This is a genomic window from Mucilaginibacter inviolabilis (assembly GCF_011089895.1).
GTDB lineage: Bacteria > Bacteroidota > Bacteroidia > Sphingobacteriales > Sphingobacteriaceae > Mucilaginibacter > Mucilaginibacter inviolabilis.
The window spans coordinates 115,343-173,013 of the sequence record NZ_JAANAT010000001.1; the positions used below are offsets into that span (position 1 = coordinate 115,343).

Genomic DNA, 57,671 nt, shown 5'->3' on the forward strand with positions numbered 1-57,671 from the left:
AGCGCATCAGGTGTAACCGATCCTAATAAAGCTTATCCGTCTTTACTGAATCTGTTGCCAGGCGGCTTAAAGGGACTTTCTTTTGCCGCTTTAACGGCAGCAATCGTGGCTTCACTGGCTGGTAAAGCAAACAGTATTGCCACCATATTTACACTAGATATCTACAAAAAAGCCATTAACCCGGCAGCTGATGATAAAAAGTTAGTGAACTTGGGTAAATGGTCGGTAGTGGTAGCGATGTTTTTGGGGATACTTTTATCAGAAGTGATCGGTAACGCTTTAATGGGCGAAGGTAAACAAGGCTTCCAGTACATTCAGGAATATACCGGCTTTGTATCTCCGGGTATATTTGCCATGTTTATTCTGGGTTTCTTCTGGAAAAAAGCTACCTCCAATGCAGCTATGTTCGCTACAGTAGGTGGGTTTATCATGTCGTGCTTCTTTAAGCTGTTACCACGTTTTGCTGATCTGAGCTTCCTGTCGCCTTATGGCTTCTCAAAACTGGCGCTGCAGGACGATAAGGTTACCCAACTTTATGAAATACCATTCCTTGACCGTATGGGTTTTGTATTTGTGATTTGCGTTGTAGGTATGTATATTATTTCTAAAATTGATGGCGCCCGTGGTGTTAAAACCAATGGTCTGGAAATTGATGCATCTATGTTTAAAACATCCCGTGCCTTTACAGCCGGTGCACTGATAGTTACCGGAATTGTAGTGGCGCTTTACTCTATCTTCTGGTAGTAGTAATATTTCTACATAAAGCAAAGGGCGACGAATCTGATGATTTGTCGCCCTTTGTGCTTAAATAGTTTTATCAATGGCTAAAACGATATATAATTTATTAAAACGTTAAATGTATCTTGTCCAATAAACCCGCATCCGAAAACGTTTGCGTGGATTTGTTGTATTATCCCTTCTAACTTGTACAAAATGATGTGTAATTTGCCGGTCACAACAAACCTTTTATATACGATACCATCAATCCATGGTTAATAATTTAGAACAAACATTTCGCTGGTTCGGGCCTTCCGACCCGGTTACGTTAACAGCTATCAGGCAAACTGGTGCTACAGGCATAGTTACATCGCTTTATCATATCCCTGTTGGCGAGGTGTGGAGCTTAGACGAGATCAACCAACGCAAAAAGATCATTGAAGATGCCGGGCTTACGTGGTCGGTAGTGGAGAGTGTAAATATTCACGAGAGTATCAAAACAGCCTCACCAGATAGGGATAAATACATTGCGAATTATGTAAGTACGTTAAAGAACCTGTCGCTGGCAGGCATCAACGTTGTATGTTACAATTTTATGCCGGTGTTGGATTGGACGCGTACCGATCTGGATTTCCTGTTACCCAACAAAGGAACCGCGTTAAGATATGATGCCAAAGCCCTGGCTGCTTTTGACCTGTATATCCTGGAACGTGAAGGTGCCGAAAACGATTTTACTGCTGAGCAACAACAAGCTGCAAGAATATATTTAGACAGCATCAGCGCCGAAGAAAAAGCGCAATTGATAGATAACCTGATGGCTGGCTTGCCTGGTACCAATAAAGTATTAACCATTCCGGAGTTTAAGGAGCATTTAAAACGTTACGGCAATACCGATGCCGCGGCACTGAAAGCCAATTTGGGTTACTTCCTGAAAGGGATCATTCCCGGTGCCGAAGCTGCAGGCGTAAAAATGAGTATCCATCCGGATGATCCGCCGTTCCCGATACTGGGTTTACCACGTGTGGTATCTACAGAACAGGACCTGGTTGATGTGGTTAATTTTAGTCCGTCGCCAAGTAATGGCTTAACTTTTTGCAGCGGTTCCTTAGGTGCCAGACCTGATAACGACTTGCCAGGTATAGTGGAAAGATTAGGGGAGCATATCCACTTTTTGCATTTACGCAATGTACAACGTGAGGACGACGGCAGCTTTTATGAGGCTGAGCATTTGAACGGAAGTACGGATATGTACGCCGTGATGAAGAACATTGTTTTGGAGCAGCAAAAACGCCAGCAAAATGGTCGCACAGATGTGGCCATACCTATGCGCCCCGATCATGGTCATAAATTGCTGGACGATTTTAATTATAAAACCTATCACGGCTATTCGGCCATTGGCAGGTTAAAAGGGTTGGCCGAGCTGAGAGGATTGGAAATGGGAGTAAAACGCTCGATAGCCCCCTAACCCCCTAAAGGGGGAACCTATTTCGAATTTTCGATTTCGGATTTATTTAGATTGTGAATTTATCATTCTGTAAATTCTTCAATTCTATAAATTCCGGTTCAGACGTTTCGATTTCGGATTTATTTAGAGTTTAGAATTTAGTGTTTAGGCTTTAGCGTTTAGAGCTTAGAATTTAGAATTTAAGAATGAAGAGTTTTTTAGATCAGGATTTTTTATTAAATACCAAAACGGCGCAGCGCCTGTATCATGAATATGCCAGCCAGCTGCCTATTATTGATTATCACTGCCATTTGCCGCCCGATCAGATAGCCTTGGATATCAATTTTAATAACCTCACGCATGCCTGGCTTTACGGCGACCATTATAAATGGCGCGCTATGCGGGCCAATGGGGTTAATGAAGCTTATATCACCGGTAATAAAAGCGATCAGGAAAAGTTTGCAAAATGGGCCGAAACGGTACCATATACCTTACGTAACCCGCTGTACCATTGGACCCACCTGGAATTGCAGCGTTATTTCGGTATCCATGAACTGCTTTCGCCTGCTACTGCTCAGCAGATATATGAGGAGTGTAACGCTAAACTGAAAACACCCGAATTCAGCATCCGTAATATCCTGAAAGGAAAGAACGTGGAGGTGGTTTGTACTACTGATGATCCGCTGGATAACCTGGCCTTTCATCAGCAGATCAAAAAAGATGGTTTTGAAATAAAAGTGCTGCCGGCCTTCAGGCCCGATAAAGCTATGAATGCCGATGATCTGCAGGCACTTAATCAGTATATCGATCAATTGCAAACCATCAGCAATATTGATATTTCAAGTTATAGTGATTATTTAAAGGCGTTAAAAAGCCGTCATGACTATTTCGCGGCAAATGGATGTCAATTATCAGATCATGGTTTGTCGCATATTTACGCAGATGATTATACAGAAGCCGAAATAATCGCCATCTTTTTAAAGATCAGGAACAAAAAAGTATTGTTGCCTTTGGAAATATCCAAGTTCAAATCGGCCATGCTCTTCCAGTTTGCCTTTTGGGATCATGAAAAAGGCTGGGTACAGCAATATCACCTGGGAGCTTTGCGCAACAATAATACACGCGGACTAACCAATTCAGGCCCCGATACTGGCTGGGATTCTATCGGCGATTTTAAACAGGGTGAAGCACTATCAAAATTCTTAAATAAGCTTGATGCTGATAACAGATTGGCCAAAACCATATTGTATAATTTAAATCCAGCTGATAATGAATTATTTGCCGCTATGACGGGTAACTTTAATGACGGCTCTGTTGCCGGTAAGGTACAGTTTGGCTCGGCATGGTGGTTCCTGGATCAAAAGGATGGGATGACCAAACAATTGAATGCACTGTCAAATATCGGTCTGGTAAGCAGGATGGTAGGTATGCTTACTGATTCACGCAGCTTTTTATCCTTCCCAAGGCATGAGTATTTTCGTCGGCTGGTTTGTAATCTGTTTGCAGAAGATATCGAGAACGGCGAACTACCAAATGATATAGAATGGACTGGCAAAATTGTACAGGACATTTGCTATTATAACGCTAAAAGTTACTTTAATTTCGATAAGCAGTAAAATGAGCAATCTTTTTGAAAACGGATCATCAGCAGGTAGCATACTTTCGTTCGGCGAGTTACTGCTACGGATATGTCCCGATGCGGCTGGCGAGTGGTTACATGAAAACCAGCTGCCATTCTTTGTAGGGGGGGCTGAATTGAATGTGGCCTCTGCTTTAGCCCTGTGGGGATTGCCATCGGCTTATTTTACAGCTTTACCTGATAATGCTTTATCCACACAGATACTGGATTATCTGCAGGATAAAAACGTTGATACTGCACCGGTTTATATGGGCGGTGACAGAATCGGTTTGTATTATTTAACCCGGGGAAAAGACATTAAGAATAACGCGCTGATATATGATCGTGCTAATTCGGCTTTTGCGGGTTTAAAATCTGGGCAGGTGGATTGGGATAAGGTGTTGAATGGCGTAAGCTGGTTTCATTTCAGCGCTATCTGCCCGGCTATAAGTCAGGATGTGGCCGATGTTTGCGCCGAGGTGCTGGAAGCGGCATCAGCTAGAAACATCACCATATCGGTTGATCTTAACTACAGGGCACGTCTTTGGCAATATGGTAAACAACCTATTGATGTAATGCCCCAGCTGGTAAAACATGCCGATCTGATCATGGGCAACATCTGGGCTGCCGAACGGATGCTGGGTATCCCGGTTGAACCCAATGTAACCGAATCTGGTCAAAAAAGCATTTACCTCAAAGAAGCTCAGGAATCATCACAAGCTATCATGGCACAATTTCCAAAATGTAAGGCGGTTGCCAACACTTTTCGTTTTGATGCCGGCGAAGGTATCAACTACTACACCGCATTATATGATGGCGATAGGCTGCACAGCTCAAAACAATACGATACCGATAAGGTGGTAGATAAAGTAGGTAGTGGCGATTGTTTCATGGCTGGCCTTATTTATGGATTTTACAGCAAGCTGAGCCCTTTAGAAACACTGGAGTTTGCGACATCTGCCGCTTATCAGAAATTATTTATCGAAGGTGATGTAACCAATAAAACGGTTCAACAAATAACAAACGCTATCAAATTATGAGCAAAAAAGATATAGTACTAAAGGCCATATTAAACCAGGGATCGTTACCGCTGTTCTTTTATGAAGACGCTCAGGTAAGCCTGGAGATAACCCGAACCTTGTACAGGGCCGGTATCCGGGTATTTGAATATACCAACCGTGGTGCCGCAGCGCTGGCCAATTTTATTGTGCTGAAAAAGGCGCAGCAGGAAGAAATGCCCGATTTGCAATTAGGCATCGGCACCATAAAAACAGCTATCGAAGCCAACGCTTTTATTACCGCTGGGGCCGATTTTATTGTAGCGCCCGTAATAAACCCCGAAGTAGGGGCCATAGCCAAACAACACGATCTGTTATGGATACCCGGTTGTATGACGCCAACCGAAATTAATACCGCGCAACAACATGGCGCGGCATTGATTAAATTATTCCCGGCTAACATATTAGGGCCCGAATTTATGTCGTCTATCAAAGATCTGTTTGCAGGTCAGTTATTCATGCCAACAGGTGGGGTTGACTTGAATATCGATAGCATCAGTACCTGGTTCAAAGTCGGGGTTTGCGCGGTGGGCATGGGAAGTAAGCTCATTAGCAAAAAAGTACTGGATGATCGCTTATATGAGCAATTATATACCGATACCATTAAACTGGGTGAACTGGTGCAAGCCAGTAAATAATTAAAGTAGTATCAAGTAGTTAGTATCAGGTATCATGGTTTGAATGTGCAGATACACACCAAAAATCGTCTTGATACTTGATACTAAATTCTTGATACCAATAATAACAACCAATTAAAACCAATCATAATGAAAGAAACTAACGTTGGCAACTACAGATGGGTAGTAGTTACCCTGCTATTTTTTGCAACCACTATAAACTATCTTGACCGTCAGGTTATTGGTTTACTAAAACCCGTGTTGGAAATTCAGTTTCACTGGACAGAAACCGACTACGGATATATTGTAATGGCTTTTTCTGCTGCCTATGCTATAGGTTTATTGCTGTTTGGAGGTTTTATTGATAAAATTGGTACTAAATTAGGTTATACCATTTCACTAATAGTATGGAGTGTTGCGGCTATGCTTCATGCCATTGTTAAAAGTACATTTGGCTTTGGGGTGGTACGTGCGGCTTTAGGTATAGGCGAATCGGGCAATTTTCCGGCTGCTATAAAGGTAGTTGCGGAGTGGTTCCCAAAAAAGGAGCGCGCCTTGGCCACAGGTATATTTAATTCCGGAGCTAATATCGGCGCCGTGGTTGCTCCGGTAATGGTTCCGTGGATATTGGGTATTTATGGATGGCAGATGGCCTTTATCATTACAGGAGCTATCGGTTTTATATGGCTCGTATTTTGGTGGATATTTTATGAGATACCTTCAAAACATAAAAAAGTAAGTCCCGAAGAGTTTGCCTATATTCATAGCGATACCGAATCTGCTGTTGTTAAAGAAGAAGAAAGTAAAATAAAATGGGTGCAGCTTTTTGGCATCAGGCAAACCTGGACCTTTGTAATAGGTAAGTTTTTAACAGATCCCATCTGGTGGTTTTTCCTGTTTTGGTTACCATCTTACTTTTCAAGCACATTTAATCTCGACCTGAAAAAACCAAGCTTGCCATTGATATTGGTTTATACCGCAACATCTATAGGTAGTATCGGTGGGGGGTATTTGTCATCTTATTTTATTAAAAAAGGTTGGCCGGTGTTTAAGGCGCGCAAAACAGCCATGTTCATATTTGCCTTATGTGTATTGCCTATCATATCGGCGATGTATGCTACTAATATTTGGCAGGCTGTGGCTTTGATTAGCCTGGCTGCAGCCGCTCATCAGGCCTGGAGCGCTAATATCTTTACAACTGCATCTGATATGTTCCCTAAACGGGCGCTTAGTTCGGTTGTGGGTATAGGCGGGATGGCTGGTTCTGTAGGTGGTATATTGTTCCCTTTTTTGGTAGGGCATATCCTGGAGTTTTATAAAGAATCAGGTCACCTTACCACTGGCTATAATATTATTTTCTTTATATGCGGCTGTGCTTATCTACTGGCATGGTTCATTATGCACCTGCTTTCACCCAAAATGAAACCTGTGGATTTATAGAATAAGACTGTCTATCACAAAAAAGCCCCGGTATTATACCGGGGCTTTTTGTGTTTTTAATTAAATTTTACTTTCAACTTGTTCGGCCAGTTCATCTATCCAACTGGATAGGAAGGGTTCTGTTCCTGTAAGTCTTATCCATTGGCCCTCGGCATCTTTAGCTATAATAAGATGCAGCGTCCCGTCAGTTGATTTAAACTCGTAGGCGTTGCTGAAATTAGGATATGTAATTCCCTGCGCAATACCGTCAATCGAACTGTCGGTACCGGCGAGTGTTGCTTCAAATTGTTCCATAGTATATATTTTATTAGCTAACACTACTTTGGGCCTTTGTGTTTGTTTGTACCTCGATAAACCCTTTATTTAATGATATAGAATATATGCAATGTAAAATCTATCATGTTTCGGATAATCCTCTGGGTGGGTTTACATGTAAACCCACTATATAACAATGAAATGTATTTAAGTATTTGATTATAAAGTAAATAAAACAATATTAGCCATGAATTATGTAAACCCATGTAAACCCACTTTTTAATAAAATAGTAACCTGTTCAGGAATGATGCTTAGTCTCATTTTTTAAATACGGTGCCATAACTTATTTTGAAAACTTTACTAAGAGTGTTTACTACCTTTATGCCGTGCAAAATTTACAACCCGACCCGAAAATATTGATTGATATAGTACAAACCCGGATGCCTTATGGTAAGTATAAAGGAACCATCATAGCTGATATCCCTATAAGTTACCTGGAATGGATGGCAGGAAAGGGTTTTACCAAGGATAAAATGGGTATGCTGTTATCAACTACATTCGAGATCAAAACCAATGGATTGAGCGATATTTTGTTGATGGTAAAAAAGTCGCTGAGGCAAGCTGGCGGAAACCAATAGTTGGATTTATGGCACATTAATGACCATCCGGTTGAAAGGTTCCGGACGTATATACGACTAAAGAGATAAAATCATCATTGTTGTATGAAAAAGTTGATCTTATATATTGCCGGAGTTTTTCTATTTGCTGGCTGTGCCGATGGACAGTCGTCCGGTAAGTTTGCCGCACTACCCAAACCTAAGGCGGGTGAGGCTATTGCTACTTTTGGCGGAGGATGTTTTTGGAGTATGAGCGAAGCCATGTCGGAGTTAAAAGGGGTTAATAAGGTTATATCCGGTTATGCCGGTGGGAATACTAAAAACCCAACATATGAGGAAGTAAGCTCTCAAAATACCAATCATGCCGAAACTGTGGATATATTTTACGACCCTAAAGTTATTAGTTACCCCCAACTGGCCGAAGCTTTCTTCTTTGCCCATGATCCAACCACGCTAAACCGCCAGGGCCCTGACCAAGGTACCGATTACCGTTCTATCGCATTTTACCGTACACCAGAGGAAAAGAACATTTTACTGGCTACTATCAAAAAGGTAAATGAGTCAAAACATTATAATAACCCTATAGTGACCCAGGTGGTGCCATTTAGCGCCTTTTATCCTGCCGAGGAGTATCATCAGGGTTATTACCGAAGCCATCCCAATCAATTGTATATCATGTCGGTATCTGAGCCCAAAGTAATGAAATTCAGAAAGGCCATGACTGCAGAATTGAAGCCGGAGTTTAAATAGCCCTTTTTTATTTTGTCATTCTGAACGCAGTGAAGAATCTATTCTGCAATTTTCACGTTCAATAATAGATGCTTCGTTGTGGCTCAGCATGACAACTTATTTTCCTTACAACTTATTAAACCATCCCTTTTTCCAGAATACGAATACCTGTATAATAGCTATCGCAAACATGAGTACAATAGCATAAACGTAACCATGTTTCCAGTAAAGCTCAGGCATATTATCGGGGATAACATGGCCCTTATCATCCTGCCGGGCAAAGTTCATCCCGTAAATACCGGCAATAAAAGTAAGAGGGATAAATATTACTGAAATAATGGTCAGCACCTTCATGATCTCGTTCATACGGTTACTCACCATGGATAAGTACAGATCAATAATACTGGAGGTTACCTCTTTATAGTTCTCAATCAGATCCATCGCCTGTATACAATGATCATAGGCATCGCGCAGAAAGAGCTTTACTTCTGAGGTTATCAAAGGGCACTCCGAGCGGATCATATCATTGATCTTATCGCGTTCGGGCCAGCTTGCTCTGCGTACAATGATCAGGGTGCGTTTGATCTGCTGCGAATTAAACATGATGCTTTTATCGGCACTGTTGTAAACCTTATCTTCAATAGCATCCAGCTTGTCGCCAATCAGTGCCAGTAACATAAAGTAGTTATCAATAATGGTATCGATGAGGGCATAGCACATATAACCCGGTCCTGCGGTGCGTATAGCACCCTTGCCCGCCTTGAGACGGGCCTTTACCGCTTCAAAAAATTCTTCATGATCTTCTTCAAAACTGATGATCAGGTTATCTTTAAGGATAGCCGAAAACTGGTTGTTAATCAGTTCGTCCTCTTTATTAAAGCTAACCATACGACTGGTGCAAAAGGCATAGTCATCGTACTCGTCAAATTTGGGGCGCTGATGGGTGTTGGCAATATCTTCCAGAACCAACGGATTAATGTTTAGGTGAGTACCTATCTCCTCAATCAGGGCCGCATCACCCAGGCCGTTAACTTTTATCCAATGGGTATGATTGTCGCATTTTTTAAGCTGATTTAAAATTACTTTAATGTCTTTCCCTTCAGAAGTAACCAGCTCTTTTTCGTTGTAGGAAAATATAGCGATATGAGGCTTTAGTGCGCCTTCGGGTATTACAATTGTGCCTGGCCGGTCGCCAACATTACCCTGGTGCCTGCGCACTTTGTAGCGTACACGTTTTATCCTGCTGTCCATTTACAAATAATTAATGCTTTGTGGCCCTTGGTTAAATAAGAGATCAACAATACTCAAATTTTTCAAGAAGCCCTTACGATCTTCAAAAACCTGAAAATAAGGTTTTTGTTCCAGCTCTGATTCTTTTTTGGGATGGATAACGGTTCTCAGGTCATCAACAGGCAATGGATATTCCGCATGATACTCGTCTGTGTATTTTATTTCGGCTTTTATTTTAGTGAGTTTCAGTAACAGTTGCAAAAGCTCCTCATTGTAATCAAAGAGAAAGGTTACCTGCTTTTGCTTTTGGTAAAACGCAGCAAAATCATCCTCATAATATTCAAAATATGCCGATCTCCGATAACAGGCCCCCAGGCTTTGCCAATGCAGACGCTGCCATTCAAAATCATAACTAATTTTAACGTCTTTGATCAGGGTATGATTTTTTGACCCTTTTATAACCGGAACCGTCAATGTCAGCATACCATCGGGCGAGTAGATATTAGCCCGGTTGCGATAAGTTTGTTTTGGGAAATGTTCTTCTCTTTCTATCAGAATATCAGGTTTATAAGTGTTTAACTTTATAAAATATTCTACCGGCGGAAGATAAAACATAGGGAACACAGCACCTTTTTCAATCATATATTTTATGTTTGTGTTCAAAATTGGTTAAAATAATGATAAAAAAAGGGCTTTTGAGGTTAGGTATATTTTTTTTATACCTCATGTCGCTGCTTCCCTTTTGGTTTTTGTACATCGTATCTGATGTGTTGTTTGTTATTATCTATTATCTTGTGCGTTATCGCAGGGATGTAGTACAGCAAAACCTGGCCAATTCCTTCCCCGAAAAGACGGTAAAAGAACGTCACGATATCGAATTCAAATATTACCGCTACCTGGCCGACCTGATCGTAGAAACTATAAAAATGATCACTGTATCAGAAAAGCAGATACAGAAAAGGGTGGTAGCTACCAATGCAGAACTGGTTCATGAATATTTTGCCAAAGGTAAAAGTATTATAGCCGTGGCTGGCCATTATTGCAACTGGGAGATGGCCGCGCTCAACTTTAATTTTGTAACCGACAAAAGATTCATGATTGTGTATAAGCCCTTGTCGAACGTTACTTTTGATGAGTTTTTTATACAAGTACGTTCGCGTTTTGGCGGGCAGCCGGTGGCGATGAAACAAACCATGCGTAAAATGGTTGAATACCGCAACGAACTAACGGTAAGTGTACTCGTTGGCGATCAAACACCGGTAATGCATGAAGTAAATTATTTTACTAATTTTTTAAATCAACCTACTGCCGTATTTTTGGGCATCGAAAAAATATCAAAGGCTATTGATGCCGCTGTGGTATTTTACGATATGAAACGCGTAAAAAGAGGTTATTACACTTATACATTGGTTCCGTTAACTGAAAATCCAAAACAAACTGCCGAGCATGAAATAACCGATGCTCATGTGAGGTACCTGGAGAGTATGATCAGGCGCGAACCGCAATATTGGCTATGGTCGCACCGAAGGTGGAAGTTTAAGCCGGAGGACAAACATAAATGATCAACACACCCAAAGTTGCTGTAGTTATATTAAACTGGAACGGCCTTAAATATCTTAAACAATTTTTACCATCGGTATTAGCCTCTTCCTGGCCTGGGTTGGAGATTGTGATAGGTGATAATGCCTCTACAGATGACTCTATTTCTTTTATAAAGGAAAACTATCCGGCTATCAGGATTATTCAAAACGATAAAAATTATGGTTTTACCGGTGGATATAACCGTATACTGAGCCAGGTAAATGCCGATTACTACATCCTGCTGAACTCCGATGTAGAAGTGACACCGGGTTGGATAGAACCGGTGATCAGTTTAATGGAAAGCGATGACCTCATTGCTGCTGCCGCACCTAAACTATTATCGTTTGCTCAAAAAGATCAGTTTGAACATGCCGGAGCTGCCGGGGGCTTTATAGATAGTTTTGGTTACCCGTTTTGCCGCGGCCGCATGTTTTATGAGCTGGAACACGATCTGGGGCAGTATGAACAATCTGGTGAGGTATTCTGGGCATCGGGCGCATCCTTGTTTATCAGAAAGAAATACTGGGACGAAGCCGGAGGTTTTGATGAGCACTTTTTTGCTCACATGGAAGAAATTGATTTGTGCTGGCGATTAAAAAATATGGGCTATAAGGTAATGTACTGCGCACAATCAACCATATATCATGTGGGTGGCGGAACGCTTAATGCTGAAAATCCATTCAAAACCTATCTCAATTTCAGGAATAACCTATTGCTGTTGAAAAAGAACCTGCCTTTTTGGCGAGCTCTGTTTGTAATAAGCATACGCTTTTGCATGGATTTGTTGGCTATATTCCGCTTTCTGGCCGAAGGCAAGCGCAAAGACGCCTGGGCAGTTAGCCGTGCCCACCAAAATTTTGTACTGGGGATTTTCGGGATACATGTTTCCGGCTACGGTGTTAAAGACCTTGGTAATGGTGAAAATAAACTATCGCCTAAAACCCATAAATCAAAACGTATTGTTCATAATTTAAAAGGCATGTACAAAAACAGTATTGTATGGGCGTTTTTTGTTAAAAAGCAAACCAGGTTTACTGATCTTGATCAGGCCGATTTGATTTAACAGCATCCGTGTCGGTACTTGTTGTCTCTGTTGTGGTTTTTTCCTTAGTGGGAGTACTTATAACCAGGGTTTCTTGTGGCCATATCAAATGTACATCTTGCTGAGGGAGCTGAATGCCTTCTTTGTTTAATACCTCATAAATATCGGCCAGGATCTGACTTTTAAGTCCTACCCATGTACTGATATCGGCAGCCCAGAAAAGTATCCTGAAATCCACTGAGCCAGAGGTTAGGTTATGCAATAGTACCGATGGTTCCGGTATTTGCATAATATCGTTATGTGCATCCAATACGCCTTTTAATAAACCTTTAACTTTATCAATGTCCGCCCCATAAGCCGCACTAATAATAAGTTCTACGCGGCGGTTATTATTGCTCAGGGTCCAGTTAATTACATGGTGTGAAATAAGATCGCCGTTAGGGATAATTACCTCAGCGCCGTCGGCCGTTGCAATTTTGCTGGCTCGTATGCCAATATCCAATATAGTACCAGATCTGCTGTCTACTTCAATAATATCACCCACTTGTATTGGTTTTTCAAAGGCCAGTATCAATCCGGAAACCAGGTTGTTTACAATATTTTGCAAACCGAAACCGATACCAATACCAAAGGCACTGATGATGATAGTTATCTTATCAATAGGTACACCAGATGCGGCAACCGCCAGGAAAAAACCAATGGCAATTACCCCTATACGGATCAATAAAGTTGAGGTACGGTTCTTCTTTTTCAGCACATCCATATCATGTTTGTGCTTGGCAGATACATCATACAGGTAACTGACAATCTTGGAGGTAATGGACGATAACCAGATCACCGCGATGAAGATGATAACACTTTGAAAAGTGAACACCGTATTGGTGCCGCCAATGCTGCGGTTGGTTGTTAAAAATGCTTCAATATGATCAAATACAGAATCCTCCACGCTCAGATTTTGGGTAAGCATCACAATCCATAACAGGCTCACTAATACAGTAAGCACACTCCTGAATTTGTTTTTGAGTAATTGAAAGTCAATGTAAGAGCTCAGGTTATTACTGTTCTTGCTAGCCTCTAATTGTAAAAATAAAGCCTCCATAAATATTTGAACAATATAGTACATAGCCATGGCCAGCCATAGATTATGTACGGCTGTTACACCAATTATTTTGGCCAGGCTAAAGCGACCAAAAACATTGCAAACAAAGGAAGCAAATTGCAGTGCAATAAAAATTTTTAGTACGATACCCGTATGTGGTAAAAAATCTTCGGGTGTTTTGCGCACGGCCGGCAAAAGCCTGATACTGATATAGGCAGAGGCTACTCCAAGTATCAGCACCGCAATCCTGTCGGCATTGGTTACCTGTATAAATAAATTGCTGATGCAATAAATATTGGTGATGATAAACAGCTGCAGCAAATAATTGAACAAGGGTTTTGGGCAGGTTTTTTTGGATATGTACAGTATAGCAGCTATCAGGATAACAAAAAAAGTTTCCAATACTACCACAGGCGGGTGATCATAAAAATTAGGAACCAGGGTAAAAGCAACTATAACGGAAGAGGTTATCGGGTAGCTGGTTACATAATTGGCCTGATTAAAAACACCTTCAGGGGCATCATTGGTTTTAAGTATTTTTTTACGACTGGAATAAACCCAGGCTAAAAAGCCCAATAAAACCACTAAGCCGGCAAGATGCGTCAATATATCGCGACCGATAAAAAAGCTGAAAAGCTTGGAATTCATGGTGGCGGTTTTAGAAAGCGCCTCACTAAAATTGCTGCCTTCGCTGGCTTTCATGCTCCATATATCGCTATATTCAGCTGATAATGCCCTTTCGCCAAAATCTCTTATTTTCTGATCTATCTGGTCTTTAAGGTCAAGTACGGATATATATACCGATGAGGTACGGTTTTGCAATAGCCCTATCTTTACCATCAGCTTTTTATTAACCGTATCCAACCGGTGATACTTACTGTCGATAGCTATTTTTTGGATGAGGAAAGTAGTAGCTAACGAACTATCAGATGGCAGGATCTTTAATGTGCTATCTTTGGATATGGCGTTCAGATCGGTTTGATTCTGGATCATTTTGGAGTTGATATCAGCAAGCTGATCCTGCCATCCATCCAGTTGGTCGCCCAGGCGGGTTAAAACATCCCGTATGGTAAATAAATACCGCAATGTGCTTGATTTATCGTCATCAATCAATGATTTGATGATGCCTACGCTTTTTTCATACCGGGGTAATTGCGTACTAATATCTACGGTGTCGATCTTTTTAGAAAGATTGCCCTTAATCTGGTTAAAAGCTGAGGTATAATATTCAACCTTTTGCAGAAGGTTATTGGTAGATGTATCAGATTTTTTAAGCGTCCGTAACAAAGAGTCGCGCGACAAGATAGATGCACGGAGTGAATCTCTTTTAGATCGGGTCTTTTTCTTTTTGGTTTGAGCCAGCGCATCCACACCAGAAAAAAGTGTGATGAACAACAAAAGATAAGTGGTAACTTTTACTATTTTATGCATCGGGATAAATACGCTAAACGCCATGGTTAAACACTTTATTTTAAAAAGCGTTTTATCATTTGGTAAATAAATATAGGCAAAATTAAGATCTTGAATGAAGTGGTTGTAAAATGGGGGTAATCAATTTATAATGGTTTATTCTGTATCATCATAACTCTCGCGGTTTTTAATCTTTCGGTTACAAAGTCCAGATCGCGAACATATAGGGTATTCCCAACGCTGCCAGGCGCCGCACCGATCAGTTCCCTTTGAAAAGGTAAATATTTCATCACCGTAAAGCCATGATTCGTGAGCAATTCATGGATTGCAAGCTCATCAAACCCATATCTGTTGCCAGAGCCGTTTAGTTCAATGATAATTGCCTTAAGTAAAGGCGATTGTAAAGTATTTAATGAACCCTTTAAAACCTCAGTCTCAAATCCTTCCACATCTATTTTAATAAGTAAAGGTAGGTCGCCATTCAAAATATTATCCATAGTATCGGTATTTACCATGGTTATATCAGCTGTAGCTTCAGTAGCAACAACATGGTTACCGGTATCAAAAGAGTGGGTGAATTTTAGAATATCCTTTTTACTGCCCAGGCCTATGTTTAAGGCTTTTACCCGATGCTCTGTATTATTGATGGCTATGTTTTGTGAGAGGTTTTTAAAAGTTTCCGGAATGGGTTCGATGGCTATTGCATGGGCGCCTACCTCCGCAGCAGCCAATATGGTGTAGCTGCCAATATTAGCGCCCACATCTATAAACAGATCATCTTTGCGCAATAAATGCAACAGGAAGGCCATGTCTTCAAATTCATGCAAGCCGCAATACAAATTGCCCGTTGCGCCGGTAAGCCCTTTCCATACTAAAAGTTTACTGTTTTGGGTAAAGGGATAAACTACAGGCCAGTGATACAGCCTCGAGAAAAACTGCCATTTTACAAAGTTGAAAAGGGCAGCTAACCTGCGGCCTTTGGTAAAGGGATGTTCTGTAATAAACTTAACGGTTCTAAACATTCCTTTAGGGTGCAAGTTAAGCGTTCGCCAGGTTTTCGATAGCCAAGCGGTAGGAGTCCATCCCAAAACCAGCTATTACGCCTTTACAGCTTGCTGCAAGCATTGACTGGTGTCTGAATTCCTCCCGTTTATGAACATTGGATATATGTACTTCTATAACCGGTGTAGTGATGGCCGCAATAGCATCAGCAATAGCTATAGATGTGTGGGTATAGGCACCTGCGTTCAATACAATTCCATCACACGAAAAACCAATTTCGTGTAGTTTGTTTATAATTTCGCCCTCAATATTACTTTGGTAATAATTAATGGTGATGTTTGCATAGCGCTTGCGCAGGCCGTCAAGATAAGTTTCAAAGCTGGTATCGCCATAAATTGACTTTTCGCGTACGCCAAGCAGGTTTAAATTGGGGCCGTTTATAATTTGTATATTCATTAGTTCAAACTTAAAATAAATCATTTAAAAAAAGTAACAAATTGGAGTGGCACTCAGCAATAAAAGGTTTTCAGGCCTATTTGAAGTTAGAAAAATCGCTTGCCGATAATTCTATCGAGTCATATAGCCGCGATATAGAAAAGCTATTCCAGTTTGCTGACACGCAGTCAACCCAACTGAAGCCGGAAACCATTTCCTTGAGCGATCTGCGGCAGTTTATTGCCTGGGTAAATGAACTGGGTATGATCCCATCCTCGCAGGCCAGAATACTGTCAGGCATCAAGGCTTTTTATAAATATCTGTTGATGGAAGACATCATCAAAACAGATCCATCGGAATTGCTGGAGTCGCCCCGGATACAGCGTAAACTACCCGATACCCTCAGCTATCAGGATATCAACAGACTTATAGCGGCCATTGATTTGTCAAAGCCCGAAGGCGCCCGTAACAAAGCTATTTTGGAAACACTGTATGGCAGTGGCCTGCGCGTTTCGGAACTAACCGAACTTAAGCTATCGAACTTGTACTTAGATATTGAATTTATAAAAGTGACGGGTAAGGGGAGTAAAGAGCGTTTAGTACCCATTGGTGCCGAAGCCATTAAAGCGCTTAAAATATGGATTGAGCAGGTACGGGTGCATACAGCTATTAAAAAAGGCGAGGAGGATATTGTTTTCCTGAACCGGCGCGGTACCAGATTAAGCCGGGTTTATATTTTTCTGCTGATCAAAGAACTGGCCGCGCGCATTGGACTAAATAAGGCTATCAGTCCGCATACTTTCCGGCATTCTTTTGCCACGCATCTGGTAGAAGGGGGCGCTGATTTACGGGCTGTACAGGAAATGCTGGGGCATGAAAGTATAACAACTACCGAAATATATACGCATCTTGATCGTGAGTATCTCAAAAGTACTATCAGCCAGTTTCATCCGCGGAGTTGAACAGGTACTGTCCGATTTGATGGTATGGTAATTCCCCGATTGTGGCGGGATTTGCCCAGCTTGTTTTATGAAATTTAATTAACACACATGGTACTGAGTTTAAGTATGTTTCGGCATTTAGCTTGCATATGATTAATTAAAGATTAATACCATGTTAGATTATATAGAAGAATTAAACGAGTTAAAGGAGTTGTTTGACGATTTGGGTAACTATTCGAAAATTAATGCATACATGCTTCAGGTACTTTTAGAGCGCTATGATGGCGTGGTTGAACAATTATATTGTATTAACGATCAGGTGTTCCGGTCTTCGGTAGCTACAATTATAGAAGCCGAAAATGAATTGAGCGTTTTGATGGACGACGAATTACCATCAGTAAAAAAGAAACTGATATTTGAGATAAATAAATTTAAACTCAAGGTTGCCGTCAACAGCGATCTCAGCCGGTACGGGCATTATAAAATGATCCAGCAGATCAACTACAACTAAATACCCCTAATTAACTGTTATTAAATAAAAACCCAGGGCTATTTCTGGTCAACAAGCCGCTGCCACTTATCTGGTTGCGGCTTTTATCATTCTATCCCGGCCACTCATATCTTGTTTTAAAGTAATGTCGGTAAATCCTTTTTTTTTGAGCATTTCAACGGTCTGATTGCCGTAATTCTCGTTGATCTCAAAAAATAACAAGCCATTTGCAGGCAATTTAGTCAGTGCAAAATCGGCAATAGTATGATAAAATAATAAGGGATCATCTTCTGGTACAAACAAAGCGCTGTGGGGTTCATGATCTGTTACATTAGCATGCATTTGTTTTTTATCAAGAAGTGTAACATATGGAGGATTACTGACTATTAAATTGTACAAGTCAAAATTTGCCGTTTGAGCCTGCCAGTTCAATATATCACTATGAATAAAATGAACGTCTGCTTTATTCAAGCTGGCGTTGTCACTTGCTGTTTGCAGTGCGCTTTCTGATATATCAACGGCCGAAACCCGGGCATTTGGCAGGTTCTTTTTAACACTAATGGCTATGCAGCCACTACCCGTACCAATATCAAGGATATTGCCTGTAAAATGTTTGCTGTTTTCGGCAAAAAGCCCACCGCAGGTTTCCAGTATCCATTCTACCAGTTCTTCTGTTTCGGGGCGGGGAATCAATACCGATGGATTTACTTTAAAGGGTAAGCCATAAAATTCAGTTTCACCTAAAATGTATTGTACAGGCTCGCCGGTTTGTAAGCGGGTGAGCATGGCTTTCAGTTGCTCACTTTGTTCTGTGCTTAATTCCCGCTCCGGGAAAGCTTTGATGGATGCCTTTGATAGCTTGCTTATTTCGCTGATGGCCAATAAAGCAAGGGCTTCTGTTTCCGTACTATCGTAAATATTGTTCAGCTGTTTGTAATCTTCAAAAACATCCTTTATTGTAATCATGCAACAAAGTAACATAAAAGCTACTTTTGCAGCATGCTTAAACATGAAAAATATATGCAGCGCTGCCTGGAGCTTGCACAATTGGGTGCCGGGCAGGTAAGTCCAAACCCGATGGTTGGGGCAGTTGTTGTTCATGATGATAAAATAATAGGCGAGGGCTATCACCACAAATATGGCGAGGCTCATGCCGAAGTGAACGCTATTGCCCAAGTGATCTCCCGTTTTGAAAATGCAGCGGAATTACTAAAGCAATCTATCATATATGTTTCGTTAGAGCCCTGTGCGCATTATGGCAAAACTCCACCCTGTGCCGATCTGATCATCAAACATCAGATACCACAAGTGGTAGTAGGCTGCCGCGATACCTTTGAACAGGTAGATGGTAAGGGGATAGCTAAGTTAAAGGCCGCCGGTATAGAAGTAATTGTAGGTGTGCTGGAAAAAGAATGTCTATGGCTTAACCGCCGTTTTTTTACACGGATACAAAAGCACCGGCCATATATTATATTAAAATGGGCGCAAACCACTGATGGCTTTTTTGCCCCTGACGATAATAGCCAACTTTGGATCACCGGTGAAGAATCACGCAGGCTGGTGCACCAATGGCGCAGTGAAGAAGACGCTATACTGGTCGGTAAAAACACAGTCGCTATTGACAACCCCAAATTGAATGTGCGCTATTGGGAGGGTAAATCACCCAAACGGGTAGTGATTGACAGGCGACTAGAGCTTGATAAAAGTCTGAATGTATTTGATCAGTCTGTAGAAACATTCATATTTAATGAGGTTAAATTTGATGTGGACGGCAAAAATAAGTACATAGCCCTGGAAGACTTTGACCGTTATGTACCTCAGTATATTTTATACCAGTTATACCTGCAGGATATCCAGTCGATTATTATTGAAGGTGGCGCGCGCACTTTGGAAAGTTTTATAGAAGCTGGTCTTTGGGACGAGGCCCGCGTATTCACCGGAAAAACTGTTTTAAAAAAGGGCATAAAAGCCCCGCAAATAACCGGTATAATTGCAGAAGAATTATCATCGGGCAATGATCGTCTGCAGGTAATATATCATCAACCAATTATATAATGCTCTACGTTTTTTTAAGTATTTGCTGTAGCGTTGTAGTTTCTGTGTTATTGAAACTGGCCAAACGCTACCATATAGATGTATTTCAGGCCATCACCTGGAACTACTCTATGGCTATATTGCTTACCTGGCTATTTTTTAAACCGCAACTTTTCATTAGTTTGAGCGATGCACCGATCTATAATTACATAGCACTCGGCATCTTATTTCCTTCGTTGTTTGTGATCATGGCTTCATCTGTACGGCTGGCAGGTATTGTACGTACTGATGTGGCGCAACGGCTTTCATTATTCATTCCCATTTTCGCGGCGTTTTTTATATTTAATGAAGCTAAGGATACGGTAAAGATCATCGGCATTGTATTGGCTTTTATCGCTATCATATGCTCCATACCATGGCAAAAGGCCAAACGTGATAAGGCTGCCAAAGTTTCCTGGATCTATTTACTCATTGTTTTTTTAGGTTTTGGTATCATTGATGTGCTTTTGAAACAGATAACCAAGGTGAGCAAAGTGCCGTTCACATCGGCTATTTTTGTGATTTTCATATTGGCCTTTGTGTTATCCATGATCGGACTTATTTACCAGGTTGCTACTAAAAAAACAAAATTCTCCTGGCCACATATCCTCATTGGGTGGATACTGGGAGTAGCCAATTTTGGCAATATCCTGTTTTATTTAAAAGCCCACCAGGCTTTGGCCAATAGTCCTTCGGCCGTATTTTCATCCATGAATATTGGTGTTATTATAGCGGGTACTTTTATAGGGATATTTGTATTCAAAGAAAAACTAAGCACACTGAACAAAATTGGTATTGTGGTTGCCATACTGGCTATTGTGGTCATTTATTTTCCGCAGGTTTTTAATTATTAAATTACTGAATTAGTGATTTAGTGAATTTGAAATTACTTTAACTATTGAATGAATTGTTGGTTTTTAGCTTTCTGCTTTAAGCCTTCTGCTTTCCGCTTTGAAAAAATGCTTTTTGACGATACTTATAAAACTATAGAGAAACCAACTGAAGGTATATTCCGCGATCGGGGAAGTAAATTCCTGGCTTACGCTTATCCAATCAACTCGGAGAATGATATTAAGGGTATTATCGCCGGTTTAAAAGCAGAACATCCTAAAGCCAATCATCATTGCTGGGCCATGCGTTTAAGTATAGATAGGGGTGTGTTCAGGGTTAATGATGATGGAGAACCTTCCGGTACTGCCGGTCGGCCCATACTCAATACGTTGCTATCTCGTGATCTGACGAACTTGGTAGTTGTGGTCGTTCGTTATTTTGGCGGTACCTTGTTAGGAGTTCCCGGCTTAATCAACGCTTATAAGGTAGCAACAGAAGAAGCTTTGAACCAGGCAACCATTATACATAAAACAGTTAACGATATTTATACCATCACTTTTGATTATCTGCAGATGAATGATGTGATGCGTATTATTAAAGACGATAACCTTGCCATTCTTAATCAGCAATTTGATAACGATTGCCGCATACAGGTTTCCATTCGCAAAACCCAGGTTGAGCAAACCTTATTTAAGATCAGTAAGATAAGCGGCGCTACAGCGAAATATGACCACAGTTTGTAAGATGCAAGAGTCAAGAGCCAAGAATCAAGATAAAGGTGTTTTTTTCTGTCTTGACTCTTGGCTCTTGATTCTTGTCTCTGGTTTAAAAAACTGACTTTCTTTTCCTTACTCTTGGTTCTATAATTCCCGGCATAAATGACTATTTTAGTCGGAATATGCAATCTTTTGAAATCGATAAAACCGACCTGCTCCGCATAAAAGCCGCTCTGGAAAGCGATGATGTTGAGTTAGAGAAAGTTCTGCAGGGATACCATGCCTCTGAGATTGCCATACTGTTTGAAAAACTTCCGCAGGAAGCCAAAGAACGCATCATCAATATCCTGCCGACAGACATTGCATCGGAAGTAATTTCGGAAATGGATGAAGAGCATCATCCAGAAGAACTATTGGTGAACCTTGATCCGGAGAAACGTACCGAGATTGTAGAAGAGCTGGATTATGACGATGCCACCGACATTATCTCGCAGTTGGATGAAGAGCAACAGCATGAGATCCTGAAGGATATTGACCAGGAGGATGCCAGCAGTATTCGGGCCTTGCTGAGTTATGAGGAAGATACGGCCGGTGGTTTGATGAACTCGGATGTTATCCGGGTAAATATCAACCTGGATAAAAAGGACGCGCTCGACGAGATCATCCATCAATCTGAAGAGATGGAGGAGTTATATACCATTTACGTAGTTGATGATGCGGCTACGTTAAAGGGCATACTCTCTATCAAAAAGCTCATCAAGGCCAAAGCCGACGCGCGAATCAGCGATCTGGTGCAAACCTCCTTTGTATATGTAAAGGCTGATGTTGACCAGGAAGAAGTTGCCCGTTTAATATCACAATATAACCTCACCAATATCCCGGTGGTTGATGAACACATGAAACTGCTGGGACGCATTACGGTAGATGACATCATCGATGTAATGGAGGAAGAAAATACCGAGGACATCCTGAAAATATCGGGTGTATCTGAGGATGAAGAGTTGAGCGGTAACTGGAAAGACGCGGTAAAAAGCCGATTGCCCTGGCTGGTCATCAATCTGGGTACGGCGTTCCTGGCGGCATCCATCATCCGTAATTTCGACTCAACGGTAGCCAAGCTTTCCATTATTTCGGCTTATATGACCATTATCGCGGGTATGGGCGGCAACGCCGCAACACAGGCCCTGGCGGTAACGGTAAGGCGTATTTCGCTGAACGATCTGAGCGATAAACAAGCCTATAATACCGTATTAAAAGAGTTTTTGGTTGGGATGATCAACGGCGCGGCCAATGGTTTGATTGTTTTTACGGTGGCTTTTTTCTATGATGCCAACCCGATGTTGGGGCTGGTATTGTTTTTAGCCATGACAGGTAACCTGATTATTGCCGGTTTAACAGGCGCGTCTATCCCGTTGATATTAAAGCGGGTAGGTATCGATCCTGCTGTGGCATCGTCTATCATTATTACAACATTTACAGATTGTATAGGCTTTTTATTACCGCTTTGGCTGGCTACAAAGCTTTTGTTGCACCACTAGGATTAATTAGTGAATTATTGAGTTAGTGAATTAGTGATTTTGGAAAGTGATTGCTGGTGAGTGAGTTATTCTGAATTACTAAGGGGAAATTAAAAATTATGGCTAAGATTCTGTAAATTCTTTAATTCTATAAATTCTGGTTCAAGACAATATTCACTAATTATTCTAAATTTGACCCATCAAAATCATAACAGAAATGACAGAGGTAAGATACAATTGGACTAAAGAAGAAATTGCTGAAATATACCATACCCCACTGCTTGACCTTGTTTACAAGGCCGCTACCATTCACCGTGAAAATAAGGACTACTCCGAAGTGCAGATCAGCTCGCTGATCTCGATAAAAACTGGTGGCTGTTCTGAAGACTGTGCGTATTGCCCGCAGGCAGCGCGTTACAATACCGGTGTAAACGTTCATGCCATAATGCCTAAAGACGAAGTGATTGCCGCGGCCGAAAAAGCCAAAGCCGGCGGTGCTTCGCGCTTATGTATGGGTGCTGCCTGGCGCGAGGTACGCGATAACCGCGACTTTGACAAGGTGATTGACATGGTAAAAGCGGTTAACTCCCTGGATATGGAAGTTTGCTGTACCCTGGGTATGCTTACCGAAAGCCAGGCGCAACGTTTGGCCGATGCAGGTCTGTACGCCTATAATCATAACCTGGATACTTCTGAGGAAGATTATAAACGTATCATCACTACCCGTACTTATGATGAGCGTTTGCAAACACTGGAGCATGTGCGTAAAGCCAAAATTACCGTATGTAGCGGTGGTATCATCGGTTTGGGCGAAACTGTAGAGGATCGTATATCGATGTTGAAAACATTATCAAACCTGCCTAAACACCCGGAATCAGTACCAATCAATGCCCTGGTACCTGTACAAGGAACACCACTGGCCGATCAGCCAAGGGTATCTGTTTGGGATATGGTGCGCATGATAGCTACTACCCGTATCATTATGCCAAAAACGGTAGTGCGCCTTTCAGCAGGCCGTACAGAAATGAGCGTTGTTGAGCAGGCTTTCTGCTTTATGGCTGGTGCAAACTCTATTTTCGCTGGCGAGAAATTGTTGACCACGCCAAATCCATCATTTGATACCGATATGGCTATGTTTGAATTGCTGGGTCTATCGCCACGCAAGGCATTTAAAAATGGCCGCCCTAATGCGGTTAAAGAAGAGGTTGAAGTAGCAGGATAATCCTGATTCAAAATAAAAGAGACATGTACTGTGTCTCTACGTTATAATTTTTTGTAGAGACGCATCACATGCGTCTCTTTTCGTTTAATGTAATGACCAAATTAATCCCTCATATTAATATACTGCAACGGTTGACCGAAGTTTTCGCCACGGCACAGACTGATCACCGCTTGCAGATCATCAATTTTTTTGCCTTGTACACGCACCTGGTCGTCCATGATAGATGCCTGAACTTTAAGACCACTGTCTTTGATCTTTTTAACGATCTTTTTAGCAGCCTCTTTATCAATGCCTTCCTTAACTTTAATTTCTTTACGTATCATATTGCCCGATGCGTATTGTTCTTTACCAAAATCCAAAGCGTTAGAGTCCAGGTGTTGTTTTACCATACGGCTGATGATAGAATCCTGGATGGCTTTTAAGCGCATATCATTTTCGGTAACGATAGTGATTTCGTTGGTTTTTTTATCCAGGTCGATAGTGCTTTTTGAATCGTTAAAATCATAACGGTTCAAAATTTCCTTTTTTGCGGTATTGATAGCGTTATCAAGCGTTTGTCCGTCTATCTTGCTTACTATATCAAATGTGGGCATAAGTAAATGGTTTTATAAATGTTCACAAAACTAAGGTATTGGAAACATAGTTCATAGTATATAGTTCATAGATGATAGTTCATCGTGTAAGCTTGATTATGGTTGATAAAATATAGTTCATGCCTTAGAGTTTATTGAATATATCAATCTTTATAATTAATATACAGCCATAAACTACTATCTATCATCTATGAACTATGACCCATGAACTTCGTGTGAATAAAAACTCGTTAAATACTAATGAGTTAATATTAAGTTAACAAATAAATAAGCAGTTTTGTAAAAGTGAGCCCCGGCGGGGCAATTTATATGGATAAACAGGTTCCCTTAATAAACAGAGAAATAAGTTGGTTATATTTTAACGATAGGGTTTTGCAGGAAGCTGCCGACCCAACTGTTCCGCTAATTGAACGGGTAAGGTTTTTAGCCATATTTTCATCCAACCTTGACGAATTTTATCGTGTACGGGTAGCCACTATGAGCCGCCTGGCCAACCTGAACGAAAAATCAAAAGAAATTCTGGGTTACAATCCCAAAAAGATACTTAACCAAATCAAAAATATTGTTGTAAAGCAAGAGCGCAAATTCAATAATCTTTACGAAAACATTATTGTAAAGGAGCTGGCCGAAGAGAAGATATTTTTGCTGAACGATAAGCAGCTTAACGTAACACGTGGCGCCTTTGTTAAAACCTATTTCAGGGAAAAGCTACTGGCTACATTGGTACCCATCATGCTGGATGATAGTATGCCGCTGCCTGAGCTGCGGGATAGGGCCATTTACTTTTTTGTAAAATTAACCAAGAATAATAAAACCAAATTTGCCCTTATTGAGTTCCCGGATAATCTATCGAGGTTTATAACCCTGCCCGAAACCAACAACCTGAAGTTCATTATCCTGCTGGATGATATCATCAGGTACAGTTTGGAGGATATATTCTTCATTTTTAACCACGATACCATCGAAGCCTATTCCTTACAGCTTACCCGCGACGCGGAGCTCGATCTGGATAAGGAAGTAAGCGAAAAGTTTATTGACTCGTTATCCAAAAGCTTGCAAAAACGTAAAAAAGGGAAGCCAATGCGTTTGCTATATGATAGCGATATGCCGTTGGATATGTTAAAATACCTGGTGAACAGGATGGGGCTGCATGGTGAAAGCCTGATACCCGGCAACAGGTATCACAACTTTAAAAATTTCATCTCGTTCCCCAACGTAGGGCGACCTGAGTTGGAATACCCTAAGTATCCGCCTTTGCCGGTTGGTGATCTCTCATTTGGTAAAAGTTTGATTGGGTTGATCGCTAAGCGCGATTACCTGGTTAGCACGCCTTACCAGTCATATGATTATATCGTCCATTTTTTACGCGAAGCGGCTATTGACCCCAAAGTGCGGGAGATCAGTATTGCCGTGTATCGCCTTGCCGAAAACTCGCAGGTGATACATGCCCTGATTAATGCGGCCAAAAATGGTAAAAAGGTGAACTGTCTGGTTGAGCTTCGGGCACGGTTTGATGAGCAGAATAATATTTTCTGGAGTAACAGGCTGGAAGAGGAGGGGGTGAATGTGCTATATGGTGTTGCTGGTTATAAGGTGCACTCCAAAATATGCCTGGTTACCCGGATCGAAAAACGGAGATTGGCTTACTATGCTTGTCTGTCAACCGGAAACTTCAACGAGAAAACAGCCCGTATATACGCCGACCATACGCTATTTACAGCTAACCCTAAAATTACCGGTGACCTGGTGGTGGTTTTTAGAGCTTTGTATAGAAATGCCTTACCAAAAGGGCTGAAGAATTTAATAGTATCGCCAATTGACTCCAGGCCAGCTATTTATAAGCTGATCGATACCGAGATCAAAAATGCCAAGGCAGGTAAAAAGGCTTACATGATATTAAAAATGAACAGCCTTGCCGATGAGGATCTGATCAATAAACTATACCAGGCCAGCAACGCAGGGGTAAAAATCAGGATGATCATCCGCGGGATGTGCTGCCTGATACCCGGAGTAAAAGGATACAGTGAAAATATTGAGGTGATCAGTATAGTCGACAAATACCTGGAGCATGCCCGGGTACATATTTACTGCAATGGTGGCAATGAACAGATTTATCTTACATCGGCCGATTTCATGACCCGTAATATTGATAACCGTATTGAAGTGGGTTTCCCAATATATGATGAGCAGTTACGTAAAGAGATCAGGGATATTATTGACATCCAGCTGCATGATAATACTAAAGCCCGCGAAATAAACAGTCATAATAATAACAAATATCATAAAACACACTCTGCCGAATCGCATCGAGCGCAGATTGAAATATATAATTATCTAAAAGCTAAAAATAAATAAATTGAGATACGCTGCTATAGACATCGGTTCAAACGCCGTGAGGCTTTTGATTGCTGACATTATTGAAAACAATGGTTCAGTTTCTTTTAAAAAGAATACCCTGATCAGGGTGCCCTTGCGCCTGGGCGACGACGCGTTTATACAGCACCATATTTCTGAACGTAAAACCAATGATCTGTTAAAGGCCATGCAGGCTTTCCGCAACCTGATGGATGTTTATAAAGTGACAGATTATCTGGCTTACGCCACATCGGCCATGCGCGAAGCTGAGAATGGGGAAGAGGTGGCCAAACTGATCAAACAGGAAGCAAATATCGACCTGGAGATCATCCATGGCTCCAAAGAAGCCAAAGTGATCTACGCCAGTCATGCCGATCAAAACATCGATAAAAGTAAAAACTACCTTTACGTGGATGTTGGTGGCGGCAGTACCGAGCTTTCCCTGTTTTCAACAGGTCAGCTCATGGCTTCTAAATCGTTCAATATCGGTACCATCCGGATTCTCGATAACCAGGACAACGAAGAAACCTGGAACGAGATGCGGGATTTTATACGCGAGCACACCCGCGGCTTTAAACAGCTGGCAGGTATCGGCACCGGCGGTAATATCAACAAGTTATACAAACTGGCCGAAGAAGAGAACGACGCCCCGCTGAGCTTTAATAAGCTTCGGCAGCTATATACCTATCTTACATCCTTCTCGCTTAAAGACCGTATTAACGTACTAGGCCTTAACCAGGACCGTGCCGACGTAATTATACCAGCCTGCGAAATATATCTTACCGTTATGAAAAATGCCGGTATTAAGAGTATTTATGTGCCCCGCGTAGGTATGGTTGATGGTATTATTCAATTACTTATCGAAAAGAATTTATAAAAACTTAACGTAAAATTATTTTTACAAATTTGTTTAGTAATTTAAAAACTCTTATTATATTTGTAGTGCCCTCTCAAGGGCATGTTTTTCATAGGTAGATGTAGGGTCGGGTACTTGTATTCGACCCTTTTTTATGCCCGTAACTTTGGTATGTTTGCGTTGTTGAAGGATTAATTATGAAGAAGAAGATCGTAGTTGCCATTACGGGTGCCAGCGGCGCAATTTATGCCCGGCTGTTGTTAGAAAAACTAAGCCAGTTAAAAGATCAGATACAGGAAGTAGCCGTTGTAATGTCTGATAATGCTAAGGATGTTTGGCGTTTTGAGCTCGATAACGAAGATTTTAGCCAATACGACTATCACTTTTATGCCAAAAATGATTTTATGGCGCCCTTTGCCTCCGGATCGGCCAGGTTTGATACTATGATTGTGGTTCCTTGCTCTATGGGCACGCTGGGCCGTATAGCAGCCGGCATATCTGACGATCTGATCACCCGTGCTGCCGATGTTATACTCAAAGAACGCCGCAAACTCATCCTGGTGGCCCGCGATACTCCTCTAAACCTCATCCACATCCGTAATATGGAAACGGTAACCGAAGCTGGCGGTATTATTTGCCCGGCCATCCCATCATACTACAGTAAACCCAAAACCATCGAAGAGTTGGCCATGACCGTTGTGAACCGTGTAATTGACCTCATCGGTCTGGAAAACGAAAGCTATAGATGGAGCGAGCAGTGAAAATGTTTATAAATGAAATTGCCACCTGCAAAGAATAGTTTTCTTGCAGATGGCAATTATCCACTGTGTTATCGGCAATGATTTATTTTGACACGATGGTGCTGTAATTTGCCGGAACCCACAAATATCCTTTTCCATTAGCCCTTATATGACCTACGCCAGGAAATGAAAGATGCGATCCCGCAACCAGGTATTTCCCCTTCACTGCATCATCAAAAACTCTTCTGCGGGTTTTGATTGCAGCGTTAGGGTCGCTGTCAAATGCAATAGCGATACCCGGGTCTGTAAATTGAGCGGCTGCTGCATGTATTAGATCGCCAAGTATCACTAATTTCTGGCCATTGCTTTCAATAATATACGAAGTATGCCCGGCGGTGTGCCCGGCCGATCCTAATGCCGTTATACCCGAAAATAGTTTATCACCAGAATTAAAGGTTTTTACTTTTCCGGCTTTTAAGTATGGCAATGCAGAATTTTGGGCATATTCAAAAAAAGGTTTTGAACCTACGGGCGCATTTTTTAAATTTTCCTCGCTCAGCCAAAAATCACTTTCTGCCTTAGCAATGTATACGGTAGCGTTAGGAAAAACCATTTGGCCGTTTCTCATTAAGCCGCCAACGTGGTCTGGATGTAAATGCGTAATTAATACCGCATCTATTTGTTCTGGTTTAAATCCTGCGTTGATAATACTTTTAGTTAACTGGCCAAATGTTGGGCCCAGCAAATCGCCGGAACCTGCATCAATCAGTACGAGTTTACCATCGGTACGTATCAGGTAAGCATTGTCCGACCCTTCTACACTTGTACTTAAAAAGTTCTGTTCAAATAAACTTTTAAGTTCACCCGGTTGAGCATTTAAAAGCAGTTTGTCAAAAGCTAAGGGATTGGTGCCATCAGAAAGAACCACAAGTGGCAAATCTCCTATTTGCATATTATAGTATCCGGGTTGCGGAAGAATTTTGATTGTTGATTCCTGTGCATCAGCAAACCGCGGCAGTGTGGTAGCTAAAAGAAATAAGAAGATAGACTTAAATAAGAATTTTACTTTATTTTTCATTTTATATTAAATTTATAAAGCAAAATTCCTCTTAAATTAAAGATAGGCACAGGACAATTGTCACTAATAATTTGTGACAATTGTGGCATTAAGTTCTGTATAAACGGCTTATGGTTTCCCTGGAAACACCCAGGTATGAGGCAAGATAGGTTTTGGGGATGCGATTAACAAGGTAGGGGTATTGATGAATAAAATTCTCGTACCGTTGCCTTGCGTTCCCGGTAATCATGGTAAGCATTCTTTTTTGCAGGGCAACATAGCCTATATTGGATTTCACATTCACATAATGTTCATATTTCCAGAGTTCCGCACCAAGCTTGTCCCGGTTTTCACGGGTAAGGCAGAGTAGTTCGCAAGCTTCCAGGCATTCAATGGTCATATTAGCTTTGGTACCATTAAGAAAAGCCCCTCGTTCGGTAACCCACCAATTTTCAACTGCAAACTGAAAGGTAAATTCTTTTCCTGTGTCGGGATCAATGACGTAGGTTCTGAGACAACCCTTAATTACAAAATATTCGTGATTAACATACTCGCCTTCTCTGATCAGATCACCGTGCTTTTTAATCTTCTTTTCGGTAAAATGTGATAGTATATAAGTAAACTCTTCGTCGGTAAGTTTACTTATGGCTTCTATATGGACTCTTAAAGGATGCAGCACAAAAATGATTAATTTAGTTTATCAAACCTGCCGGCAATTATGAAAGAGATTTATAATTACCTGCAGGTTTCAGAAAAACAAAATTAATATATTAAACCTATTTCATGGGTAGCGAATAAATTCCGCTGTTATGGTATGAAGCCAAAGGATTGGACAGCATTTTATTTACGATATTCTTCATCCGTTACCGCATTCAGCCAAACTGTTTCACCCTTTTCTCTTCCGGTTATGGCTACCTGAACAAAAGCAGTGTCCGCACTTGCTCCATGCCAATGAGGAATATTGGGCGGGCATTTTATAACGTCGCCTTTGCGAAGTATTTTTTTAGGCTGTCCTTTTTCCTGATAATAACCAACCCCATCAATCACTAGTAATATTTGTCCTGCCGGATGTGAATGCCATTTGCTTCTGGCCCCGGGTTCAAAAGTGACATTTCCAACGGATATGGAATTAAGGCTATCCGCTGCTATTAGTGTTTGGAGGTAAGCTGTTCCTGTAAAGTTATTATTGGTTATTTTTTTGCCTTGTGGAAATATAAGTCTAGTTTGTTGTTTCGAACCTTCTGTTTTAGGGTGGTTACAAGCCGTTAAAAAGACAATAGCAATGATTGACGGCAGTATATATTTACACTTCATTATGTTATAGTTTAAAGGTTGGCCTGGTAAAAAGTAACTAATTTATTCACGGCTTTTGATACGTATTCTGGTTTCCAATAGGTTTCAATATGAGTAGCTCCATCGATTAGGAACAGTTCCTTGCTTTTTGCATTGGTTGCTTTACTAAATGCTTCATCTGTCATATATTTTGAATCGGCTTTGCTTCCTGCCATCATCAACAGAGGCTGGTTAATCAGATCCATATTGCTACTTGCATCCCAGGTCATTAAATCCATCAGGCTGCTTAGGGTATATATTCCACTTGAATTTGGATGTGCATACGTTTTTCCATAGTATTCCATCCCTTGTTTATACAAGTCAGGAAGCTTGGCTATTTGTTCGCCTGTTAGTGGCTTAGAAGCGCTATTTGAATATGAAACTTGTCCTCCCGCTGCTTCCTGTGCCCGCGCATCTGAGGCCTGTTTTAACCTTTCCTGGATAGTTGAAATCTGGGAATTCATAAAACCATTTCGTCTTACCTCACCTGAATTGAACATACTTAGGGTTGCCACTGCTTTAAACCGTTTGTCTGATTGTGCTGCTTTTAAAGAGTAACCGCCACCGCCACAAATGCCAAGCAATCCAAGTTTTGCCATATCAACGCCTCGATATTGAGCAATAAAATCTGCCATCCCATGTATATCATCAACCCGGTTTGCCGGCTTATCCACATTGCGGGGTTCTCCGCCACTGGCACCCTGGTATGCGGCATCAGCCGTAATGGTAATATACCCTTGTTCGGCTAAACGTTGAGCATATAAACCTGCAACCTGTTCTTTTACGCCACCGTTAGGGTGGGCCACCACAACTGCCGGGTATTTCTTTGATGCATCGTAGTTGGCAGGAGTATAAACATTGGCCGCTATATCAATCCCGTTCAGTTTATAAGTTACAGGATGGATATTTACTTTTCCTTTTGCATTTTCTGTAATGGCATCATCATATACCAGTCCAAAGGGATTTTTGGGCTTGGTTTGAGCCGAAGATATAATATTGGTTGTCATAAAAATTGCTATTAAAATTAATGTTATCTGTTTCATCGTACTGTGATTTAAAAGTTATGCCTTGCTTTAAGCACCTCATCCAATACCGTTTGGGCTGCTTTTGCTTCTTTTTGACCAACGGTTGATTTTATAATATTTACAAATTGGAGTAATTGCTCTGGCGCCAAACCTACATTGAGGCAAATAATTAGATGCGAACGTAGCATAGGCTCTACGCCGCCAATGGTGCCTAGTACCGATACCGTAACCAGTTCTCTTTCAGAATAAGTTAAAACGTCCCTTTCAAAAATATCCGCAAACAAATGTTCTTTCAGGAAGGTATCTATTATGGGAGCAAAAGCCGAATAGCCTGTCAATGTATCGGGTTGAGATACTTTGGTGAGCTCTCCTAAAATCTTTTTCCCTCGCTCATATTTGCTCCCTTTTTCATTGATAGGCGAAATGTCATTTCCTGTTTTATCATGGATGCCTTTGGCTTTGCGTTCATCAAGAACTTCCATAAAGGTTTGTAATCCGCGAATGCTGCGCGGAAATCCGCAGTAGGCATACAGATGTACTAAAATTTCTTTTATTTCATTCACGGTAAGCCCAGCCTCAAAACCGGTATTCAGTACTGTTTTTAACTTTGGTAAATCGCCTTTAGCCGTTAATGCAGCAATAGAAATAATGCTTTGCTCCTTTTGGCTTAATCTCTGGTTTGCATTCATATTGTTTTGTGCTTTCACATTATAGGTAAAACAAAAGACCAGGATTAATGACGCTATGATAGTATTTGCTTTTATTTTTTTCATGCAGCTTTTTTAGTTCTGTATTTTAATTTTTAAAGTTGCTACTGCAAAGTTCCATACTAAAAATGAGGGTATTAGTATATAGATTACTGCTTTTACTACCAATATTACAGACGAGGGCTGAGGAATGGTTATACCTCTGTTAGAATACTTAAATTTGAATTATATCAGTTGAAAATGAAGAGCAATGGACGATATTAAAAGCTTTAGTAGTATAAAGGAATATAATGCCTTTAATAACAATGAGACATTACATCCTTTAGTGAGTGTGGTTAATCTGGAAAAAGCTGATCCCAGGCAGCACAGACGTTTGCGTTATGAATTTTATACTATTTTTTTTAAGAAGATACATTGCGGCGACCTGCGTTATGGATTGGGTAATTACGACTACGAGGAAGGGACATTAATATTTCTAGCACCAGGCCAGGTAATAGGTCAAAACGGCCTTGAATACTATAAACCACAGGGAACTGCTTTAGTATTTCATGCCGATTTGCTAACCGGTACATCTTTAGGGAAAAATATTAATGATTATCGCTTCTTTTCTTACGCAGTAAACGAAGCGTTGCATTTGTCGGAGCAGGAACGAAAAATCATCCTAGACTGTTTTTCTAAAATTGAGTATGAGTTACAGCATGCAGTTGACAAACACAGCAAAAAGTTAATTGCCTCAAACATTGAACTGTTTTTGAATTATTGTGAACGGTTTTATGATCGTCAATTCATCACTCGTGAAAATATCAACAAAGGAATTTTAGAAAAATTTGAAGACTTATTGAATAGCTATTTTTCTTCAGACAATCCTGTTAATATTGGTTTGCCATCCGTTGCTTATTGCGCCGATGAGCTGCACTTGTCGGCTAATTACTTTGGCGATTTAATCAAAAAGGAAACCGGGAAAACTGCCCAGGAATATATTCAAAACAAAATCATCGACATTGCCAAAAACAAGATTTTCGAGAATAATAAAACAATCAATGAAATTGCATTTGAATTGGGTTTTAAATATCCGCAACATTTTAGCAGGTTATTTAAAAAACGAGTTGGCAATACTCCTAATGAATACAGGAATTTAAATTGATGCAATTGCCTGATTCCTGCTTATGGTATTTAAAAACTTGTAACCCTATATTTTCAATTAAACGACTGTCTGAACTCCAAAGGCGATAGGTTGGTTTTGGTCTTAAATAACTTGCTGAACGACTGTAGGTGTTCAAATCCTAATTGATAAGCTATTTCGCTTACCGATAAGTTGGTGGTACTTAGTTTTTCTTTAGCCAATTCAATCAGTTTGTGATGCAGATGTTGCTGGGTGCTCTGCCCGGTTAAGGCTTTCAATAAACCGGTTAAATAACTGGGTGATATATTCAGGGTTTCGGCAATATAGGTAACGGTTGGTAATCCTTGTTTGGCTAAGGCTTCGCTTTTAAAATATGACGAAAGCAGGTCTTCCAAACGGGTAAGAATTTCATGACTGGCAATTTTTCGGGTAATGAATTGGCGCTGATAAAACCGTTCTCCGTAAGTTAGCAATAGCTCTAATTGTGCAATGATTACATTTTGGCTAAATTGATCGATATTGGCATGGTACTCCTGCTCCATAGATTGCGCGATGCCGGTGAGCATGGTTTCTTCCTTGTCCGAAAGATATAGAGCTTCATAAACCGAATAATTGAAATACTCATATTGTTTAATGGTTTTTGCCAGAGGGGTATTCCATAAAAAATCGGGATGGATAAATATCATCCAGCCGGATGGGTTTTGTACTCTGTCTTTATCAAATTCAACGCTAAGCACCTGGCCCGGAGCCATAAAGAATAACACACCCTCATCAAAATCATAAGGCTGCTGGCCATATTTAAATTTGGCATGAATGCCCCGCTTTAAGGAAATGGAATAAAAATCAAAAAACAAGCTAAACGGCCCATCCATCGGTGGTTGTTTAATGGCTTCAATATTGATTACGCTGATTAAGGGGTGCTCTGGTTTAGGGAGACCTGTTAACCGATGATATTCGGTAATGGTTTTAATCCGGATAGGTTGCGTGCTGGCCATCATACAATATACTTATCCTTGCTGATAAACTGCTGCAAATTCTTTTGCAAAATCTTTTAATTTCACTTTGCCCATCTGTGGTTTGCTTTGATGAAAGTTACGGAGAGGTGCCCCGCTATGCATAATCGCCTGCATTTCGACCAGGGATGCTGCCAGCTGTTCGGGTACTTTGGCCATTTTTAAACCCTGAAGCATTTGCTTATCCGATAGTAACACCCACTTTAACCAGGGCTTTCCGATGGCTGTGCCAATAACTTTTGCAGCTTCGTTACAGGTCATTTCTTCACTACCTACATAACGGACTGTTTTATGTTGTGCGGGTATTGTAACCAATTCCTCGGCTACAGCATCGGCAATATCTTTTGGCGAAACAAAAACAATCCGATCATCGCCGCCGTAATTTCCCATCAGCAGGCCGGTTTTTCCGGTTAATAAGGCCCACAAACCCGAATGGCGAAGCGTTAAAAACTTACCAATAAATCCTTTTCCCCTGATCATATCTATTGACATATAAAAATTGCTGTAAAAAGATGCAGGGCGCATGATGGTGATCGATACATCGGTTAATTCATCAAAAATACCTTCCACATTTTCAGATTTAGTTAAATCGGCACTCCAACCACTTAAAACAATTATCCGCTTTACTCCGGCTTGCTTTATGGCGTATAAATAGTTACCCGCTATCCGGCGCATATAAGCAGTTAAGTCTTGCTCCGTAAAACTCATGGGTATCATACAATACACCGCGTCGGCACCGGTAAAAGAGGCTGCCAGAAATTGAGCATCCTCCATAGAGCCTATGGCGGCGGTAGCACCTAATGCTTCAATAGTAGTTTGCTTTTCAGCACTGCTGCTAATTACGGTAACTGAATGCCCTTGTTGTATTAAAGATATAGTTAATGGTTTGCTAATGTTCCCCAATGAACCTGTGACTGTAATCTTCATCTTGTTATTAATTTGATAATACAAAGGTGGGTAGCGGTGTTACAAGGAATTTAGCCGAATCTACTTTTGTCTTAGTCAAAAAAATGATCGATTTCGATTCATTGAAATAGCCCGTTCTGATGCAGGTAATTTTTTTAAAAAACCAGGAGAGGAGTTTTGAATTAAATATTATCTTTGTAACTAAGATATTTATAAACTAAGATATATGGATGCCGAAGTAATACACCAAATAAGGAGATTGACCCAACAATATGCCTATACCTCCATTCAAATGCATGAAGCTGTAGCCCGAAAGGCCGGGCTTTCGGGTACTGACCATAAATATTTAGGGTTTTTAATGGAAAAAGGACAAATGACGGCGGGCGAGCTTGCCGTTTTAACAGGCCTAACTACAGGTGCGGTTACAGGTTTGATAGACCGGTTTGAAAAGAGGGATCTGGTAAAAAGAAAATTTGCTCAAGATGACAGGCGCAAGGTTTTCATCGAACCTAAAACCGAAAATATCATGGCGCTGTTGGTGCCGCTTTATAAAGAATTCCGTGCTAAGTCAGAAAAATTGATTGCTTCATTTTCAGACAAGGATGTTCAAATTCTTGAAGCCTATTTTTCAAAAGCTATTGAAATTATGAATGAAACAACAACCGAACTCAATAATAAACAAGCGTAAAATGAATAACAGGGGCTCTTATGTACTTGGTTTCCAGGAAATCGATGAAACAAAATTGGCAACGGTTGGGGGAAAAGGAGCCAATCTGGGTGAACTCGCCAGAATTGAAGGGATCCATGTGCCGGATGGTTTTTGTATTTCGACCGAAGCTTTTAACCGAATGATGGAGGCAACGCCGTCAATTAACAACTTACTTGACCAGTTATCGCTTTTAAAAGTGGAAGACCGGAGCAAGATTAGTGAGCTTAGCAGCAAGATTCGCAAAGCTATTGAAAGCGTAACCATTGCCCAGGATATAGTTGATGAGATTGCTAATTATCTTACCCGGTTTGATGAAAATGAGGCTTTTGCGGTACGGTCCAGCGCCACAGCTGAAGATCTGCCGTCGGCATCCTTTGCAGGTCAGCAGGATACGTATTTGAATATTATTGGGCAGGAGGCTATCCTGAAACATATCAGTAAATGCTGGGCGTCATTATTTACCGATAGAGCGGTAGTTTATCGTATTCAAAATGGGTTTGATCACCGTAAGGTTCACCTGTCTGTGGTTGTTCAACAGATGGTGTTCCCGCAGGCGGCGGGGATTTTGTTTACTGCCGATCCCGTTACCGGTAACCGGAAAATGTTGTCTATTGATGCCAGTTTCGGACTTGGCGAAGCCATGGTTTCGGGTCTGGTAAATGCCGATCTGTATAAAGTGAGCAACGGCAGGATTATCGATAAAAAGATACCCGCTAAGAAACTGGCTATTTACGCCCTAAAAGGTGGCGGTACAAAAGAACAGGAGATTGAACTGGAACGGCAGAATAAGCAAGCCCTTACAGATGATCAGGTACTACAACTGGAGCGCATCGGCAGAAAGATCGAAGATCATTTTGGCAGCCCTCAGGATATTGAATGGTGTTTGACCGGCGATATATTTTGCATTGTTCAGAGCAGGCCAATCACCACTTTATACCCGGTTCCTGAAACCAGCGATCAGGAAAATCATGTTTATATATCCGTTGGCCACCAGCAAATGATGACCGACCCCATGAAACCGCTGGGATTGTCTTTATGGCAATTAAGAGCTGGTAGACCCATGTTTAAGGCGGCCGGAAGATTGTTTGTGGATGTTGCGGATAACCTGGCTACACCTGCAGGCAGAGAAGGTTTATTAGAGGCCATGGGCCAACATGATCCGCTCATCAAAGATGCATTGATAACCATCGTGGAGCGAGGGGATTTTATAAAATTATTACCGGATGACCAAAAGGCACCCGCGCTGGTTAAAAGCGATAGGGGTATGTCGTCTACAGCTATTTTGGCACAAGTAGGAAACGACCCTGCAATAGTTGCTGATCTGATTAAAGATAACGAGACATCGGTGAAATCGCTCAAGCAAAACATCCAAACGAAATCAGGAACAGATGTATTTGATTTTATTCTGGAAGACATCCGGCAATCAAAGCAGATGATATTTCATACAAAGCATATGGGGGTGATTTTGGCGGCAATGAATGCTTCATCGTGGATCAACGATAAGATGAACGAATGGTTAGGCGAAAAAAACGTAGCAGATATACTTTCTCAATCAGCCCCCAACAATGTCACTTCGGAGATGGGTCTGGAGTTGCTGGATGTAGCAGATGTGATTCGGCCTTACCCTCCAATAATAGCGTACTTACAACAGGTAAAGGACGATAACTTTTTAGATGAACTGCCTAAGTTTGATGGCGGACAGGAAGTAAAAAATGCTATAGATACCTACCTCCACAAATACGGCATGCGATGTGCCGGCGAGATAGATATTACTAAAACCCGTTGGAGCGAAAAGCCTGCCATACTTGTCCCGATAATATTGAGTAATATTAAAAATTTTGAGCCCGGGGCCGGCAAGCAGAAGTTTGAGCAGGGGCAACTGGAGGCGCTAAAGAAAGAACAATCGCTGTTGAATAGATTGCAAGAATTACCGGATGGTGAACAAAAAGCAAAAGAAACAAAATCAATGATCGATCTGATCCGGAATTTTGTTGGTTACCGGGAATATCCAAAATATGGTATAGTTAACCGTTTCTTTGTTTATAAACAGGCTTTGCTGAAAGAAATCGAAAAACTGGTACAAGCCAATGTTATTCGCGAAAAAGAAGATGCCTGCTATCTTACGTTTGAAGAATTGCGCGAAGTTGTGGCAACACACCGGTTGGATCATCAACTCATCAATAAGCGAAAAGAAGAACATCAATTATTTGAAAAGCTAAACCCGCCAAGAGTGATCACATCTGATGGTGAGATTGTTACGGGCAAGTACAAACACGAAGACCTGCCGGTAGGAGCCATTGCTGGCCTGGCTGTTTCTTCCGGAGTGATAGAAGGGCGGGCACGCGTTATCTTAAACATGGAAGATGCCGATCTGGAAGAGGGAGATATACTGGTCACAGCATTTACCGACCCCAGCTGGACACCATTGTTTGTATCCATCAAAGGCCTTGTCACTGAAGTTGGCGGACTGATGACCCATGGAGCTGTTATTGCGCGTGAATATGGCTTACCCGCGGTTGTAGGAGTTGATAATGCTACCAAACTGATTAAAGACGGTCAACAGATCCGGGTGAACGGAACGGACGGATATATTGAAATACTATAAATTGAGGGTGTGCCACTTAGTAAGCGGTTCTTATGATGAATAAGAACCGCTTTGCTTTGCAGGGAAAATGATGTTTGAAAGATACGCGGGCAGATTGAAATACTTGTGAGTTGAATGATTGTTTGAATCTCTATTGTCTGCCTCAAAGGCGTTGATGGGAAATAATTACAACTCTTCGGGAAATCCGTGTATTCCCTTGCCTTGACTTAAGCGGCATCTTTGTATTGTTAAATCATTCAAACAATTAAAACTCACAAAACAATGAAAAACTCAAATGTAAAGAATGTAGTGTTGGTACACGGAGCATTCGCCGATGGTTCAGGCTTTAAAGCACTTTATAACGAATTAACAAAAAAAGGGTATAACGTATCTGTTGTACAAAACCCTTTAACTTCACTGGAAGATGATGTTTTGGCAACACACGTGGCACTAGACAGGATTGGTGGTCCTGCAATACTTGCCGGTCATTCCTGGGGTGGTGCAGTGATCACCGAAGCTGGTAATCACCCCAATGTTGCCGCGCTGGTATATATAGCCGCCTTCCAGCCAGACAATGGCGAATCGGCCTTGCAGTGGTTGCAAACTGCTCCCGCAGCGCCAGAAAACGGTGTACTGCCTCCTGATGAAAAAGGCATTGTATACTATGACAAAGATAAATACCATGCAGGTTTTTGTGCCGATATTGATGCCGACGAAGCCGCGTTTATGTATGCCTCACAAGGCGCATTTTATGCCAAAGGTTTTGTAAGCCCTATTACTGATGCAGCCTGGAAACATAAACCAGCATATGGTTTGATTGCTACCGAAGATAAAAGCATCAATCCTGATATACAGAGAAAGATGTACAGCCGCTCAAACACCAAAGTAACCGAAGTTAAAGGCAGTCACGTGATCTTTATGTCGCATCCTGATATTGTTGCCAATGTGATCATCGAAGCCGCCGAAAATGCATCAGCAGTTTAATTTTTATAGTGTTGTGTTAATTAAACCGCATGTCGTTACCGGCATGCGGTTTTTTGTTTAAGCGAAAATTGAGCCTGCATACCATAACACCTACCGAAATATGGATTAAAATGCGCTTTACAGAGATATAATGGTAAATTAATATATTGGCTGCTGATCATCTTAAATTTGCTTTTCCATTAAATGAAATGGAAGGTGTCGGTCCGGTGCAAATGTTTAGGCATCCGCAAACCCGTATAAAGTGTACATCAATAAAACAACATGAACGACTCAATAATTGATAGCCTCAAATTAAGCGTTAAATTCACCGAAGGATATAATGAGGTTAAAACCGGCTGCCTTTGCGATAAATGCAAAGTATCCAGGTACAGGCATACACACGAGCCCAACCTGGCCGATCCTGAACATTCTTATTGGGCATATCTGACTTATTGTATCAACCGGGTAGCTATCCCCGGTCTTTGGCTGGAGTTTGGCGTAGGCTCTGGCAAATCATTGTCCTTCATTGCGCGGCAGAAGCCAGATCAAACCATTTACGGTTTTGACAGCTTTAAAGGTCTGCCCGAAGATTGGGTATTGAGCGCAGAAAGAATATATACCAAAAATACCTATTCGCGGAATGGCATAGCGCCGGAATTGGTTGCAGAAAACACGGAGCTGGTTATCGGTCTTTTTTCTGAAACTTTGGATAGCTTTTGCACCAACCATACAGAAAATTGCGCCTTTATCCATATCGACTGTGACCTTTATTCTTCAACGATGGATGTACTGGACGGACTGTTTAAAGCAGGAAAAATTATCCCGGGAACGGTGATCCTTTTTGATGAATTGTATAACTATCCAAACTATAAAGACTATGAATACCGGGCCCTGGAAGATTTTATACAAGCCACGGGTTTGAGTTACAACTGGATTGCCCATACAGAAAGCCCCGTTGAATGGAACGGCAACCAGGCAGCGTTGGTAATTGTTTAAATTACAGTAAAATAGAGGCGAAAAGCGATCCGTGGTTGAAAAAACGGGAATATCGATTCGAAATATAAGAATCGAATCGTTGAATTTCAAAAAAGCGGATGGCTGTGCGATTCCTTCCCTGGGGAAGGGGAGGAAGGGATTTCATCGCCCTGGGCTATTCATTTTACTTAGGTTGATGCATGATTAGCGTATTTAAAATCACTTCTATTTCAGGAGTAGGCATCTTCTGCACCAGGTAACGGTCGCGGGTGCCGGTTTTATCCCAAAGGTTGCTGCCATTGCTGTTACATATGATTTTACCCTTTACCACATCAAAATATTTTTCATAGCCACGCACGGCAACCAGTACTGCGGTTTCGTCCCAGCTCATCCTGCCTTTGGCGTCGTTGGGATCAAGCGGGATACTTTTTTGAAATACATCTTTAACCGGTGAATGAGTAATGGATTTATCCCTTACGATTGGCAAACCGGTATGTATTTTTTCGCCAATCTCGAACCCGCTGAAAATAATAGGACAGGGCCAATTGTCGAACGCTATTTTTGATGATACCGAATCCTTCTCTACATTAAATTCTTTGAATTTTCCCATTTCCTGGTTAAAACAGGCAGCCATGCTTACTAAAAGCTTTACCTTCTTTTTAACCAGGGCAGCTCCGCTTAATGGTGATGCTTTATCTGGCTTTGATCGAAGCAGGTTAGCCATATTGGTCATAAACCCAATGGTTACTATAGTTACGCTTTGGTCGGGTTGCACAGCCAGTATCTTGCGGTAAAGTGTTGTGGCATCTTCTGCCTGGTTGTTAGTTTTAATCCGGTGTGGATAACGGGCCACGATCAGTGAATCCCATTTTTGCCCGCAAGGGATATTAACTGCTTTACCCCGTACCACGCCAATAGGAATTTGCGGCCTTTTAAAATAGGTATTCAATACGCTTAAAACGGGTGCTATATTACTGTACCGGTTGCTGGCTATAGTAGCCAGGATACGGCATTCGCCCTTATCGGCCAGTGCATGTAAAATGGCCATGGCCCCAACATCGTCATAATCAGGACCGATGTCGGTATCCAATATAATGTTTTTAGGCTGCTGTTGGGCAAATGCAAAGGTGCCCAATAGCAGTGTGAACAGTAGCAAAACTATCTTATGTTTCATGGTCATGATGGTATATCAAAACAGATGTGTAGCAAAGCAGGGGAGCTATCCATCTAAAATAGCATAATTTTTTAGCATAAAAAGGGATCGCTAAACCCCGATTTTTACAACACCGGTAAATTGCTTATATTTGTATATACCCAGCCCGGTTCCTTGATATATCAGGAAACCGGGCTGTTTGGCTAAAGAAAAACAGGGGCCAAAAATCAATTGTTTGGTGGGTGGTTATTTGACAGTCAATAATTTAATGCTTTTTAAACCTTTCAAAACCCATCAAAAAATTGTTAAAAAGTGTTAAAACGGCGTTAAAACTCTGTTAAAGTGCATAAAAAGCAAGCGTTTTTACCCCGTTTTTAACTAAAAAAGTGTTAAAATTTAAGGTTTAAAAAGTTTTATAGGTTATATACATCTGGGGGCAACATCGTATGATTGTCATAATTCAATAATTCACTAACTCAGTAATTCAATAATTAATGTATTGTCATAACTCCATAATTCACTAACTCAGTAATTCAATAATTAATTATCTTTGCACCCTTAAAGATGAATAAGAAAGTCGCTTTTTATACGCTGGGCTGTAAGCTCAACTATTCGGAAACGTCGTCTATCGGGCGCCTGTTTAACCAGGCCGGTTACGATACGGTGGAGTTTACGAATATCCCTGATGTTTTTGTGATCAACACCTGTTCGGTTACCGAAAACGCGGATAAAAAGTGCAAGAAAATAGTTAAGGAAGCACTCAAAATATCACCAAACGCGTATGTAACCATTGTGGGTTGCTATGCGCAGTTAAAGCCGCAGGAAATAGCCGAAATACCGGGTGTTGACATGGTGCTGGGTGCGGCCGAAAAATTCCAGATCATTGATCATATTACGGATCTCACTAAAAAGCCCAAGGCCGTTGTATACAATCAGCCTGTAAGTGAGGCAAACGAGTTTGTGCCCGCTTATTCTTTTGGCGATCGTACCCGTACCTTTCTGAAAGTTCAGGATGGATGCGATTATTCCTGTACCTTTTGTACCATTCCACTGGCCCGTGGCAGCAGCCGCAGTGATACTATTGAAAATGTATTGGAGCAGGCCCGCCAGATAGCAGCATCGGGAGTAAAGGAAATTGTACTGACTGGTGTAAACCTGGGCGATTTTGGTATCCGCAACGGTAAACGCGAAGATAAATTCTTTGACCTGGTACAAGCCCTGGATGAGGTAGAAGGAATTGACCGTTTCCGGATCTCGTCTATAGAACCTAACCTGCTCACCGACGAAATTATTGCCTTTGTAGCTACTTCCAAGCGTTTTGTGCCGCATTTCCATATTCCCTTACAGTCTGGTTCTGATAAGATTTTGGGTTTGATGCGTCGTCGTTACAAACGGGAGCTATACGTAAACCGGGTGGCTAAGATCAAGGAATTGATGCCGGATTGCTGTATCGGTGTGGATGTAATCGTTGGCTTTCCTGGCGAAACCCGCGAGGATTTTGTAGAGACTTATAATTTTCTGAATGAGCTGAACGTTTCATACCTGCACGTATTTACCTACTCGGAGCGGGAAAATACCCTGGCCAGCCAGATGACTGGTGCTGTACCTGGTTCGGCCCGTGGCGAACGCAGTAAAATGCTGCATATCCTGTCTGACAAGAAACGTCGTGCGTTTTATGAGAGCCAGTTGCATAAAACAGAAGAGGTTTTATTCGAAGGTGACATCAAGGAGGGCTATATGCACGGTTTTACCCGTAACTATGTGAAGGTGCGTACCAAATATGATCCTGTATTGATTAACGAACTTAAAAAAGTCCACTTAACAAATATTTCACCGGATGGTGATGTCGATATAACAGAAAGCGAAGAAATATTAGTGCATTAAAATACTATATTCGCTTCAAACTATAACCTATGTTTCCAACCATTACATCGCTTCTTCAGTATCTTTTTGGTATAAACATCCCTTTGCCTGTTCAAACCTTTGGCTTTTTTGTGGCCATTGCGTTTATGGGCGCCTATTGGGCCTTTGCGCAGGAATTTAAACGGAAAGAGAAATTAGGCATCATCCATTCGTTTAAAAAAACAATTACTGTAGGCAAACCCGCCTCGGTTAATGAATTGGTTGGTAACGGTGTTTTCGGTTTTGTTTTAGGTTATAAACTGGTTGATTGCATACTGAACTATCGTTTGCTTTTGGATGCCCCTCAGGATTTTTTACTATCCTTACGTGGTAGTTGGATAGGCGGGATCATTGGCGCAGCAGCATTTGCTTACTGGGCTTATTATGAAGCTGAGAAGCAAAAACAGCCAAAACCAGTAACCAAAGAAGTAGACGTACATCCGCATGAGCTCATGGGTAATATTTTACTATGGGCAGCCGTTTTTGGCTTTGCCGGCGCTAAAGTATTTAACGCTTTGGAGAACTGGGGCGAATTTATGAAAGATCCCGTGGGAATGCTGATAGGTTTTAGCGGACTTACCTTTTATGGTGGTTTAATATGCGGTGGTGCTGCAGTGTTATACATTGCCAATAAGCATAATATCAAACCTCTGGATATGCTGGATATCGGCGGACCGGGTATGATGCTGGCTTACGCTTTAGGTAGAGTAGGCTGTCAGATGTCGGGCGATGGGGATTGGGGGATAACCAATACTGCGGCAAAACCAGGCTGGCTAAGCTGGGCGCCTGATTGGATGTGGGCCTTTAAATTTCCTCACAATGTGAATGACGAAGGTGTGGCTATTCCGGGCTGTGTAGGCAAATTTTGCCATGAATTGGCGTACCCTGTTTATCCTACATCGTTTTATGAAGTGATTGTTTGCTTACTGTTATTCTGGCTTTTATGGAGCATCCGTGATCGTATAAAGCCTGCAGGCGTTATGTTTGGCATCTACATGATATTGGCTGGTGTTGAACGCTTTTTTATTGAATTGATACGTGTAAATACTAAATACCACGTTGCCGGTGTCAGCTTTACTCAGGCCGAATTTATTTCGTTACTGATGGTTGTTGGTGGGGCCGTTTTAATTATGAACGGGTTAAATAAGGACAAAAAAACAGCTGTTTTAAAGCATGGCTAATACAAAGCAAGCCAATAAATTACTGGATAACCAGGTGTTCAGATTTGTGATTTCTGCAGGTGCAGGCTTTTTAGTAGATGTTTCTGCCTTTTACTTGTTTTACCATAATTTATTGGTACGGCATACTTACCAGATATTTTCCTTAACGGTTCGTAACTCTACTTTATCCCTGGCGCTATCGTTTTTTATGGGTGTGATCGTTAATTTTCTGATCACCCGGTATATGGTTTTTACAGAGTCAAAATTGTCAGCCTATAAGCAGTTCGTGCGCTTTGCATCCGTAGCTTGCCTTGGCTTTTTCGCCAATTTGGCCATAATAAAAATATTGATACAGGATTTCGGCATATACCCACCGGTAGCCAGAATTGGAGCCGCATTAAGTTTATTCTTCGCGAGCTTTTTTGTGCATAAAGCATTTTCATTCAGTTTATCATTACGCAAACATGCAACTCAAAAACATAACTGAACAGGTAATTGAGGTTTCAAAACAAGCCGGAGATTTTATAAGACAAGAGCGCAAAACCTTTAACGCCGATAAAATTGAATACAAAGGTTTGAATGACCTGGTATCCTACGTAGATAAAACAGCCGAGAAACTGATTGTAGAAGGTTTACGCAAGATACTCCCCGAAGCAGGTTTTATTACCGAAGAAAAAACCACCACCACCATTGGCGAAAGATACAACTGGATCATTGACCCCTTAGACGGTACAACCAATTTTATACATGGCATACCTTCATTTTCGGTAAGTATAGCGCTTAAAGAGTATGATGAACTGGTAGCCGGTGTAGTATATGAGGTAAACCTGGATGAGTGCTTTTATGCCTGGAAAGGCGCCCCCGCATATCTTAACGGTACCGAGATCAGGGTGAGTAATAATCAAACGGTAGCTAACAGTTTACTGGCAACCGGGTTTCCATACTATGATTTTGGGAAACAGGATGCCTATATTGCCTTGTTTGCCGATTTGATGAAAAATTGCCATGGTCTAAGGCGTTTGGGCTCGGCGGCTGTCGACCTGGTTTATACAGCTTGTGGTAGGTTTGATGCTTTTTATGAATATAATTTAAACTCCTGGGATGTAGCTGCCGGTATAGTTATCGTAAGGCAGGCTGGAGGCGAAGTGGTAACCTTTAATGGTGGAAGTGATGTGCTGGAATCAAGAGAGGTAGTAGCAACCAACGGCAAAATAACAGGGGAACTGGTACAGTATATTCAGAAATATTTTAAGTAGGGTATGTAATCTCCGTTATCATGAAAATTCGTTTTGCAAAACCTAATCAGTTGCTCAGCCCATATATTGAGCGGTACTGGTCCTGGGAAAACGAAGGGAATGATAGCTGTTACTTGCCTCATGTGCCGCCAGGGGTAGGCATAGATCTGTATTTTCATTACAAAGATACATTTTCGATACAGGATATCGGGGGGCTAGCCCACAGTCATTTACTTTATTCAAAAGACCAGTCCTATCGTATATTGCCATCCACCCGGGTTGGGTTTATAGTGATCAGATTTCGATGCGGTATGTTTGGGAATTTTACCTTGGTTCCGAGTCATGAATTTGCAGATGCTTTTGTTGATGCTAATATGATCTGGAAAACAGAAGGTAAACAATTGGAAGAACAAGTAGGTACTGCCAAAACGCTGGAAGAGCGAATAAACTTACTGGAGGTGTTTTTAATGAGGCAATTAGGTCGATACCAAAAGTCTGTTCCAAATTACTGGAAAGAAGTTATGGATATACTTTATTATCATCATGAAGACGCTCGTCTTGATGACTTGGCCCGACAAATTAGAATAACTCCGCGCCACTTCAGACGAGTATTTTATGAGTTTAGCGGAATAACACCCAAACATTTTCAACAATTGTCACGCTTCCGTGCGGTGCTTAAACCACTATTGCTCAATAATAATTCTGACTACTTGCCTGTTGCTCTGGATAAGGGTTATTTTGATCAAATGCACTTTATAAAGGAGTTTAAACGGTTCATGAACATAACTCCCACAAGCTTTTTTATACCCGATAATTTTCAGGCACATTTTTATTACAGCAGTTTTAACAATTAAGCTTATCAGATAAGCCAGCTCATGTCCCATTTTTACTATCAGGGCACAGGACTGGCATCTATTTTTGTTGCATATTATTTAAATCAACAAAAATGGAAAACGAACAGCAAACAACTACAATAATTGATCTGCAAAAGGCATTTCTTACAGCCGCACTTGAAAAAAATGATTTCTTTATAGCAGAGAATCTTCACCCTGAATTTATTTTTACCAGCCCCCGAGCAGTTGTTTTAGACAAAGAAAAATTCATTAATAACTTTGTCCTTAATCCGGATATTAAATTCGAAATATTTCAACTTTCCGAAGAAAAGGTGGTAATCATAAATCACACAGCTATTCTGCATTGTTTGGTGCAAGTTAAACCTGTTGATAAGGCTGATTTTTGGGAAAGAGTAACTTTTACCCTTGTAAAAGAAGACGGTAAATGGCTGATTCTGGTAATGCATGCCACTTTTATACCTGAATAAGAGTGATATAAAAAAGCCACGAATCTGAATAGTTCGTGGCTTTTACTAATCAATTCGTAAAATTCGAATCAATTAGTGGTATTCGTGAGAATATTTTATAATGCTTCTGATACTACCTCGGTAACTTCAGGAACCATACGCTTCAATAAGTTTTCGATACCGGCTTTCAGCGTAACGGTTGATGAAGGGCAACCGCTACATGAGCCGCGCAATTCAACAGTTACAACACCTTCGTTAAATGAACGGTATGAAATAGCGCCGCCATCCTGCTCCACAGCCGGACGAACGTAGTCATGTAATATCTGTTGTATTTTTACTTCGGTTTCAGAACCTTCAAAGTTTGCAGCTTCTGTTTCTTCCTCTAATTGTATTTTGAGTTCAGATTCAACCGCGCCTTTTACAAATTCTTTCATAATAGGCTCTACATCATTCCATTCGCTGCCTTCGGTTTTAGTGATGGTTACAAAATTGCTGGCAAAGAAAACACCGTTCACGAACGAGAATTTATACAATTCCTTAGCAAAAGGCGATTTTTCGGCACTTTCTTTTGTAGCGTAATCGGCACTGCCATTAATAAGCAACTTGTTCACAATGAACTTCATGGTTGCCGGGTTTGGCGTTAACTCTGTATATACGTTGATATTCATTTTCGCTTTCTGATTAAATCTTGAATTAACAAATTTAGGTAGCTTTTTTGTTTAAAGTTAGCTATTAATTAGTTATGACACATAAATGATAGATGACTTTATAACGTGAAAATGTGCGGATTTCAAATGTGCAGATGACCAATCATATAGAAATGCCTTCATTCGCACATCTGCATATCTAAAATTCGGACATTATATCCCCGTATAATTTGCTGGTGTTATCTGTTTTAGTTCTTGTTTAATGGCATCACTTACATTTAACGTATCAACAAAGGCGGCTATTGTTTGTCCGTTAATTTGTTGATTGGTTCTGGTGAGATCTTTTAGTGCCTCGTAGGGGTTAGGATATCCTTCGCGTCTTAATATGGTTTGTATGGCTTCTGCAACAACAGGCCAGTTTGCCTCCAGGTCGGCGTTGATAGCATCCTGATTTAAAAGAAGTTTGCCTAAACCTTTTATGGTTGATTTAATAGCGATTAGGGTATGTGCCACCGGAACACCGATATTCCTCAAAACTGTTGAATCGGTCAAATCACGTTGTAGCCTGGAAACCGGCAATTTGGCGGCCAGATGCTCAAATAAAGCATTGGCAATACCCAGGTTACCTTCAGAATTTTCAAAGTCGATAGGGTTAACCTTATGCGGCATGGCTGATGAACCTACTTCACCCGCTTTTATTTTTTGTTTAAAATAGTTCATGGATATGTACGTCCACATATCGCGATCAAGGTCCATGATGATATTGTTAATCCTTTTCAGGGCATCACAATGAGCTGCGAAGTTGTCATAATGCTCTATCTGCGTGGTGAACTGCGAGCGGTTAAGACCCAGCACCGCGTTAACAAAATGGTTACCAAAAGTTTTCCAGTCGGTACTTGGGTAAGCTATATGGTGCGCGTTAAAATTACCCGTGGCGCCGCCAAATTTGGCCGAATAAGGTACTGTTGCCAATAATTCAAGCTGAGCCTCTAAGCGCTCTACAAAAACCTGGATCTCTTTGCCCAGGCGGGTTGGCGAGGCTGGTTGTCCGTGGGTATGAGCCAGCATGGGTACCTGATCCCATTCGCGAGCGTAGTTTTTCAGTGTATTAACCAGTTCCTGAATAGCAGGGTAGTAGGTGTTATTTAATGCTAGTTTAAAGGTATAAGGTATGGCTGTATTATTGATGTCCTGCGAGGTAAGGCCAAAGTGAATGAATTCTTTATAAGGCTCAAGTCCCCCTAATTTATCAAATTCTTTCTTGATAAAATACTCTACCGCTTTTACATCATGGTTGGTAGTTTTCTCGATCTCTTTGATGCTTTCGGCATCGGCTTCGCTAAAGTTTTTATAGATAGCGCGTAACTTTTCAGACACATCAGCATCAAAATGTTGTAATTGAGGCAGATTATTCTCTGTCAAGGCAATAAAATATTCTATCTCAACAAACACGCGGTATTTGATCAGGGCGTATTCCGAAAAATAATTAGCAAGTTCAGCGGTAGTATTACGATAGCGGCCATCAATAGGCGAAATTGCTGAAAGCGGAGAAAGCGTCATGTTCTTTAAAATTTTTGCAAAGGTAAGAAAAATTGATGGGCAGATGTTCCATATGTTGACGCGCAAGCTGTAAGTCATAAAATATTTGCGATTCAGTGTCCTGTTTTAGGATAATCAGTTGTTATAAACTAAAAACAATAAGGTATTTAAATTAAATAACTTGATATCAGTGCATTAAAGTGCTTTGTCAGGTAATTGTATTTTCTAATGGAAACTTTGAAATCAAAAAATGTTTCCTTAGTTTTGACCCGGAAAGTCAATGAGTCAAATAGAAAGAATATTACGCGGCAGCCTGGAACTGTTTTTAAGAGCAGGGATCAAGAGTATTACCATGGATGATATAGCCAGGCATATTGGCATGTCAAAAAAAACCATATACCAGTTTTTTAAAGACAAAAATGAATTGGTTACAGCAGTACTTAAAGGGCGGTTGAAAGAAGATGAGGATCAAATAAATGATATCATCAGTAAATCAAACGATGTAATAGAAGAGATGATCAATATGATGAAATGCTCTGAGGAAATATTTGCAGAAATGAATCCGACTGCGGTACATGACATGCAAAAGTATCACCCGGAGGCCTGGGCCGAATTTCAAAAATTTAAAGCAGAAGTGTTGATTAAAACGATGGAAGAGCTTTTGGTAAAGGGAATGAAACAGGGTTACATCCGTCAGGATATCGACGTAAAGGTGATGGCAAGGATGCGCGTGAATCAGATTGAGCTGGGATTTAATACCGAAGTTTTCCCTGTATCGGAATTTAACACCTGGAAAGTACAGGTTCAGTTCGAGGAGCACTTTAATTACGGTGTTTGTACTCTTAAAGGATATAAGCTCTTAAACCAATATAAAAACATACACGAAGAATAAAGGCATTGCCGGCATCAAGTATTTGATAGCGAGTGTAACCTTTGAATTAGTAAAAATAAATAGCAGAACAATAACCCCAACTACAGTATATAAAATGAAATACTTACTTTTTACGGCAACAGTATTTTGTGCCATAGTCTTTAAGAGCTATGCGCAGGAAGCGCCACCTAATAATCAAACTTTTAACTTTAGTGTTCAGGATTGCATCAACTATGCGTATGAGCATCAGGATTCTGTTGTAAATGCCGGGCTCGATGTTAAAAGCGCTGAGTATAAAGTTAAAGAAACCAGAGGAATAGGTTTGCCTCAGGTAAGTGGATCGGCTACTTTTCAGGATTATTTAAAAATTCCGACAACATTGCTGCCCGGCGAAGTATTTGGCCAGCCCGCGGGTACTTTTATTCCAGTAAAATTTGGGGTTAAATATCAATCAAGTATTGGAGCAACGGCAGATCAGATACTTTTTGACGGCAGTTATCTCGTAGGCCTAAAAGCCTCTAAAACCTACAAGGAGCTTTCCTTAAAAACTTTAACCCGTAATAAGATCCAAATTAGTGTATCGGTTACCAAGGCCTATTACCAGGTATTGGTTAGCAATGAACAGCTAAGGCTAACAGACGCCAATCTTAAGCAATTAAAACAACAGTATGATGAAACTGTAGCTCAAAATAAGCAGGGAACGGTTGAAAAAATAGATGTCGATCGTATTGCAGTTCAGTATAATAATTTAGTAACCACCCGCGAAAATACCATCCGCTCACTTGCCTTAAATTATCAGGTTTTAAAATTTCAGATGGGAATGCCTATAGAGAATGCACTTTCTTTAAAGGACAAACTGGAAGACATTAAATTAGACGATACCGCTGATTTGGCAGCTGATACTTCATTTTATCACAATCGTATTGAATACAGCTTATCGGAAACAGGTATTGCACTTAAAAAGCTCGATTTAAAGCGTCAACAATCCCAGTACTTACCAACGCTGAAAGCTAATGCGAGTTATACCTCATCTTATCAGAATAACAGTTTTGGTAACCTGTATAAAATGAATTTTCCGTCAAGCTACATTGGACTTACTTTAAACATCCCCATATTTAACGGGTGGCAGCGCTTAAACCAGGTAAGACAATCAAAAATCGCAGTTTTAAAATCTCAGAATGATTTGGAGAACGCAAAAAACGGACTAAAACTGGAGGCTAGTCAAGCTAATGTTGCGTATGTTAATGGACTACAAAGCCTTAATAATCAAAAAAGAAACAGGGAATTAGCCGAAGAGGTATTACGTGTTTCTAAAATAAAATATCAACAGGGAGTTGGCTCAAGCATCGAGGTAACGCAAGCCCAAACTTCTCTTGATGATGCAAATGATAAATATATACAGGGACTTTACGATGCCTTAATAAGCAAAGTTGACCTTGACAAGGCATATGGCCGTATTAAATAAACAATTACTAAACCAACTATACATAAAAGGACATGAAAAAAATATTATATATACCGGCCTTCCTATTTTTAGCAGCTTGCTCCAATAAACAACCCAAAGATAAATTGGCAGAGCTGGCCGACTTGAAAAAGCAACAGGCAGATCTGAATACAAAGATTACCAAATTACAAGCTGAAGTTGGTGCAAAAGATTCATCTAAAACAACAGATGTAAGCATCATCGCTATAAAACCAGCTCAGTTTACCAATTATGTGCAAATACAAGGTAAAATTGATGCTCAGGATAACGTAACAGCTTATCCGCAGGCTTCGGCTGTTATTACAGCCATCTACGTAAAAGTAGGGCAGCATGTAAGCAAAGGACAAACACTGGCCCAGCTGGATGATAATGTGCTGAGACAAAACATAGCGCAAAGCGCGGCCCAGGTTGATTTAAATCAAACATTGTTCAATCGTCAAAAAAATCTTTGGGATCAAAAAATAGGTACCGAAGTGCAATTTTTACAAGCGCAAACAACTTTACAAACCGCCAAAAAAGCTTTAGCCGGATTAAAACAGCAGGCAAGCCAATACCGCATTGTATCACCTATTAACGGAACTGTCGATCAGATGGATCTTAAATTAGGTCAGGCTGCATCACCGGGCCAAACAGGCATCAGGGTAGTGAATGCCGATGTTTTAAAAGTGAAGGCTGATGTGCCAGAATCTTATGCAGGCAGCGTAAACACCGGCAACCAGGTAAAAATATCAGTGCCCGATGCTAATGACTCATTGGTTACTAAAGTAACTTTTGCAGCTAAGGTTATTGACCCAACATCACGCAGCTTTGGTGTGGAGATCAAATTACCTGTACGCAAAAGCCTTCGTCCCAACATGACGGCCATCATTCAGATAGCTAACTACTCCAAAGCTAATACCATTGTAGTACCGGTTAAGGCTATCCTGAAATCAGAAAATGGTGATTACGTATTTGTAAACCAAAACGGAACGGCCAAAAAAGTGAATGTAAAATCTGGAACAACCTATGGTGGCAACACCGAGATATTATCTGGATTAAAAGATGGCGATCAACTGGTTACCGAAGGAGCCACCGAAATTGAGGATGGCGACAAAATTAAGGTATTACAGTCTGCTAATTAATTATAAACGTTTGATCTGTTGATTATGAAAGATCTGAATAAAGAATTTGGGCCCTCAAGTTGGGCCATTGACAACAAAACGGCCATATATGTGCTCATATTTTTGGTTACAGTACTGGGGTTGATAAGTTATAATAGTTTGCCAAAGGAGAACTTTCCTGATATAGCGCAATCAAAAGTGTTTATTACTACAAACTATCTGGGGCAATCACCCCAGAATATCGAAAACCTGGTTACCCGGCAGATAGAGAAGCAGCTAAAATCATTAAAAGGATTAAAAAAAGTTACATCGAACTCTGTTCAAACCACTTCGGTGATTACCGCAGAATTTAATGCCAATATTGATATTAAGGATGCCAAGATCGATGTAAAGGATGCCGTGGATAAAGCCAAGCAGGATCTTCCGCAGGGTGATCAGAACCTGAAGGAATCCATTATTTCGGATATAAACGTTGCTGATTTACCTATTCTATATATCAATATCTCGGGTAATTATGACCTTAAGAAATTAAAAGAGTACGCCGATGTATTAAAGGATGAAATTGAAAGTTACAAAGAGATCTCAAAGGTTGACGAGGTAGGCGCATTAACACCTGAAATTCAGATCAATGTTGATTTGAATAAGATGGCCGCTGCCCAGGTTAGTTTCACCGATATCACCCAGATGGTTGGTAACGAAAACATTCTGACGTCTGCAGGTACTATTAAATCTGATGGTGTACGCAGAGCTATCGATATCAAAAGAGATTTTAAGAATGCCGATGAAGTAGCTGCTATGGTTATTCGTAATCCTAAAGGTCAGGCAGTTTATCTGAGGGATATAGCTGATGTAAAGGATTCATTCCTGGAACAGGAAAGCTACGCCCGTTTAAAAACAAATGACAATCCCAACTTTAAAAACGTAATTACGCTTAACGTAAGTAAAAGAGCAGGTGAAAACCTGATCGAAGCATCAGATAAGATCAACGATCTGATTAAACTAAAACAGAAAACGGTATTTCCTAAAGGATTGGATATTGTGGTAACCGGCGATCAATCTGATAAAACCCGTACCACCCTTAATGATCTGATCAATACCATTGTGATCGGTTTTATACTGGTAACCGTTATCCTGATGTTTTTTATGGGTACAACCAATGCCGTATTTGTGGCACTTTCTGTACCGTTATCTTGTTTTATCGCATTTTTGGTCATGCCCGCTATTGGTTTTACATTGAACATGATTGTACTGTTCTCGTTCCTGTTGGCATTGGGTATAGTAGTTGATGATGCCATTGTGGTGATTGAAAATACACACCGTATTTTTGCTAACGGTAAAGTGCCTATTAAACAGGCGGCAAAAATGGCGGCTGGTGAGGTGTTCCTCCCTGTATTTTCAGGCACAATGACCACACTCGCTCCATTTGTTCCTTTAGCGTTCTGGAATAGTTTGATCGGGCATTTTATGTTCTTTTTACCTATTACGCTCATCATAACCTTGCTGGCGTCATTGGTAGTGGCTTATATCATTAACCCGGTTTTCGCGGTTGATTTTATGAAACCACATCATGAAGGCGAACATGATAAACCCAGGTTCGATAGGAAAACCACTATAACAGTAGGTGTTTTGGCCGGATTAGCCATACTTAGCTATCTATTGTTCTTAGCGGGTATCTGGACAATGGGTATGGGGAATTTTCTGGTGCTCGCCATACTTTTGTATCTGTTGAATCACTTCTTTTTGCTAAAAGTGATAGATAGGTTTCAGAAAAACGCATGGCCAAAGTTTCAGAGATGGTATGCAGATTTATTGGAGAAGGCAGTTCGAAGGCCGGTAATCATATTGTTAGGTACCATTGTGCTGTTTTTCTTAACCATAGTATTTATGATAGCCCGATCGCCAAAAGTTGAATTCTTTCCATCGGGCGATCCAAACTTTGCCTACGTTTATATAACTATGCCAATTGGTACAGATCAGGCTTATACCAACGAGATCACAAAAAAGATCGAAAAGCGTGTTGCCGAAGTAGTTGCACCTGATAAGGATATCGTTTCCTCTGTAATATCGAATGTTACTAAGGGGGTATCCGATCCGCAGGATGAGGATCAGGGCGATTATGAAAACAAAGGTAAGGTTACCGTAGCCTTTGTGGAGTTTGGCAAGCGTAATGGCAAGGATACCAAAGTTGTATTAGCCAACATCCGCAAAGCTGTACAGGGTATACCTGGTGCCAAAATTGCCGTAGCACAGGAAAATAGCGGTCCTCCGGTTCAAAAAGATATTAGTATTGAAATTGTTGGCGACAACCTGGATACATTGGTGGCTACCGGTAACCGTTTAAAGGCTTATCTTGCCAAACAAAATATTGCCGGTATTGAGAACCTTATAGCCGATGTGCAAAGCGATAAGCCCGAAATTGTATTTGATATAAACCGGGAACGCGCCAATAGGGAAGGTGTAAGTACAAAAACTATAAGTGATGCCTTACAAACATCAATATTTGGCATGCCTGCAGGTAACTTCAGAAACACGAAGGAAGATGATTATAAAATTCAGGTAAGAGCATTGGAAAGTCAGCGCAGCAGTTTGGAAGATTTAAAGAACATGAAGCTCACTTACCGCGATCTGGCTATGGGGGGAACTATCCGTCAGGTACCTATATCAGCCTTTACCGATATCCGTTATACCAACACTTATAGTAATATAAAACGTAAACAACAGCGTCGTGTACTTACCCTTGGCTCCAACGTAATTAAACCGTTTAATGCTAATGAGGTTAACGCCAATATTTTACAGGCTATCAATAATTTTAAAAAGCCTGATAATGTGAGTATCAGGCAAGGTGGTGGTCAGGAAGATCAGATGGAAGCGATGAACTTCCTGTTGGGAGCTTTGGCTACCTCATTTGGGTTGATATTGATCATATTAATGATCCAGTTTAACTCTATCGGTAAAACATTTATCATCATCAGCGAGATATTCTTTAGCATCATCGGGGTTTTGCTGGGTGTAAGTATTTTTGGTATGACTATGTCTATTGTAATGACAGGTGTGGGTATCATTGCTCTTGCAGGTGTGGTGGTACGTAATGGTATATTACTGGTTGAATTTACAGATATGCTCATTGAACAGGGCGCCAATTTACACGATGCCGTTGTAGAAGCAGGCCATACCCGTATGACTCCGGTATTATTAACAGCAACAGCAGCCATATTAGGCTTGATACCACTGGCTGTAGGCTTTAATATCGACTTTGTGGGTATGTTTACGCATTTTGCACCGCATATTCATTTTGGTGGTGATAACGTAGCCTTCTGGGGCCCATTAGCCTGGACAATGATATTCGGGCTTGGGTTCGCAACCATCATTACCCTGATATTGGTGCCTTGTATGTACATTATCCGTTATAACCTGAAATCCTATTTCTTTGGAAAAAAATCGGTTGAACCTCATAAAGAAGTTCTGGAAACCGAAACGGTATAATGTAACGTACATTTATATAGCAACAAAGCCGTATCCATTAAAAGGATACGGCTTTGTTGTTTTGAGGAATAGTTTAAAATTTCAATTTACTGATCAATCCTTTTAAGTGAAGTTGCTTAATAAGACGGTTTAATTTGCGTTCATGTTTGCCGCCAGCGTCAAGCGCATCATAAGCAATACCTGCGGTGGTAGCGTAAACAGCATGATGAAAACCATCAATTGCAATGGCCTTTGCGTCTTCTTTGTAGATAGGTGGGGCAGCTTTAAATTGAGGTAGCATGATCATGGAGGTACCCCACACGGCCCCAAAATGAAGTAAAGTAGCAGGCAAACCTTTTAAACCTGTTAATGATATCAGGCCGCGTGATATTCCCCATACCGTTCCGTACGACCAATGTATTTCTTGAGAAACTTTTTGTTTTTCACTCCGCCCTGTGGGTTTTACTCCGGCGGCTTCTTCGGCAACCTTGAGTGTTGCTTCACTTGGTTTACGTTTAGTGATCCTCATTTCTATCATCTGCGACAAGGTCATGGCAGCGGTTGCGGCTAAACCAGCCAGCAGGCCTTTACCAATTGCGGCACCCAGCTCTCCCAAGGCATTGTTTTCATGTAATCTCATAGTTTTAGTTTTGATGTACTATTAATAACAATGAAAATTATCTATTGATTTATATTTTTTAATTAGAACATAATTTGAAATCTATTGGTTATCCAGAAGCATTCTTTAAATACTATGAAAATCAAAATATCAAAACCCCTTTGGCAGGTTATAGGT

General features: G+C 40.9%; 55 protein-coding genes (2 of these 55 running past the window's edge). 36 read left to right on the forward strand and 19 right to left on the reverse strand.

Annotated features, from left to right (window positions below; all coding sequences use genetic code 11):
* The 6 genes from G7092_RS00455 to G7092_RS00480 all read left to right on the forward strand — a co-directional run.
* On the forward strand, window positions 1-744 hold the 3' portion of the coding sequence (locus G7092_RS00455; protein WP_166090837.1) for a sodium/sugar symporter. 957 nt of this gene lie to the left of the window's left edge; only the last 744 of its 1,701 coding nucleotides appear in the window; its start codon lies beyond the left edge, outside the window; its stop codon occupies window positions 742-744.
* Between the two features lie 244 nt (window positions 745-988).
* Window positions 989-2,182 carry a mannonate dehydratase gene (uxuA, locus tag G7092_RS00460; RefSeq protein WP_166085095.1) on the forward strand — a complete coding sequence of 398 codons (1,194 nt, stop codon included), beginning with the start codon at window positions 989-991 and terminating at the stop codon, window positions 2,180-2,182.
* 185 nt (window positions 2,183-2,367) lie between these two features.
* Window positions 2,368-3,777, forward strand: coding sequence for a glucuronate isomerase (gene uxaC, locus G7092_RS00465; protein WP_166085097.1), 1,410 nt, complete (start codon window positions 2,368-2,370; stop codon window positions 3,775-3,777).
* Window position 3,778: 1 nt separating this feature from the next.
* On the forward strand, window positions 3,779-4,819 hold the full coding sequence (locus G7092_RS00470; RefSeq protein ID WP_166085099.1) for a sugar kinase: 1,041 nt from the start codon (window positions 3,779-3,781) through the stop codon (window positions 4,817-4,819).
* Window positions 4,816-5,475, forward strand: coding sequence for a beta/alpha barrel domain-containing protein (locus G7092_RS00475; RefSeq protein WP_202985185.1), 660 nt, complete (start codon window positions 4,816-4,818; stop codon window positions 5,473-5,475). The genes G7092_RS00470 and G7092_RS00475 overlap by 4 nt, the downstream gene beginning before the upstream one ends.
* A gap of 129 nt (window positions 5,476-5,604) precedes the next feature.
* On the forward strand, window positions 5,605-6,894 hold the full coding sequence (locus G7092_RS00480) for an MFS transporter (RefSeq protein WP_166085101.1): 1,290 nt from the start codon (window positions 5,605-5,607) through the stop codon (window positions 6,892-6,894).
* Between the two features lie 60 nt (window positions 6,895-6,954).
* Here G7092_RS00480 and G7092_RS00485 read toward each other — a convergent pair whose 3' ends face one another.
* Window positions 6,955-7,188, reverse strand: coding sequence for a hypothetical protein (locus G7092_RS00485; protein WP_166085103.1), 234 nt, complete (start codon window positions 7,186-7,188; stop codon window positions 6,955-6,957).
* Between the two features lie 348 nt (window positions 7,189-7,536).
* Here G7092_RS00485 and G7092_RS00490 point away from each other — a divergent pair, with 348 nt between their 5' ends.
* Both G7092_RS00490 and msrA read left to right on the forward strand, forming a co-directional pair.
* Window positions 7,537-7,788, forward strand: a complete 252-nt coding sequence (locus G7092_RS00490; protein ID WP_166085104.1) for a DUF3820 family protein — start codon at window positions 7,537-7,539, stop codon at window positions 7,786-7,788.
* 84 nt (window positions 7,789-7,872) lie between these two features.
* Window positions 7,873-8,517 (forward strand): peptide-methionine (S)-S-oxide reductase MsrA, encoded by a 645-nt coding sequence (gene msrA / locus G7092_RS00495; RefSeq protein WP_166085108.1) that lies wholly within the window; start codon window positions 7,873-7,875, stop codon window positions 8,515-8,517.
* Window positions 8,518-8,622: 105 nt separating this feature from the next.
* Here the strand turns inward: msrA and corA are convergent, their stop codons facing one another.
* Entirely contained in the window at window positions 8,623-9,747 is a 1,125-nt protein-coding gene (gene corA, locus G7092_RS00500) for a magnesium/cobalt transporter CorA (protein WP_166085110.1), read from the reverse strand.
* Window positions 9,748-10,368, reverse strand: a complete 621-nt coding sequence (locus G7092_RS00505; protein WP_166085112.1) for a WbqC family protein — start codon at window positions 10,366-10,368, stop codon at window positions 9,748-9,750. It lies immediately after the preceding gene.
* Between the two features lie 83 nt (window positions 10,369-10,451).
* Here G7092_RS00505 and G7092_RS00510 point away from each other — a divergent pair, with 83 nt between their 5' ends.
* Both G7092_RS00510 and G7092_RS00515 read left to right on the forward strand, forming a co-directional pair.
* Window positions 10,452-11,288: a lysophospholipid acyltransferase family protein gene (locus G7092_RS00510; RefSeq protein WP_235953746.1), complete on the forward strand. Its 837-nt coding sequence runs from the start codon at window positions 10,452-10,454 to the stop codon at window positions 11,286-11,288.
* The gene (locus G7092_RS00515) at window positions 11,285-12,370 is read left to right on the forward strand and encodes a glycosyltransferase family 2 protein (RefSeq protein ID WP_166085117.1); all 1,086 of its coding nucleotides are present in this window, start codon (window positions 11,285-11,287) and stop codon (window positions 12,368-12,370) included. Before G7092_RS00510 ends, G7092_RS00515 begins: the two co-directional genes overlap by 4 nt.
* On the opposite strand, the gene G7092_RS00520 is transcribed toward G7092_RS00515, so the two are convergent.
* The 3 genes from G7092_RS00520 to aroQ form a co-directional block, all read right to left on the reverse strand.
* Entirely contained in the window at window positions 12,339-14,879 is a 2,541-nt protein-coding gene (locus G7092_RS00520) for a mechanosensitive ion channel family protein (RefSeq protein ID WP_166085119.1), read from the reverse strand. The two genes, G7092_RS00515 and G7092_RS00520, sit on opposite strands and share 32 nt — an antisense overlap.
* Before the next feature lie 125 nt (window positions 14,880-15,004).
* Complete coding sequence (locus tag G7092_RS00525) at window positions 15,005-15,880, reverse strand: FkbM family methyltransferase (RefSeq protein ID WP_166085121.1); 876 nt, start codon at window positions 15,878-15,880, stop codon at window positions 15,005-15,007.
* A 16-nt stretch (window positions 15,881-15,896) separates the two neighbouring features.
* Window positions 15,897-16,316 carry a type II 3-dehydroquinate dehydratase gene (gene aroQ, locus G7092_RS00530; protein ID WP_166085123.1) on the reverse strand — a complete coding sequence of 140 codons (420 nt, stop codon included), beginning with the start codon at window positions 16,314-16,316 and terminating at the stop codon, window positions 15,897-15,899.
* Window positions 16,317-16,357: 41 nt separating this feature from the next.
* Between aroQ and xerD the strand changes: the two genes are divergently transcribed.
* Window positions 16,358-17,257, forward strand: coding sequence for a site-specific tyrosine recombinase XerD (gene xerD / locus G7092_RS00535; RefSeq protein WP_166085125.1), 900 nt, complete (start codon window positions 16,358-16,360; stop codon window positions 17,255-17,257).
* Window positions 17,258-17,408: 151 nt separating this feature from the next.
* Window positions 17,409-17,747: an NAD(+)/NADH kinase gene (locus G7092_RS00540; protein WP_166085127.1), complete on the forward strand. Its 339-nt coding sequence runs from the start codon at window positions 17,409-17,411 to the stop codon at window positions 17,745-17,747.
* Window positions 17,748-17,813: 66 nt separating this feature from the next.
* Here the strand turns inward: G7092_RS00540 and prmC are convergent, their stop codons facing one another.
* Window positions 17,814-18,692 carry a peptide chain release factor N(5)-glutamine methyltransferase gene (prmC, locus tag G7092_RS00545; protein WP_166085129.1) on the reverse strand — a complete coding sequence of 293 codons (879 nt, stop codon included), beginning with the start codon at window positions 18,690-18,692 and terminating at the stop codon, window positions 17,814-17,816.
* 33 nt (window positions 18,693-18,725) lie between these two features.
* Here prmC and ribD point away from each other — a divergent pair, with 33 nt between their 5' ends.
* From ribD to bioB, 5 genes are all read left to right on the forward strand, one after another.
* Window positions 18,726-19,781 (forward strand): bifunctional diaminohydroxyphosphoribosylaminopyrimidine deaminase/5-amino-6-(5-phosphoribosylamino)uracil reductase RibD, encoded by a 1,056-nt coding sequence (gene ribD / locus G7092_RS00550; RefSeq protein WP_166085131.1) that lies wholly within the window; start codon window positions 18,726-18,728, stop codon window positions 19,779-19,781.
* The gene (locus G7092_RS00555) at window positions 19,781-20,653 is read left to right on the forward strand and encodes an EamA family transporter (protein ID WP_166085133.1); all 873 of its coding nucleotides are present in this window, start codon (window positions 19,781-19,783) and stop codon (window positions 20,651-20,653) included. The genes ribD and G7092_RS00555 overlap by 1 nt, the downstream gene beginning before the upstream one ends.
* 105 nt (window positions 20,654-20,758) lie before the next feature.
* Window positions 20,759-21,373: an IMPACT family protein gene (locus tag G7092_RS00560; RefSeq protein WP_166090839.1), complete on the forward strand. Its 615-nt coding sequence runs from the start codon at window positions 20,759-20,761 to the stop codon at window positions 21,371-21,373.
* A 155-nt stretch (window positions 21,374-21,528) separates the two neighbouring features.
* Window positions 21,529-22,884: a magnesium transporter gene (mgtE, locus tag G7092_RS00565; RefSeq protein ID WP_166085135.1), complete on the forward strand. Its 1,356-nt coding sequence runs from the start codon at window positions 21,529-21,531 to the stop codon at window positions 22,882-22,884.
* A gap of 196 nt (window positions 22,885-23,080) precedes the next feature.
* On the forward strand, window positions 23,081-24,085 hold the full coding sequence (bioB, locus tag G7092_RS00570; protein ID WP_166085137.1) for a biotin synthase BioB: 1,005 nt from the start codon (window positions 23,081-23,083) through the stop codon (window positions 24,083-24,085).
* Window positions 24,086-24,186: 101 nt separating this feature from the next.
* On the opposite strand, the gene G7092_RS00575 is transcribed toward bioB, so the two are convergent.
* Window positions 24,187-24,678: a YajQ family cyclic di-GMP-binding protein gene (locus G7092_RS00575; RefSeq protein WP_166085139.1), complete on the reverse strand. Its 492-nt coding sequence runs from the start codon at window positions 24,676-24,678 to the stop codon at window positions 24,187-24,189.
* A gap of 309 nt (window positions 24,679-24,987) precedes the next feature.
* Between G7092_RS00575 and ppk1 the strand changes: the two genes are divergently transcribed.
* The 3 genes from ppk1 to G7092_RS00590 all read left to right on the forward strand — a co-directional run bounded on the left by ppk1 (window position 24,988) and on the right by G7092_RS00590 (window position 28,650).
* Window positions 24,988-27,033 (forward strand): polyphosphate kinase 1, encoded by a 2,046-nt coding sequence (ppk1, locus tag G7092_RS00580; protein WP_166085141.1) that lies wholly within the window; start codon window positions 24,988-24,990, stop codon window positions 27,031-27,033.
* Window position 27,034: 1 nt separating this feature from the next.
* Window positions 27,035-27,910 carry a Ppx/GppA phosphatase family protein gene (locus G7092_RS00585; protein ID WP_166085143.1) on the forward strand — a complete coding sequence of 292 codons (876 nt, stop codon included), beginning with the start codon at window positions 27,035-27,037 and terminating at the stop codon, window positions 27,908-27,910.
* Between the two features lie 176 nt (window positions 27,911-28,086).
* On the forward strand, window positions 28,087-28,650 hold the full coding sequence (locus G7092_RS00590; protein WP_166085144.1) for a UbiX family flavin prenyltransferase: 564 nt from the start codon (window positions 28,087-28,089) through the stop codon (window positions 28,648-28,650).
* 82 nt (window positions 28,651-28,732) lie between these two features.
* Here G7092_RS00590 and G7092_RS00595 read toward each other — a convergent pair whose 3' ends face one another.
* The 5 genes from G7092_RS00595 to G7092_RS00615 all read right to left on the reverse strand — a co-directional run bounded on the left by G7092_RS00595 (window position 28,733) and on the right by G7092_RS00615 (window position 32,816).
* Entirely contained in the window at window positions 28,733-29,707 is a 975-nt protein-coding gene (locus G7092_RS00595) for an MBL fold metallo-hydrolase (protein WP_166085146.1), read from the reverse strand.
* 88 nt (window positions 29,708-29,795) lie between these two features.
* Entirely contained in the window at window positions 29,796-30,365 is a 570-nt protein-coding gene (locus tag G7092_RS00600; RefSeq protein ID WP_166085150.1) for a Crp/Fnr family transcriptional regulator, read from the reverse strand.
* Between the two features lie 161 nt (window positions 30,366-30,526).
* Window positions 30,527-31,000, reverse strand: a complete 474-nt coding sequence (locus G7092_RS00605; protein ID WP_166085152.1) for a cupin domain-containing protein — start codon at window positions 30,998-31,000, stop codon at window positions 30,527-30,529.
* 11 nt (window positions 31,001-31,011) lie between these two features.
* Window positions 31,012-32,025: an alpha/beta hydrolase gene (locus tag G7092_RS00610; protein WP_235953747.1), complete on the reverse strand. Its 1,014-nt coding sequence runs from the start codon at window positions 32,023-32,025 to the stop codon at window positions 31,012-31,014.
* A 47-nt stretch (window positions 32,026-32,072) separates the two neighbouring features.
* Complete coding sequence (locus G7092_RS00615; RefSeq protein ID WP_166085156.1) at window positions 32,073-32,816, reverse strand: carboxymuconolactone decarboxylase family protein; 744 nt, start codon at window positions 32,814-32,816, stop codon at window positions 32,073-32,075.
* Window positions 32,817-33,000: 184 nt separating this feature from the next.
* Between G7092_RS00615 and G7092_RS00620 the strand changes: the two genes are divergently transcribed.
* Entirely contained in the window at window positions 33,001-33,894 is an 894-nt protein-coding gene (locus G7092_RS00620) for a helix-turn-helix domain-containing protein (RefSeq protein ID WP_166085158.1), read from the forward strand.
* Window positions 33,895-33,947: 53 nt separating this feature from the next.
* On the opposite strand, the gene G7092_RS00625 is transcribed toward G7092_RS00620, so the two are convergent.
* Both G7092_RS00625 and G7092_RS00630 read right to left on the reverse strand, forming a co-directional pair.
* Window positions 33,948-34,868, reverse strand: coding sequence for a helix-turn-helix domain-containing protein (locus G7092_RS00625; protein ID WP_166090840.1), 921 nt, complete (start codon window positions 34,866-34,868; stop codon window positions 33,948-33,950).
* Between the two features lie 12 nt (window positions 34,869-34,880).
* Window positions 34,881-35,813, reverse strand: a complete 933-nt coding sequence (locus G7092_RS00630) for an SDR family oxidoreductase (protein ID WP_166085160.1) — start codon at window positions 35,811-35,813, stop codon at window positions 34,881-34,883.
* Between the two features lie 205 nt (window positions 35,814-36,018).
* Between G7092_RS00630 and G7092_RS00635 the strand changes: the two genes are divergently transcribed.
* The 4 genes from G7092_RS00635 to G7092_RS00650 all read left to right on the forward strand — a co-directional run bounded on the left by G7092_RS00635 (window position 36,019) and on the right by G7092_RS00650 (window position 41,044).
* Complete coding sequence (locus G7092_RS00635) at window positions 36,019-36,480, forward strand: MarR family winged helix-turn-helix transcriptional regulator (RefSeq protein ID WP_166085163.1); 462 nt, start codon at window positions 36,019-36,021, stop codon at window positions 36,478-36,480.
* Between the two features lies 1 nt (window position 36,481).
* Window positions 36,482-39,106, forward strand: coding sequence for a phosphoenolpyruvate synthase (gene ppsA, locus G7092_RS00640; RefSeq protein ID WP_166085165.1), 2,625 nt, complete (start codon window positions 36,482-36,484; stop codon window positions 39,104-39,106).
* Window positions 39,107-39,367: 261 nt separating this feature from the next.
* The gene (locus G7092_RS00645) at window positions 39,368-40,069 is read left to right on the forward strand and encodes an alpha/beta hydrolase (RefSeq protein ID WP_166085167.1); all 702 of its coding nucleotides are present in this window, start codon (window positions 39,368-39,370) and stop codon (window positions 40,067-40,069) included.
* 261 nt (window positions 40,070-40,330) lie between these two features.
* Window positions 40,331-41,044, forward strand: a complete 714-nt coding sequence (locus G7092_RS00650; protein ID WP_166085169.1) for a TylF/MycF/NovP-related O-methyltransferase — start codon at window positions 40,331-40,333, stop codon at window positions 41,042-41,044.
* 163 nt (window positions 41,045-41,207) lie between these two features.
* Here the strand turns inward: G7092_RS00650 and G7092_RS00655 are convergent, their stop codons facing one another.
* Window positions 41,208-42,197 carry a nucleoside hydrolase gene (locus G7092_RS00655; protein WP_202985186.1) on the reverse strand — a complete coding sequence of 330 codons (990 nt, stop codon included), beginning with the start codon at window positions 42,195-42,197 and terminating at the stop codon, window positions 41,208-41,210.
* Between the two features lie 543 nt (window positions 42,198-42,740).
* Between G7092_RS00655 and mtaB the strand changes: the two genes are divergently transcribed.
* From mtaB to G7092_RS00685, 6 genes are all read left to right on the forward strand, one after another.
* Entirely contained in the window at window positions 42,741-44,060 is a 1,320-nt protein-coding gene (mtaB, locus tag G7092_RS00660) for a tRNA (N(6)-L-threonylcarbamoyladenosine(37)-C(2))-methylthiotransferase MtaB (RefSeq protein ID WP_166085172.1), read from the forward strand.
* A gap of 29 nt (window positions 44,061-44,089) precedes the next feature.
* Entirely contained in the window at window positions 44,090-45,259 is a 1,170-nt protein-coding gene (locus tag G7092_RS00665) for a prolipoprotein diacylglyceryl transferase (protein ID WP_166085174.1), read from the forward strand.
* A complete protein-coding gene (locus G7092_RS00670; protein WP_166085176.1) occupies window positions 45,252-45,725 on the forward strand; it encodes a GtrA family protein in 474 nt (157 codons plus the stop codon). Before G7092_RS00665 ends, G7092_RS00670 begins: the two co-directional genes overlap by 8 nt.
* A complete protein-coding gene (locus G7092_RS00675) occupies window positions 45,703-46,494 on the forward strand; it encodes an inositol monophosphatase family protein (RefSeq protein ID WP_166085178.1) in 792 nt (263 codons plus the stop codon). Before G7092_RS00670 ends, G7092_RS00675 begins: the two co-directional genes overlap by 23 nt.
* A 20-nt stretch (window positions 46,495-46,514) precedes the next feature.
* Window positions 46,515-47,327 (forward strand): helix-turn-helix transcriptional regulator, encoded by an 813-nt coding sequence (locus G7092_RS00680; protein ID WP_166085180.1) that lies wholly within the window; start codon window positions 46,515-46,517, stop codon window positions 47,325-47,327.
* Window positions 47,328-47,419: 92 nt separating this feature from the next.
* The gene (locus G7092_RS00685) at window positions 47,420-47,794 is read left to right on the forward strand and encodes a nuclear transport factor 2 family protein (RefSeq protein WP_166085182.1); all 375 of its coding nucleotides are present in this window, start codon (window positions 47,420-47,422) and stop codon (window positions 47,792-47,794) included.
* A gap of 95 nt (window positions 47,795-47,889) precedes the next feature.
* On the opposite strand, the gene G7092_RS00690 is transcribed toward G7092_RS00685, so the two are convergent.
* On the reverse strand, window positions 47,890-48,441 hold the full coding sequence (locus tag G7092_RS00690) for a NifU family protein (RefSeq protein WP_166085184.1): 552 nt from the start codon (window positions 48,439-48,441) through the stop codon (window positions 47,890-47,892).
* Between the two features lie 192 nt (window positions 48,442-48,633).
* On the reverse strand, window positions 48,634-49,980 hold the full coding sequence (purB, locus tag G7092_RS00695; protein WP_166085186.1) for an adenylosuccinate lyase: 1,347 nt from the start codon (window positions 49,978-49,980) through the stop codon (window positions 48,634-48,636).
* Between the two features lie 259 nt (window positions 49,981-50,239).
* Between purB and G7092_RS00700 the strand changes: the two genes are divergently transcribed.
* The 4 genes from G7092_RS00700 (at window position 50,240) to G7092_RS00715 (ending at window position 56,896) form a co-directional block, all read left to right on the forward strand.
* Window positions 50,240-50,851 (forward strand): TetR/AcrR family transcriptional regulator, encoded by a 612-nt coding sequence (locus tag G7092_RS00700; RefSeq protein ID WP_166085188.1) that lies wholly within the window; start codon window positions 50,240-50,242, stop codon window positions 50,849-50,851.
* Window positions 50,852-50,945: 94 nt separating this feature from the next.
* Entirely contained in the window at window positions 50,946-52,295 is a 1,350-nt protein-coding gene (locus G7092_RS00705; RefSeq protein ID WP_166085190.1) for a TolC family protein, read from the forward strand.
* A 32-nt stretch (window positions 52,296-52,327) separates the two neighbouring features.
* Window positions 52,328-53,434 carry an efflux RND transporter periplasmic adaptor subunit gene (locus G7092_RS00710; RefSeq protein WP_166085193.1) on the forward strand — a complete coding sequence of 369 codons (1,107 nt, stop codon included), beginning with the start codon at window positions 52,328-52,330 and terminating at the stop codon, window positions 53,432-53,434.
* Window positions 53,435-53,458: 24 nt separating this feature from the next.
* Window positions 53,459-56,896 carry an efflux RND transporter permease subunit gene (locus G7092_RS00715; protein ID WP_166085196.1) on the forward strand — a complete coding sequence of 1,146 codons (3,438 nt, stop codon included), beginning with the start codon at window positions 53,459-53,461 and terminating at the stop codon, window positions 56,894-56,896.
* Window positions 56,897-56,969: 73 nt separating this feature from the next.
* On the opposite strand, the gene G7092_RS00720 is transcribed toward G7092_RS00715, so the two are convergent.
* The gene (locus G7092_RS00720; protein ID WP_166085199.1) at window positions 56,970-57,515 is read right to left on the reverse strand and encodes a hypothetical protein; all 546 of its coding nucleotides are present in this window, start codon (window positions 57,513-57,515) and stop codon (window positions 56,970-56,972) included.
* Window positions 57,516-57,629: 114 nt separating this feature from the next.
* On the opposite strand from G7092_RS00720, the gene G7092_RS00725 reads away from it, so the two are divergent.
* A protein-coding gene (locus G7092_RS00725) for a DUF4126 family protein (protein ID WP_166085201.1) crosses the window boundary here: on the forward strand, window positions 57,630-57,671 show its 5' end (the start). It continues 444 nt past the right edge of the window; 42 of the gene's 486 nt are visible here — the first part of the coding sequence; the start codon lies at window positions 57,630-57,632; the stop codon falls past the right edge of the window.

Excerpts from the sequence above, each read along its gene's own strand:
- G7092_RS00480 (WP_166085101.1), top strand. The coding sequence starts at position 5,605 with ATGAAAGAAACTAACGTTGGCAACTACAGATGGGTAGTAGTTACCCTG.
- G7092_RS00510 (WP_235953746.1), top strand. The coding sequence starts at position 10,452 with ATGTCGCTGCTTCCCTTTTGGTTTTTGTACATCGTATCTGATGTGTTG.
- aroQ (WP_166085123.1), bottom strand. The coding sequence starts at position 16,316 with ATGAATATACAAATTATAAACGGCCCCAATTTAAACCTGCTTGGCGTA.
- G7092_RS00475 (WP_202985185.1), top strand. The coding sequence starts at position 4,816 with ATGAGCAAAAAAGATATAGTACTAAAGGCCATATTAAACCAGGGATCG.
- uxuA (WP_166085095.1), top strand. The coding sequence starts at position 989 with ATGGTTAATAATTTAGAACAAACATTTCGCTGGTTCGGGCCTTCCGAC.
- G7092_RS00685 (WP_166085182.1), top strand. The coding sequence starts at position 47,420 with ATGGAAAACGAACAGCAAACAACTACAATAATTGATCTGCAAAAGGCA.
- G7092_RS00575 (WP_166085139.1), bottom strand. The coding sequence starts at position 24,678 with ATGCCCACATTTGATATAGTAAGCAAGATAGACGGACAAACGCTTGAT.
- mtaB (WP_166085172.1), top strand. The coding sequence starts at position 42,741 with ATGAATAAGAAAGTCGCTTTTTATACGCTGGGCTGTAAGCTCAACTAT.
- G7092_RS00650 (WP_166085169.1), top strand. The coding sequence starts at position 40,331 with ATGAACGACTCAATAATTGATAGCCTCAAATTAAGCGTTAAATTCACC.
- G7092_RS00520 (WP_166085119.1), bottom strand. The coding sequence starts at position 14,879 with ATGCATAAAATAGTAAAAGTTACCACTTATCTTTTGTTGTTCATCACA.
- uxaC (WP_166085097.1), top strand. The coding sequence starts at position 2,368 with ATGAAGAGTTTTTTAGATCAGGATTTTTTATTAAATACCAAAACGGCG.
- G7092_RS00700 (WP_166085188.1), top strand. The coding sequence starts at position 50,240 with ATGAGTCAAATAGAAAGAATATTACGCGGCAGCCTGGAACTGTTTTTA.
- G7092_RS00705 (WP_166085190.1), top strand. The coding sequence starts at position 50,946 with ATGAAATACTTACTTTTTACGGCAACAGTATTTTGTGCCATAGTCTTT.
- G7092_RS00555 (WP_166085133.1), top strand. The coding sequence starts at position 19,781 with ATGCTCTACGTTTTTTTAAGTATTTGCTGTAGCGTTGTAGTTTCTGTG.
- G7092_RS00505 (WP_166085112.1), bottom strand. The coding sequence starts at position 10,368 with ATGATTGAAAAAGGTGCTGTGTTCCCTATGTTTTATCTTCCGCCGGTA.
- G7092_RS00605 (WP_166085152.1), bottom strand. The coding sequence starts at position 31,000 with ATGAAGTGTAAATATATACTGCCGTCAATCATTGCTATTGTCTTTTTA.
- G7092_RS00540 (WP_166085127.1), top strand. The coding sequence starts at position 17,409 with ATGTTAGATTATATAGAAGAATTAAACGAGTTAAAGGAGTTGTTTGAC.
- msrA (WP_166085108.1), top strand. The coding sequence starts at position 7,873 with ATGAAAAAGTTGATCTTATATATTGCCGGAGTTTTTCTATTTGCTGGC.
- G7092_RS00635 (WP_166085163.1), top strand. The coding sequence starts at position 36,019 with ATGGATGCCGAAGTAATACACCAAATAAGGAGATTGACCCAACAATAT.
- ppsA (WP_166085165.1), top strand. The coding sequence starts at position 36,482 with ATGAATAACAGGGGCTCTTATGTACTTGGTTTCCAGGAAATCGATGAA.
- G7092_RS00720 (WP_166085199.1), bottom strand. The coding sequence starts at position 57,515 with ATGAGATTACATGAAAACAATGCCTTGGGAGAGCTGGGTGCCGCAATT.
- purB (WP_166085186.1), bottom strand. The coding sequence starts at position 49,980 with ATGACGCTTTCTCCGCTTTCAGCAATTTCGCCTATTGATGGCCGCTAT.
- G7092_RS00665 (WP_166085174.1), top strand. The coding sequence starts at position 44,090 with ATGTTTCCAACCATTACATCGCTTCTTCAGTATCTTTTTGGTATAAAC.
- G7092_RS00680 (WP_166085180.1), top strand. The coding sequence starts at position 46,515 with ATGAAAATTCGTTTTGCAAAACCTAATCAGTTGCTCAGCCCATATATT.
- G7092_RS00690 (WP_166085184.1), bottom strand. The coding sequence starts at position 48,441 with ATGAATATCAACGTATATACAGAGTTAACGCCAAACCCGGCAACCATG.
- G7092_RS00615 (WP_166085156.1), bottom strand. The coding sequence starts at position 32,816 with ATGAAAAAAATAAAAGCAAATACTATCATAGCGTCATTAATCCTGGTC.
- corA (WP_166085110.1), bottom strand. The coding sequence starts at position 9,747 with ATGGACAGCAGGATAAAACGTGTACGCTACAAAGTGCGCAGGCACCAG.
- G7092_RS00630 (WP_166085160.1), bottom strand. The coding sequence starts at position 35,813 with ATGAAGATTACAGTCACAGGTTCATTGGGGAACATTAGCAAACCATTA.
- G7092_RS00560 (WP_166090839.1), top strand. The coding sequence starts at position 20,759 with ATGCTTTTTGACGATACTTATAAAACTATAGAGAAACCAACTGAAGGT.
- G7092_RS00645 (WP_166085167.1), top strand. The coding sequence starts at position 39,368 with ATGAAAAACTCAAATGTAAAGAATGTAGTGTTGGTACACGGAGCATTC.
- G7092_RS00620 (WP_166085158.1), top strand. The coding sequence starts at position 33,001 with ATGGACGATATTAAAAGCTTTAGTAGTATAAAGGAATATAATGCCTTT.
- G7092_RS00470 (WP_166085099.1), top strand. The coding sequence starts at position 3,779 with ATGAGCAATCTTTTTGAAAACGGATCATCAGCAGGTAGCATACTTTCG.
- G7092_RS00655 (WP_202985186.1), bottom strand. The coding sequence starts at position 42,197 with ATGAAACATAAGATAGTTTTGCTACTGTTCACACTGCTATTGGGCACC.
- G7092_RS00610 (WP_235953747.1), bottom strand. The coding sequence starts at position 32,025 with ATGACAACCAATATTATATCTTCGGCTCAAACCAAGCCCAAAAATCCC.
- ribD (WP_166085131.1), top strand. The coding sequence starts at position 18,726 with ATGCTTAAACATGAAAAATATATGCAGCGCTGCCTGGAGCTTGCACAA.
- G7092_RS00485 (WP_166085103.1), bottom strand. The coding sequence starts at position 7,188 with ATGGAACAATTTGAAGCAACACTCGCCGGTACCGACAGTTCGATTGAC.
- G7092_RS00595 (WP_166085146.1), bottom strand. The coding sequence starts at position 29,707 with ATGAAAAATAAAGTAAAATTCTTATTTAAGTCTATCTTCTTATTTCTT.
- G7092_RS00515 (WP_166085117.1), top strand. The coding sequence starts at position 11,285 with ATGATCAACACACCCAAAGTTGCTGTAGTTATATTAAACTGGAACGGC.
- G7092_RS00710 (WP_166085193.1), top strand. The coding sequence starts at position 52,328 with ATGAAAAAAATATTATATATACCGGCCTTCCTATTTTTAGCAGCTTGC.
- ppk1 (WP_166085141.1), top strand. The coding sequence starts at position 24,988 with ATGGATAAACAGGTTCCCTTAATAAACAGAGAAATAAGTTGGTTATAT.
- mgtE (WP_166085135.1), top strand. The coding sequence starts at position 21,529 with ATGCAATCTTTTGAAATCGATAAAACCGACCTGCTCCGCATAAAAGCC.
- G7092_RS00715 (WP_166085196.1), top strand. The coding sequence starts at position 53,459 with ATGAAAGATCTGAATAAAGAATTTGGGCCCTCAAGTTGGGCCATTGAC.
- G7092_RS00625 (WP_166090840.1), bottom strand. The coding sequence starts at position 34,868 with ATGGCCAGCACGCAACCTATCCGGATTAAAACCATTACCGAATATCAT.
- G7092_RS00675 (WP_166085178.1), top strand. The coding sequence starts at position 45,703 with ATGCAACTCAAAAACATAACTGAACAGGTAATTGAGGTTTCAAAACAA.
- prmC (WP_166085129.1), bottom strand. The coding sequence starts at position 18,692 with ATGATTACAATAAAGGATGTTTTTGAAGATTACAAACAGCTGAACAAT.
- G7092_RS00590 (WP_166085144.1), top strand. The coding sequence starts at position 28,087 with ATGAAGAAGAAGATCGTAGTTGCCATTACGGGTGCCAGCGGCGCAATT.
- bioB (WP_166085137.1), top strand. The coding sequence starts at position 23,081 with ATGACAGAGGTAAGATACAATTGGACTAAAGAAGAAATTGCTGAAATA.
- G7092_RS00670 (WP_166085176.1), top strand. The coding sequence starts at position 45,252 with ATGGCTAATACAAAGCAAGCCAATAAATTACTGGATAACCAGGTGTTC.
- G7092_RS00525 (WP_166085121.1), bottom strand. The coding sequence starts at position 15,880 with ATGTTTAGAACCGTTAAGTTTATTACAGAACATCCCTTTACCAAAGGC.